Origin of the sequence: Lentzea sp. NPDC092896 (genome assembly GCF_044754905.1) — a bacterium.
GTDB lineage: Bacteria > Actinomycetota > Actinomycetes > Mycobacteriales > Pseudonocardiaceae > Lentzea.
Genome location: NZ_JBIVPX010000001.1, coordinates 1,300,563 through 1,358,233, shown reverse-complemented (window position 1 = coordinate 1,358,233; position 57,671 = coordinate 1,300,563). Strand labels below are relative to the sequence as shown.

The following is a 57,671-nucleotide window of genomic DNA, read 5'->3' as shown; positions in this document are numbered from 1 at the left end:
GCGTCACGGCCGAGGCCAGCGTCATGTCGTCGAGCGGGCCGAGTTTCTGGGCGCGCAGCATGCCGTCGCGGTCGATGAGCACCGTGGTGGGCGTGCCCTGCATGCGGTAGCGGCTGAACGTGACCGGCGCCGGGTGCGCGCCGCGCAGGGCGTCCACACCGACCGGGAAGGTGATCCGGTACTCGTGCAGGAACGCCTTGAGGCTCGCCGGGGTCATCGCCGCGTGGTGTTCGAACACGGTGTGCAGACCGATGACGGCGAGGTCGTCACCAAACGTCCTGGCCAGGCGCGCGGCCTGCGGAAGGGTGTGCGACACGCAGCTCGGGCACAGCATCTGGAACGCCTCGAGCACGACCACGCGGCCGTGCAGGCGGGCCGGGTTCAGCGGTTCGCTGTTGAACCATTCACTTGTCTCCCAGGGCATCGCGGGAGTCGCGAGTCCGTTCGACGTGGGCAGGAGGAGGCTCATACCCACCACCTTGTCACAGACTAGGTAGGAGTCCTACCTACTTCTGCGTGATCCAGGTCTCACCCCGAGCGGCACGTACCATCGCCGGGGACGTTCTACTGGCGAGGCGGATCGCATGACTGACACCGACGGCACGGCCGGGCTCGACCGGCGGCTGGCCGACGCGCTCGAGCGGCTCGGGCACGGCATGCGGTCACTCGCGCAGCGCACGGCACGCGAGCACGGCCTGTCGCCGCTGCAGCAACAAGCCGTGCTGGCGCTGGCCCAGCACCCGCAGACCCGCCGCGAGGTGGCCGCGCTCGCGGCCGAGTTCGACGTCACCACGCCGACCATGTCCGACGCCGTGACAGCGCTGGAGCGCAAGGAACTCGTGACGCGCTCGCCCGGCGCGGACGGCCGCCGCCGATCGCTGGCGCTGACCGGCACCGGCCAGGAGGTGGCCCGCGGTCTGTCCTCTTGGGACGATCCGCTGACGGACGCCCTCGCCGGAGTTCCCGAGGCCGACCGCGCCGCCACGTTGCACACCCTCCTGCGGGTGATCGCGGACCTGCAACGCGCGGGCGTGGTGAGCGTGACGCGCATGTGCACGACGTGCCGCTTCTTCGGCCGCGACGAACACCCCGACCCGGCCGTGCCCCACCACTGCCACCTGCTGCGCACCCCGTTGCCGCTCACGGACCTGCGCACGGACTGCCCGGAGCACGAACCGGAGCCGTCCAGCGCCCCTGCGGGCCGGGGGAAGCAGCGCACCTCCGCACGGTGAGGTCAGCCGCGCGCCAGCAACTGCCGGATGCGGCCGGCGTCCTCGGCTCGATGTTGTGCCTCGCACAGGTCGAGGGCCTGCCGCCACGCCGCCGCGGCCCTGTCGTGGTGACCGAGCGCGTGATGGGTGTGGCCGACGCGTTCCAGCGTCGCGACCTCGTGGTGGTCGTACCCGAGGTCGTGGAGCAGGCCCAGCGCCAGCTCGTAGAGGTCGAGCGCCTCGGCGTGGTGGCCGGTGTGGTGGGCGATGTAGCCGAGACTGTCCACTGTGGTCGCTTCCAGCTCGCGTTCGCCGTGCCGGCGAGCCATGACCAGTGCGGCCTCGCAGTGGGCGCGGGCCTGGTCGTAGAGCCCCAGCCGGGCCTGGTGCCAGCCCACCTGGGTGTACCCCCAGGCCTCCCAGACCGTCATGCCGAGGTCCTGGAACAGGCGCAGCGCGGGGGTCGCGTGTTCCAGCGCTCGCCGGTCGTCGTCCAGGTCCTCCCAGATGGAGGCGATGAGGTGGTGGGCGTGGGCCTGGCCGGGGAGGTCGCCCGCCTGCTCGCTGATCCGGAGCGCGTCGCCGAGGTGCCGCAGGGCTTCTGACTGCCGGCCCAGTCCGCTGCACGCGTCGCCGAGGTGTCTTCTGGCTTGAGCCTGGGCCGCCCTGTCGCCGGTGTGGTCCGCGGCGGCCACGCCGGCCCGCCACACGACGACGGCGTCGTGGTAGTCGCCCCGTCTTCGGAAGTACGTGTTCAAGGTCCAGCCCACGTGCCACACCTGGTCGTGCAGGCCTTGCCCGGCGGCGAGCTCCTGCACCGCCAGGAGGTTCGGGAACTCGGCGGTCAGCCACTCGGTCGCCGCCGTCTCGTTCTCGAACCCGATCGGGACGCATCCCGGTGCGGGCACCCCGATCGCGAGTGGTTCGCCGAGCGGATCCAGCACCCGCTCGGCGGCGAACGCGGTGTGCACGTAGAAGTCGACCACTCTTCGCAGCGCGGCGGGGTCGTGGTGGGCGCGTTCGCCCGCGTACAACCGGACGAGGTCGTGCATCCGGTAGCGGCCGGGGGCGTGCTGACCGACCAGGTTCGCCTGCTCCAGTTGCCGCAGACAGGCACGGACTCGGGCGACGGGCAACGCGGTGAGGCTCGCTGCGGCGGGCAGGCCGATGTCCGTGCCGGGAGCGAGACCGAGGGCGCCGAACACGGTGGCCGTCTCGACGGGCAAAGCGTTGCAGGACCAGGAGAACACGGCTCGGAGACTCACCAGGTCCTCACCGGCGTCCAGGGCGTCCAGCAGGTCGTTCTGCTCGCGCAGTTCGTCCGCCAGCACGGACAACGGGAAGCCGGGATGCGTGCCGGCACGGGCGGCCACGATGCTGATCGCCAGCGGCAGGCCCGCGCAGCAGGCCAGGAGTTCCGCTGCCACAACGGGTTCGGCGGCGAGCCGGTCCTCGCCCAGGTGCGTGGCCAGCAGCCGGTGTGCTTCCTCGTCGCTCAGCCGGTCCAGGTTCAGCGCACGCGCGCCGTGCGCGGCGACGAGACCGGTGAGCTGACGGCGACTGGTGACCAGGACGCAGGCCGGGCCGCCGGGCAGCAGCGGCACCACCTGGGCGGTGTCGGCCGCGTTGTCCAGGAATATCAGCATCTTCCTGCCCGCGACCAGGCTGCGGTACAGCCCGGCCTGCGCGTCCGCGTCGACGGGAACGGCGGACGGGGCGACACCAAGGGCGTCGAGGAAGCCGCGAACCGCGGTCGCCGCGGACATCGGCTGCCCGCCGGGGTCGAAGCCGCGAAGGTTGACGTACAGCTGGCCGTCGGGGAACCGGTCGAGGTGCTGGTGCGCCCACTGCGCCGCCAGCCAGGTCTTGCCCATGCCGCCCAGCCCACCGATGGCCGAGATCACCACGGCGTCGTCGTCGCCGAGCGCGGTGTCGAGGTCGGCCAGTTCGCTGCTGCGGCCGGTGAACTGGCGCGGCCGGGCCGGAAGCTGGTGCGGCACAACGGTTGTGTGCGGCCGGACGAGTGCCGTCAGTGCGGGGTCGGTGGCGAGGATCCGTTCGTGCAACTGCCGCAACGGCGGGCTGGGATCGGTGCCGAGTTCCTCCGCCAACCGCTTGCGCACCTCCTGGTAGTGCTCCAGGGCGTCGGCGGGGCGACCGCAGTTGTACAGCGCGAGCATGAGCTGGCCGGCCAGGCGTTCGTCCAACGGGTTGCCGGCCGCCCATGACGACAGGTCGGGCAGCAGTGCCGCGTGCAGACCGAGGCGGAGCTGGATGTCGACGAGCTCGAGCCGAACGGCGTGCCGGTGCCCGATCAGCGTGGCGCGCAGGGAGTCGAGCCAGGCGGTGTCCAGCCCCGCGAACGGTTCTCCTCCCCACAACCTCAGCGCCTCCTCGAGCAGAGCGGCGGACCTGCCGTCCTCGCCCGCGGCACGACCGTCCTCGACGAGACGACGAAACCGGTGCAGGTCAACGTTGTCAGGATCCACGGTGAGCTGGTAGCCGGTCGATCGGCGGGTGATCGTCACGCCCGCGGGCGTCAACACACCGCGCAGCATGGTCATGCTGTGCTGAACGGCCGCACGCGGTTTGCGGGGCAGAGGCCGATCGCTCCAGACCCGGTCCACCAACTGGTCGACCGACACGACCTGGTTCGCCTCGACCAGAAGTACTGCCAGCACAGCACGAAGCTGCGCGTAGCCGATCGCGATCGGACTACCGTGCACCCGCGCCTCGACGTCACCGAGCAGCCGGAACCGCACAGTCATCCGGCGTGCCCTCCCCGAGCCCCCAGCACCATGTTCCATGCATACCGGGGAATCGGGGAGGAAGTCACGTCACGGCCAGATCTGCCACCACTGATCGTTGTAGCCGAGGATGCAGTTGTAGCTCACGGCGTTCCCACCGTTCTGCCCCTGGTTCGACGGAACGGCGAGGCAACGGCCGCTCTTGTAGTTGCGCAGCCGGTAGTGCACGTTGTCCGGCATCAGCTCGGGCAACCACCACTGGTCGTAGTAGCCGTCGACGCAGTCGTACTGCACGACCTTCGCGCCGTTGCTGGGGTTGGCCGCCGCGACGCAACGGCCGGTGTTCTGGTTGCGGAGCCGGTAGTACCCCGGCGCGGCCGCGATGGGTTCGAAGAGCCAGTACTGGTCGGTGAACGACGAGTAGCAGTCGTAGTGGATCAGCGGCTTGCCGTTGCGGTTGTCCGCCGAGTTCACCGCGAGGCACTTGTGGTGGTAGTTGTTGATCAGGTTCTGGTACGTGCCCGGATTGATGCCCTGCACCGCCGGTTGTTGCTGCTCCACCGCAACCGCCGCGGCCGGCGTCAGGAACAACGCCGCGGCCGCGGTCATCGCGAGCGCCAACGCCTTCCGTAACCCGATTCTCATCCGTCCTCCAAGAGGCAAGGGCTGTGTGACGGGCACAGCCTTGCCACCGGTGCACGGGCAGTTCGTTGGCAGCGCGTGAGCGCGCTGGTCAGGCGCGCTACTGCCCGATGACCACGCCGGTGCGGGCGGCGCGCAGCACGCCCCAGTCGTAGAGCGCCTGAAGCGCCGGTCCCAGCGACCGGCCCTCCTCGGTGAGCGAGTACTCGACGTGCGGAGGCCGCTCTACCCGTGCCACCAGGCCCGCCTCCTGCAGCTCGCGGAGCCGTTGCACGAACATCTTCTCGCTGATGCCGGGCACCTTGCGGCGCAGCTCGCCGTAGTGGTGCGGGCCTTCCTTGAGGTGGGCGAGGACGACCGCGCGCCACTTGCCGCCGATGACGTCGAGGGCGAGCTCGACCGGACAGTGGTACATGGGCGCTCCTCACCAAAAGGTGCGTACTTGCCGGGCTTTTCGCCTGGTGCTGGAGTGGGCTTCGTGATCAACGACCAGTCAACACCTTCTCTGTACACCTGGGCCGGTGGCTCAGCGGCGCTGTTGAAGCTGACCGAGGCGTTCTACCGGCGCGTCGCCGAGGACGCGGTGCTCGCGCCCGTGTTCGCCGGTATGGACCCCGGTCACGCCCGTTACGTGGCGTTGTGGCTCGGTGAGGTGTTCGGCGGGCCCGCCGCCTACACCGCCGAGCGCGGCGGCTACGAGTTCATGCTGGCCAAGCACCTCGGGCGGGCCATCACCGAGGAACAGCGCCGGCGCTGGCTGAACCTCATCGTCGACGCGGCCGACGAGGTCGGGTTGCCGGACGACCCCGAGTTCCGTGCCGCGTTCGTGTCCTACCTGGAGTGGGGCACGCGGCTGGCGGTGCAGAACTCGGCGCCGGACGCCAAGCCCTTCCACGGGGCGCCAGTGCCGAAGTGGGGCTGGGGCGAGGCGCCGCCGTACGTCGAGAAATGACTTCTTCGAAAAAAGTTCTGGAGAGGTTGTCGGATCGGGGTCGAGGCGTTCGTAGCTGAGGTGAGGCCGCGATAGAGAGCGGCACCGAAGCGAAGGAACCGCGATCATGAAGCTCACGACCATGTCCCAGATCACGCTCGACGGAGTGGTGCAGGGCAACGGCGGCGCGTCGGAGGAGGACCGCAGGAACGGGTTCGAGCGCGGCGGCTGGGCCCGCGGCAAGGGTGACGACGGGACCAGGGCGTTCATCAACGAGACCTACCAGCGCGCCGACGCGTTCCTGTTCGGCCGGCGCACCTACGACCTGTTCGCCGGCTCGTGGGGGTCGCTGACCGAGGCGGACGTCCCCGGCTCGGAGCCCGTCCTGCGGGCGTTGAACGCGCGGCCCAAGTACGTGGCGTCGACGACGCTCGCCGATCCGGCGTGGTCGGGCACCACCGTGCTGTCCGGTGACCTCGCGGCCGCCGTCGCGGACCTGAAGGCCAAGCCCGGCGGCGAGCTGCAGGTGCACGGCAGTGGCACGCTGATCAGGTGGCTGCTGGCGAACGACCTGGTGGACGAGATGACGCTGATCGTGGTGCCGGTGGTGCTCGGGCAGGGCTTGCGGCTGTTCCCGGAGAACGGCCCTGACCTCGCGCTCGACCTGACCGAGTCGCGAGTGGACTCGAACGGCGTCGCGACCCAGGTCTACCGGACCGCCGGGCGTCCTTCGTACTGGCCGAACTGAAGCAGCCCGACAGGAGAGGATCTAACCCATGCGGTATCTGGTTTCCGTGATCGACGACAAGAGCAATCCGGGCAGCACGGACCGGGGGCCCGCCATCAGCGCGTTCAACGAACGGCTGGTCGCCGACGGCCACTGGGTGTTCGCGGGCGGGCTCGCGGACACCGACTCGGCCACGGTCGTCGACAACCGGGGCGCGGAGGCGCTGTTCAGCGACGGGCCGTTCGTCGAGTCGAAGGAGTACCTCGCCGGCGTCTGGGTGTGGGAGGCCCCCGATCTGGACGTGGCGCTCAAGCTCGCCACCGAGGCGTCGAGGGTCTGCGATCGCAAGATCGAGGTGCGGCCATTTCAGTGAACGACGCCGCAGCGGCGGTCACCCGTGCCCACCGCGAGGAGTGGGCACGGGTGGTCGCCGCCCTGACCAGGCGCTTCGGTGACCTCGACATCGCGGAGGAGGCGGCGGCCGAGGCGTTCGCGATCGCCGTCGAGCGCTGGCCCGCCGACGGTGTTCCGCCCAACCCCGGCGCCTGGCTGACCACCACCGCCACCCGCAGGGCCATCGACCGGATCCGCCGGGAGAGCAAGCGCGACGACAAGCACGAGGAGGCTCGGATGATCCACGACGACACCCCGCACGAGCCTCTCGGCGCCATCGGCGACGACCGGCTCCGGCTGATCTTCACCTGCTGCCACCCCGCGCTGGCGGCCGAGGCGCGCGTGGCGTTGACGCTGCGCATGGTCGGCGGGCTGACCGTTCCCGAGATCGCCCGCGCTCTTCTGGTGGCCGAAAGTGCTGTGGGGCAAAGGATCACCCGCGCGAAGGCCAAGATCAAGGCCGCGCGCATCCCGTACCGCGTGCCGTCCGCCGACGATCTCCCTGCCCGCGTGTCCGGGGTGCTGACCGTGCTGTTCCTCGTGTTCAACGAGGGTTACCTGGCCACTGGTCCCGGCACCGATCCCCTGCGGCACGACCTGACCGCCGAGGCGATCCGGCTCACCCGCCTGATCCGCGCGCTGCTGCCGGACGACGGCGAGGTGGCGGGGCTGCTCGCGTTGATGCTGCTCACGGAGGCACGCCGGGCGGCCCGCGTCTCCCCCGGCGGCGAACTGGTCGCCCTCACCGAGCAGGACCGCGGCGCCTGGGACACCGCGTTGATCGCCGAAGGCCACCGGCTGGTGCGAGAACGCCTGGCCGCCGGGGTGGCGCCTGGTCGCTACCAGATCCTCGCCGCGATCAACGCCGTGCACACCTCCGCCCGCGACATGCGCGACACCGACTGGTCGCAGATCCTCGCTCTGTACGACCAGCTCGTCCGCGTCGATCCCTCGCCCGTCGTCGCCCTCAACCGGGCCATCGCGGTCGCCGAACTGGACGGCCCTGAGGTGGCGCTGGCGGCCGTCGACCGCCTGGAGGACCGGCTGGCCGGCTATCACGCCTTCCACGTCACCCGCGCGGACCTGTTGCGCCGCCTGGGCCGCAGCCAGGATTCGCGCGCCGCCTACGACAAGGCCATCGAGCTGGCGGGAAACACCGCGGAGGTCGCTTACCTGGCCCGGCGCCGCGACCAGCTGCTCACCTGATGCGATTCAGGAGGTCCGCGACTCGTTGCGCACCAAGGCGATAGCCGGACGTCGCGTGCAACGCCGCCGCCTCCTCGGCGCGGCGCCGCGCGTCCGTCCGACCTTGAGCGAGGTCCGCTTCGGCGAGCACGCGCAGGCTCTCCCCCTCGATCAGCCGATGCCCGGTGCCCCGGCTGACCTCCAGCGCCTCTTGTGCCAACGCGCGGGCGGAGTCGTGCTCCTCGTGCCGCAGGTGCAGTGCTGCCAACGAGATAAGGGCGTCGCACCGGCCACGTTGGTGGGACGAGGCGAGGGCCAGGTCCAGCGCGGTGCGCAGTTCGGTCCGGGCGGCGTCGTCGTAGCCGAGCAGGAGGTGGGTGCTGCCGAGCACGTGCCACGCGCTGATCTGGGTGCGCCGCATGCCCAGGCGCGTCGCGATCTCCAGCGCCTCCCGTGCCGTGTCCAGGGCGAGGTCGTACTTCTCCAGGTCGCGGTAGGCGCCCGAGAGGTTCGCGAGGTTGCCTGCTTCCTCCGCCGGTTCGGCGAACTCGCGGCACAACGCCAGGCCGGCCTCGTAGTGCTCGATCGCTCGTTCCAGCCGCCCGAGCGCCTGGCAGGAACGGCCCGCGTGCGTCTCACCGAGCAGCACGCCGAAGCGGATCCCGTTGTCGCGCGAGACCTCGATGGCCTCGGTGTGCAGCGCGTAGGCCTGGTCCAGTTCGCCGAGCTCCCAGTACGCGTCGCCGAGGACCAGCGAGCCGACGGTCGGCCGGCCGTCCTGCCGCCAGAGTTCACGCGCCCGCTGGTAGTAGGTGGCGCAGTCGCGCGGGCGCCCCATCGAGATCGACGTCCGGCCCAGCGCGCAGAGCACGACGCGGTAGAACTCCTTGTGCCCCAGCTCTTCGGCGGCGATGAGGGCTTTGCCCAGGAACGTCAGCGACTGCTCGTAGTCGCAGCCGCACCAGTACGCGTCGCCGATGATCCGCAACGCGTGCGCCTCGGCGAGCAGGTCGCCGCTGCGTCGGGCGGCCTCCAGGACCGCCGTGCCGGTGTCGAGCCAGACCGCCTCCATGCGGTGGCGTTCGAACTGCGAGTGCAGTGCGATCAGCAACTGCACCGCGAGCCGGGTGTGGCCTTCCTTCGCGGCGGCGTGCGTGGTGGCGACGAGGTTCTCGGTCTCCACGTCGATCCACGTGTTCGCGATGATGTCGTCGATGAACGTGGTGTGGCGGTAGTCCTCGGCCAGCACGTGCCGGTACGTGCGCGGATCGACCCGTTCGCCGGCGTTGAGCAACGTCAGCGCGAAGTGGCCCCACAGGCGTTCGGCCGCGGCTTCTCGTTCGGTGTCAGCGAGTTGGGCCGCGTGCAGGCGCAGCAGGTCGTGGAACGTGTACCGGCCGGGCCGGTGCTCGTCGACCAGGTGCGCGGCGGTGAGCAGGTGCAGGCAGCGCTCGGTCTCCGCCGAGTCGAGCGCGGTCAGCGCCGCGATGGCGTCCGCGGTCAGGTCCCGGCCCGGCATGTGGCCCATCAGCCGGAACACCCGGCGTGCGGCAGGTTCGAGCGCCTCGTAGGACAGGTCGAACGCGGCGCCGACCGCGGTGTCGGGGTCGCCGGGCGCCGCCAGCGAGGCGAGCCGGTCGCCGGAGCGCAACGCGGCCACGTATCCGCCGATCGTCCGGCCGCTGAGCAGGTGGGCGGCGGCGATGCGCAACGCCAGGGGTAACCCCGCGCACAACCCCACCAGGTCGGTGACGGCGCCGGGCTCGGCCGCGACCCGCTGCTCCCCCAGCACGTGGACGAGCAGGTCCCGCGCCGCGTCCGGGTCCAGTTGCTCCAGCTGGATCCGCCGGGCGCCGTCGCGCGCGACCAGGCCGTCCAGGCGGTACCGGCTGGTGACGAGGACGAGGCAGCCCGGCGAGCCCGGCAGCAGCGGCCGGACCTGGCGGGCGTCGACCGCGTCGTCCAGGACGACCAGCACGCGCCGATCCGCCAGCAACGTCCGGTAGGTGGCGGCGGCGGTCTCGGCGTCGGCGGGGACCTTGGCGCGTTCCAGCCCGAGGCCGACGAGCAGGTGGGTCAGCGCTTCGAGCGGCGTCACCGGGGCGCCGCCGCCGTGCCCGCGCAGGTTCAGGAACAGCTGCCCGTCCGGGAACCGCGACCGGGCGCGATGAGCCCAGTGAACGGCCAGTGTCGTCTTGCCGATGCCCGCCATGCCGGCGATCGCGGACACCACCACGGCGTTCGACTCGTGCGCGAGCAACGCGTCCATGGTGAGCAGAACGCCCTCACGACCCGTGAAGCCCTGCACGCTCGCGGGCAACTGCGCGGCCACCACCGGACCGGACGGCTCGAGATCGGCCCGGGGCGTGGACGGGCGCGACGCTGCGGTGACCAGGCCCGACTGCTGCTCCGAGCTCAGTCGCAACGCTCTGGCCAGCCGCGTGACGGTCTCGCGGTGGGGGTACCGGCGAGCCCCGCGTTCGAGCGCGCCGATGGCCTGAGCACTGATTCCGGCCTGCTCGGCGAGCGCTTCCTGAGTCAGCGCCGCGGCCAGCCGGTGGTGGCGCAGCAACGCGCCGAAAGACCCGTCCACACAGCCCTCCCCTACACCGACTGTATCGGTGGGTTGTGCGGGTTGTCGCTGTTGCCACCGCCGTTCGGGCTAAAGAATGAGGTCAGTTCAGGTGGCCGGTACGGGTTCGGGGGGACCGGTCACCTTCGCAGAGGGCCGGTTGCCGCGACGGGGGCGGCAACCGGTCTTCGTTTCACGGCACGTCGAGCTTGAAGGGGTCGTGCTCGGTCAGCAGCTTGTCGAGCCGGGCTTTGTCCACTCTGCTGGTGATGTAGGTGTCCTCCTGCCGATCCCTGAGCACCTTGGCCAGGGTGAACGCCGAGGTGACCGTGTAGAGCATCGCGATTCCCAGGAACGCGCGGACCCATCCGTCGACGGGCAGGAACACGACTCCGATGCCGACTGCGGTCAGCGAGAGCCCGAACGAGAGGACCGCCTGCACGTAGAAGGCAGCGGTCGTCGGGGTGTGCGAGGGCGCGGAAGACGTCATGATCCGAGATTCCTGCGTCACACCCGGACTGTCATGAGTACGGCTACTCAAGTCGAGATCATCCGCATGGACGTGCGCGCATTTGCCCTAACGAAAGCTGCTCCTTTTGCGAATGGTCAGGGAAATGGACATCCGCTACCGATTAGTTTCGCGAACAAAGCGGTGAGCCCTCACAGCGAAGTTGCCGCCGCTAGGGCCTTCTGACCTGTGTTCACCGAGCCCGCCCAGGTCCGGAACCTCTTTTATTGCATCAGTTTCGTATGCGTGGATTGTTCGTGTTGAGACATCTCGATAGGGTCCGCGTATCAGCACAGGGCATCACGTTAAGGGCGGCTTTCTTTGATCGGGCAGCGTGGACGACCGCCGTCGGATGCCGACCTCATCGATGCAGTCAGAGATGGCCAGGTCGAGGAGTACGGCAAGCTCTACGAACGTCACGTGCGCTCGGCGAACATCCTTGCGATGCAACTGTCCTCGTCGTCCTCGGACGCCGATGACCTTGTGGCGGAAGCGTTCGCGAAGGTTCTCGCCGCGCTGCGCGGCGGTGGCGGTCCCGGCGCCTCGTTCCGGCCGTACCTGCTGACGGCCGTGCGGCACGCGGCGTATGACCGCACCCGCAAGGAAAAGCGGGTCGAACTGGCCGGTGACATCGAAGAGGTTCCCGGCGCCACCAAGGCGACCAGCGTGCCGTTCCGCGACAAGGCGGTCGAGGATCTCGACCAGGCCATGGCGGCGACGGCGTTCGCGACGCTGCCCGAGCGGTGGCAGACAGTCCTGTGGCACACGGCGATCGAGGGTCAGTCGCCCGGCGAGATCGCGCCGTTGCTCGGCTTGACCGCGAACGGCGTGTCCGCGATGGCGTTCCGTGCGCGCGAAGGTCTGCGCAAGGCGTTCCTGCAGGCGCACGTCAACCAGGAGCCCGCGGAGAAATGCCGCTCCACGGTGACGAAGCTCGGTGCGTGGACCCGCGGTGGGCTCAAGGGCCGCGACGCCGTCCATCTCGACGAGCACATGGACACCTGCGCGGAATGCCGCAAGCTCGCGCGAGAGCTGTCCGACGTCAACGGCGCGTTGCGCGGACTGGTCGCCCCGATCGTGCTCGGCACGGGCACCACCGGTTACCTCGCCGCCGCCGCGACCGCGACCAAGGGCGCCGTGGTCACCCTGAGCGCCTCCACGTGGCTGGGCGTCGCCGCCTCGGCCGCGGCGGTCGTCGTGGTCACCGCCAGCGGCGTCGTCACCTCCGACAGCCCCTCCACCACGATCGGCGCCGCCCCGGCGACCAGCACGAGCGCCTCGGCGGAATCCGGGCAGACCTCACAGCCCGGCACCACGCAGAGCGCCGGCAGCACGCCGACGAAGGGCACCGTCGCCGGTTCGGCTCCGGGCACCGTCACGACCGAGGCCGAGGAACCCGAGGAGCCGGAGGGCGAGAAGACGGTCTCCCCCGCGTCGGCCAACCTGTCGGCGACCACGCCCGGCACCATCGCCATGACCACCGAGGGCCCGCCGAACGAGATGAACATCAGCATCACCAACAACGGCTCGTCCCCCACGACGTTGCCAACGTTGACGTTGACCATGCCTGACAAGATCAAGACGGTCGGAGCGGGCAAGATGTCGGCGGGATTCGTCGGGTGCCCGGCCGGCAAGGGCACTGTGACGTGCGAGGGCGGGGAGCCACTGGCCCCCGGCCAGACGCTGACGTTCCGGGCCAGGCTGCAGGCAGGCCCGAAAGCCGGGGACGGGGTCATCACCGGCGTGGCGGGGCAGGTCCAGGTGAGCATCACCATCACGATCGCCCAGTCCTAGAGCTGAGTCCACTTCGGACAGCGCGATCGGCGTGAGCACCGCACCATGAACGGGTGGAGGAGCTCACGGCGGCGTTGCAGGAGCTGGAAGCGCCGTTCCGCACGCTCGTCGACGACTCGCAGTGGGCGCACGCGAGCGTCGAGGGGCTGGTGCTCGACGTCGGCGGGTGGTGGTCCGCCGACGACCGGACGCGCCTGCAGCCCCAGGTGACGTTCAGCGACGCCTTCAGCGAGGCGGGCCGCCACCACGGCGGGGTGTACGTCGAGGGATACCTCTGGGTGGACGGCCAGGCGGTCGCGGCCGCGTGGTGCGGGCTCGGGACCGAGGTCGTCTACGGACCGCGCGCGGAGGCCTATCTGGGGGTGGCGCTGTCTCCGCACTTCTGCCGCCGGATCCAGCAGCGCAACGGCACAGCCGCGGTGCTCATGAGCAAGCATCCGAGGCTGTTGCCGTTGCTGCGGGACGGGTTGCCGCGCGGCGCGGTGCTGCCCGGCGGGAGGCCGGGCCCGCGCTCAGTCGGTGCCTAGCGCGGCGAACCTCTCGTCCGCCTCCCTCTGGTGCCGGGCCGCCTCGGCGGGATCCGTGACCGCACGAGCGAGGTGCTTGTGCGCGTTCGCGGCCTCACGCCGGTCGTCGATCCGTTCCGCCAGTTCCAACGCCTCACGCAACGGCGCCAAGGCGTCAGCGGGACGTCCGGCTGCCGTCAGCACTTCGCCGAGGTAGTTGAGGACCACGGTTTCCGTTGTGACGTCACCGATCGCGCGCACGGCCGCCAACGCCGACTCCAACGCCTCCAGCGCTTCGGAGTGCCGGCCCATGGCGTGCAGGATCATGCCCAGCGCGCTCTGGGTGTCGGCCTCGTCGCGGCGGCTGCCCATCTCGCGCATCAACGCGAGCGCGGACGTGCACGCCTGCAACGCCTCGTCGTAACGGCCGAGCGCGCTGTAGATGTTGCTGACGTTGCTCATCGCCTGCGACTCGAGGTGCCGGTCGCCGAGCTGCCGCGCCACCGTGATGGCCTGTTCGAGCAGGTCAGCGGCATCGGCGTGCCGGCCGAGGGACCGGTAGACCAGCGACTGGTTGTTCAGCGTGCCCGCCACGCCCTGCAGGTCGCCCAGCTCGCGGAGCATCTCGATCGCGCGCTCGTTGTAGTGAATGGCCCGCGGGTACTGCGCGGTCTGCCAGAACACCATCGCGTAGTTCTTGGTCGTGATCGCGAGGGCTACCGGCTCGTCCTTCGCCGCCTCCAACGCCAGTTCGTTGATCGTGGCCCAGTCACGCGTGTGGCCGCGCACCATGCAGAAGAACGTCAACGCGCGCGCGAGCTGCCATGTGTGCGTGCGCCAGTCACCGTCGAGTGACAACGCCACGGCGGCGACGAGCGTCTGGCGTTCGGTCTCCAGCCACTCGACGGCGTGGTCGTAGTCGCGCAGCACGAGCCGCGACTCCGGCCGGTAGGTGATGTCGACCTCGTACTTGCGCGCGGCGGGCGACATCAGCCTCGTGGCCTGGTTCGCCGTGTCCAGGAAGTGATCGAGCAGCCTGGTCAGCGGCTCGCGGGTGGCGTGCACTTTGGACTGTGCGTACTGCCGGAGCAGGTCGTGCATCCGGTACCGGCCGAGCGTGGTCGCCTCCAGGAGGTGCACGTCGACGAGATCTTCGAGCATCCCGTCGCACTCCAGCAGGTCGAGCTCGCCCAGCGCGGCGGCCTGGTCGACGTCGAAGTCCGTGCCGTGGTGCAGGCCCAGCAGGCAGAAGAGCCGCTGGTGACCGGTGGGGAGCTGGCCGAACGACAACGCGAAGACCGCGTCCAGCTCGGATAATCGTCCCTCGCGCAGCCGCGTCGCGAGGTGGGCGGTGTTCCAGGTCGGACGGCTGCGGAGCCGTCCGGCGGCCAGTCGCACGGCCAGTGGCAGCCTGCCGCACAGCTCGACGACCTCGCGGGCCGCCGGGTCGGTGCCGCGTTCGTCGCCGACGATCGTGGCGAACAGCTGGAGCGCCTCCGCCTCGGACAGCACGTCCAGCGTGAGCGTCGACGTGCCTTCCAGCTCGACCAGCCGCGCCCGTGACGTGACCAGCACCAACGAGCCCGGCACGCCCGGCAGCAGCGGCCGCACCTGCTCGGCGCTCACCGCGTTGTCGAGCACGACGAGCAACCTGCGCTTCGACAGTTCGCCGCGCCACATCGCGGCCCGTTCGTCGAGGCCGACCGGGATCTCGTCCAGGCCGAGCGCGCGCAACAGCACGTCGAGCGCGTCTGTCGGTTCCACGGGCGCACGGCCCGCGGTGTGCGCGTGCAGGTCGATGAACAGCTGACCGTCCGGATACTCCAGACGGTGCGCCAGGTGCACGGCGAGCGTCGTCTTGCCGACGCCCGGCATGCCGTCGATCGCGGAGATCACGACGGCGGACTTGCCGGTGACGGCCCTGGTCAGTCGCTCCATCTCGGACTCGCGGCCGGTGAAGTCGGCGACATCGCGCGGCAATGTGTTCAGGGCGGGCCGCGGCTCGTCCCCGCGCAGCAGCCGCGCGTGCAGTTCCCGCAGGTCGTGGCCGGGATCGACGCCCAGTTCGGCGGCGAGCAGCACCCGTACGTCCTCGAACGCCTGCAACGCCTCGGCAGGCCGGTTGGCCCGCTGCAGCGCGTGCATGAGCTGCAACCAGAGCTGTTCCCTGAGCGGGAACTGCTTGGTCAGCCGCCGCAGTTCGGCGATCAGCCGCTCGCCCTGCCCCAGCTCGATCGACAGCCGCGCGTGCTGCTCGGCGACCGTGAGCCGCCGTTCCTGCAACAGCGTGAGCTCGGCTTCGAGCCGGGGCCCCACGGTGAGGCCGTCCAGCGACGGGCCGCGCCACAACGCGAGTGCCTGTTCGTACTCGGAGACCGCCGTCCGGTGCTCCCCCTGCTTCAACGCCTCGTCGCCCGCCGCGCACAACCGCTCGAAGACGGCGACGTCGACCTCTCCGTCCGGCACCTTGAGCCGGTATCCGCCGGGAACGGTGACGAGGTCGTCCAGCACGAGCTTGCGCAGGGCGGCGACATAGGTTCGGATGTTCGATTCAGGAGCCGCGGGTGGAGATTCCCACACCGCTTCGCTCAGATGTTCAAAACTGACCGTCTCGTTGGCGTGCAGTGCCAACGCTGCCAGCAGTGCCCGTTGCCGGGGCCCGCCCAGCCGCAGTTCCACGCCCCCACGCCAAATCTGCAGCGGCCCAAGAAGCCGATACCGCACTAGCCCTCCTCGGTGGGCATGCTGCCAGAACTCGGCGGTGCTGTGCGGAATTTGTGCGGACGATCTTGGAAACTTGGCCCACGCCGCTGTGAAGAGGGGGAACGAAGATGGACCTGAGCAGATCATGGTCCGGCCAGGCAGCCTAGGATGACCGCATGACCGAGACGGCGAAGCGACGTCCCGGCCCCCGGATCGAAGAAGTCGCGCGGGTGGCCGGAGTGTCCAAGTCGACCGTCTCGCGCGTGATCAACGACGAGCAGTACGTCAGCGCCAAGGCCCGGGAGGCCGTGCACGCCGCCATCGCGGAGTTGGGCTACTCCCCCAACCAGGCCGCGCGGTCGCTCGCCGGCAACCGGGCCAACGCCATCGCCCTGGTGGTCTCGGAGCCGACCGGCCGCGTCCTGTCCGACCCGTTCTTCGCGGGTGTGCTGCGCGGCGTGCACGCCGAACTCGCCGGCCGCCACATGCAGTTGCTGCTGATGATGAGCCAGCCCTCCGACACCAGCGACCTGGTGACGTACCTGAGCAGCGGCCACGTCGACGGCGCGCTGCTGGTCAGCCTGCACGGCGAGGACCCGCTGGTGCCGATGCTGGCCGAGATCGGCCTGCCGGTCGTCTCCGGCGGCCGTCCACTCGGCACCCCCGTCCCGTTCGTGGACGCCGACAACTTCACCGGCGCTCTGGAAGCCGCGCGCTACCTGGCCTCGTTGGGCCGCAAGCGGATCGGCACCGTCGCCGGCCCGAAGGACATGGCCGTGGGCGCCGACCGGCTCAGCGGCTTCAAGCGCGGCCTGAGCGAGGCCAAACTCTCCAGCGACCTGGTCGCGCACGGCGACTTCACCCCGGAGAGCGGCGCACGGGCCATGGAAGCGTTGCTGCGCAAGGCACCCGACCTCGACGCGGTGTTCGTCGCCGCGGACATCATGGCCCTCGGCGCGTTGCAGGTGCTGCACGCGCAGGGCAAGCGCGTCCCCGAGGACGTCGCGGTCGTCGGGTTCGACGACTCGGTGTTCGCCGCGACCGCGACGCCACCGCTGACGACGATCCGGCAGGACGTCGAGGAGCTGGGCCGCACCATGACGTGGCGGCTGCTCGCGGAGCTCGCGGGCGAGGACGGGCTGCCACCTTCGCTGCTGCTGCCGACCACGCTGATCAAGCGGTCCAGCGCCTGATCAGCGCTTGTCCCCGCCCGGAATCGGACGCCTGGCTGTTCCCAGCGAGGTCGTCCTTGTCTCCTTCACGCTGGCCAGTTCGCTGTTGCTCCAGTCCCGCAACGACTGAAGCAGAACGCGCAGGTCGTCCTCGATCTCCCAGCGTTCGATCGCGTCGGACTCCACCATCCTGGCGAGGAAGTCCACCACCACCTGCTTGCTGTTGTGGCGCTCCAGGGCCAGCATCTGCATCACCTCCGTAATGCTGTCCTCCCGCAACGACAGTTGCAAAGCGAACTGGTGATAGTCACCTTCGGCGATGATGTGCCGCAACCGGTCGACCTTCCGGACCAGTGCGGCGTGCGCCAACGTGGGCTCGTCCATGCTGAGATGCAAAAAGACCTGCACGTCAAGACCGAACTTTCGCCCGAGCTGCTCACCGGTCAGCGCGTCGGCCGCCGCCAACTCCGCGTGGTCCACATGCTCGATGTCGAACTTCCGCGTGACAGCGCGCAGGCGTGTCGTGATCTCAGGCATCAACTCGTTGGCCACATTCGACACGCCGGAGCTCACCGCGACCTCGGCGTCGCTCACCTGCCAGCGCAACTCGACGACCCCGTCGAAGAAGCATTGATCGCCCGCACAGGGCAGCTTGACCTCGACGCGGCTCAGGTGCACACCCATGTCGACCTCGTATACGTGACACACCCGCTGGGCAACCAACTTGCGACCAGGCGGCTGCTGGTCCGGCGCGAAGAACAGCCGCTTGCCCGACGACGTCACGAACACCCTCGCGGTGCGGGCGTCCGCGGGCATACGGCCGCGCAACGCGTCCCACTTGCCCAGCCGGCAGTCCCCCAGGATCGGCCCGACGATGTCCCTGGACCGCTCCGGCAGCGGCCAGAGTTCCTCCTGCTGTCCCTCCTCGGCCGCGCCGTCCTCGCCGGTGGTGGCGTGACGGTAGGTCTGCGAAGCGACATCGTCGTCGAACAACTGGCGGGTCATGACGCAGTCCTCTCGCCGTGCAACAGGATGGAGTTCTCCAGAACAAGCGCGGTGTCCTCGTTGAGAGGATCGGACCAGTCGCGGCGCATCCGCTCGATGAGGTGCTGCAAGCGGCGGAAGTCGCTGTGCCCGACGATGAGATGCGGCATGAAAGCGGCGAGCGCGTCGAGGCAGACCGGATCCTTCTCCGCCACGTGGACCCAACGCCGGAACTGATCGTGCAACACCTCGCCGTGGTCACGACCGCCCAGGCCCCACCTGACCAGTTCGGACACTTCACGGGTGTGATCGGGTTCTTTCTCCAGCAACGCGAGCAGCAGTGGCCAGCGCCTTCTGTTCGCGGTACCCAACTGGTCGCTCCGCCCCACGGCATGAACCAGTACGTACCGGGAGTGTCCCCTCAGGTGGATCAGGTACGCGATGCTCCACCGCGCCAGATCTCGAACACTCTGCCGTCTGCTCCGGGTCCACTCGGAGATTCTTTCCAGCACGGTGGTCACGGCGCCGAAAGTCAGCAGGTTCGCGATGCTGCGACTCGCGACTTGCACGAGGTCGCTGTACTCGGCCTTCTGCAACGCGGGCAGGCGTTCCGACGGCGTGCCCAGAACGCGTAGCTCACGAAGTGCGTCATCGATGCGATCCAGTCCGAGGTCGTAGCCGAGCGCTGCCGCGGCGGTCCACTGTTGGGCCTCGTTACCGTCCCGCCGCCACTCCTGAAGTCGTTCGAACACAGGACCCGCGATCCGCTCATCGCGCGCGGCGTGGTCGAGCGCGATGGCCGCGTACCACCTGCGGCGTTCCCCTTCTTCTCCCTCGGTCTCCGCCAACGGCCCGATGTTCTCCGTGAAGGTGCTGGAGAACGACAACGAGCAGAACAGGCCCATGGCCTGTGCGGCTCGCACCCACACCATGGGCCTGTGGTCGTCGCTCAGGTCCGTCAGCCATTCCAAAACGGCTTCGCGCAGCTTGTGATGCCGATGCCAGAGATGGCTGAGCAGCACCACAGGGAAGCGCTCGTCAGCGAACATGACCAGCTTCGTGGGAGTTTCCAGTCCACCGAACGAGACGGTGCCGTCCACCATCGTGGCGCGGGACGCGGGCAGGTTGACTCCGTGGTCCTCCGCGAACAGCGATTCCTCGGGCTTCCTGACGTGGTCGCCTTTCGCCTTCTTCAACAACTTCGTCGCGAGCGTCGCTCCAGCTTTCACGACGACGTCGTACTCCGAGTCGTGGAACACCGCGAGGGAGATCCGGAAGGCCGTCATCCGGATGGCTTCCGGCAACGTGCCGGCCGGTCCGGAAAGCTCCGCGAACCACTCCTCGACCTGCCTGCGCACCAGCAGGTTGGCGCGTCTCTCCACTTCGGACAGATCGATCTCGCCTCGCGCCATCTCCGCCAGGAAACCGGCGATCTGCGCCGCCTCCGCAGGTTTGGGGGCGGCGGCAAGCGCGACGCACAGATCATGGCTGGCGTAGAGCTGCTGTAGCACCGCATCGACATCACAGTCGTCGTCACGCAGTTCCTCGTTCAGGTGACGCAGAACGAGGTCATCGATGTTCGGGGGTGGGCACGTCCGAGTGAACCCACCGAGCATGTGGTCCTGACCGTCGCGGTGACAGATGACCACGAGATAGGCGCCTTTGAGGGCGAGCCTTCCTGAAAGCGCCTCGAGCACGCGTTCGGTCAACGCCTCGGCCTGGGGTCGAGAGAGTTCCATCAGGTAGCCGCGATCGTCCTCGATGTGGGACTCGTCGAACTTGTTGAGGTCGTCGGCACCGTCAACGTGTGAGATCGCACCGGACACAAAGGAGTCAAGCAGCCGCAGCGCGGTCGTGAAACGCCCGGTACCAGGCCGACCGTTGAGAACAAGAACCTGTGTGTGATTCAGCGTGTCCAGGAGATCTGCGTAGTTCGCTACTGGAACGTAGCGGCTGCGCACCCACCGGAGGTCCTTCTCCCGAACGGGGACCGCACGGAACGCGTCTGCGTCGCTGAAAGACCTGTAGTTGTAGTTGTTGTAGATGTACCGATCGCCGAGTTGCAAGTCCTCGATCGACGCATCACGGTTGAAGTTCATCGTGCCGTCAGTCGTCAGACGCTTGCCTCGTGCATAGGCTTCGTCGAGATCACGCTGGTCGGGTTCCTTCGCGCCGCCGGGTCCGGACGACGGCGAACTGTCCGACGGCTCATTGCCTGGTTTGCCGGCGTTCGCGGATGAGGAGGCAGGCGACGGGGTCGAGGCCGTCGTGTCGTCACTCATCGCGCACCGCCGAAGTGGTTGTGGTGCGTGGCGTCACCGTTGTGCTGCGTACCGATCGAGGTCGTCCCGTTGAAGACGACCGAGTAGGACTTCTGCGAGGGCTTGTCGTTCTGACTTTCGACCGCGGCGGACGCACTCTCCGGCGGCACGGAATACCCCGGAACGCGCACCCATCCGTTGACGTCCTCGGCCCGGCAGTACGCAGAACGGTCGAGCCTGTCGACGTACTCGTACAGTTCGGCGCTGATCGCGACAACCAGGTAACGGCCTGACGCAGCACGCAGTCGCGCGAGCGCGGACGTGGAGGCGGCGAGGTCGTGCGCCCGTTCGACGTCACCCATCGCGACACCCGCACTCACAGGCTGTCGCACGAGATCGGAGAGCCTGCTCAGCCCCCGGCCGAGAACCATTCGAGGCGAGATGCCCGAAGGCAGATCGCACAACAGGTGCCCTGGCATGACCTGCACGGCGATGTCGTCACACCCGAACGCGTCAGGGATCATCGACTTCAGGGACTCGAACCCGCGCGACTCCGTTCTGAGCGCCAGCACCAGACGGCCTTCTGACGGACCCGGTTCACGTCGCACGAGCGGTTCGAGGCCGGGGTCGTGACGGAGCACGCGAGTCTCCATTTCATTGATCTCCTTGTGGGCGTCGAGGCCGAAATCGCGGATGGCCTCCTTGTGACGACTGATGAGGTCGAGCGCGTCGGGGGCACGGCCGCACAGGTAGAGCGTTCGTGCGGCGAGGGACGTGATCGCCACGTCTTCGGGATGTACGGCGTGCAGCCGCGTGACGATCTCGATCTGGTCGCGGTGGTGGCCGAGTTCCACGCCGACTTCGGCAGCCAAAAGCTGCGCCTCACGCCGGACCCCCTCGAGTTGTGCTCGTTCCCGCCCCGCGCGAGAGGTCGCCACGCCGGCCAGCGGCTCCCCGACCGCCAGATCAAGGGCGTCCTTCAACGCCGCCGACGCTTCACGAAGTCCCGCAACGGATCGCCTGTTGGCCGCCTGCGCCTTGGTGACAAGCGCCCGGAACCGGTGGGCGTCCACGAGTTCGTTCGGCACGTGAAGCCAGCGCAGACCGTCCTTGCTTCGCAGCGCGTCCGGAAATCCCGCCTGGCCAAGGACGTTGCGGAGTTCGGTCGCCTGCTTGGCGAGCTCGGTCTCCGCACTCGATGGAGGGTCGTCCCACATCCACTCGTACAACTTGTTCAGGTGTGCGGGTCGCCCATCGCCGAGCAGCAGGCACCCCAGCAGCCAGGAAGCCTTCTTCGCAGGGCCGATTCGACGGCCCTCGACGTAGATGCCCACCTCTCCCCAGACACGGAACTCGACACGTTTTCCAGGTAACTCCATAGCACCCATTTCCAAAGCAGGGAAACGCTTCCACAACCGGATGGAATCTCAACGCAAACGACGTGGCAACCACGACGGCCATCGTTTCTCCCATCACCGCAAAAGCGGCTCAGCCCCAAAAGGAGAAACCAGCGATGGAGAAGAGCGGTCTCACCTGGAAGAAGAGCACCCTCAGCGAAGGCGGAGGCGAGTGCGTCGAGGTGGCGATGACACAGGTCGGCGTTCTGGTGCGGGACTCGAAGAATCCCTCTGGCCCCGTGCTCTGGTTCACCAGGGCCGAATGGCTCGCGTTCCGGCGCGGCGTGCTCCGGGGCGAGTTCAACCTGAGCTGATCATCCCCGGAGGCGTCACGTCGCGCCGTCGCCGTCCAGCGCGGCGTGACGCCTGACCCGGCCGATCAGATCATCGAGCAGCGACCGGGCTTCGTCTCCACGCAAGGCCATCTCGCCGAGAAGCGACCACCGATGGCGATACATTTCGACCTGAACCTCCGAATCGACAGTCAGCGGTCCGTGGATCATCTCCACGGTCGCGACACTCTCCTGCCCTCCTTCATAAATCACGAATCCATGCGAGTACGTTGCCACGGCTTCGCAGTCGAGCGGAATCAGACCGATACCGATGTTGTCCAAGGTGGATATCGACCGAATCCGGTCGAGCTGAGCCACGAGCACGTTCGGAGGCCCTGGACGCCAGCGCAGAGCGGCCTCGGTTATCAGGAATTCGAACTTCCGTCCCGACTCGTAGAGAGCTACCTGACGCTCCAGCCGCCCCGCGACCGCCGCCGCCAGCGCGGCCTCGTCATATGGAGGGGAGAACAGGGAGAACACTCGACGGGCATAGTCCGCGATCTGCAGCAAGCCGGGCACGACCGATGGCTGGTAGGTGCGAACGACCGCGGCGGCAGCCTCCCATCCACCGATCTCGTGCTGCAGGTGCTTCCCGTCCTGCAACACGGCAGACCACGAATGCGCTTCGAGGTGCGCGTTGCCGGTGATGATCGCAAGCCATCGCACCGTTTCAGCCGGAACATCAAGCACCCTCCCCCATTTCTCGACCTCGGGCACGGTCGGCAAGGCCGTGCCCGCCTCGATCCGGGAGACCTTCGACTGACTGATCGACGCCCTGCGCCCCAGTTCCCTGCCGGACAGACCGGTCCGAAGCCGAAGTCGCTTCAACTCCCGGGCGAGGACCTGCCGGGCGGAGGCGTGGTCATTCACCGCCGGCCCTGCTCGCCAATCTTGAGTCATATTGATTCATCACGAGTCACAATGATGCACAGTGAAGGCGCTGTCAACGACGGCGCGATGCTTCGATCAGGTGAATCGTGGCGCTCAAGAGCGACCGAGCCGTCTGATCAGTTCGATCACCTCGTCCACGTGCTCGCGGTGGGTGCGGTGGCTGAGCACGCAGATCCGCAACGTGAACTTCCCGCCGAGCCTCGTGCTGGACAGGAAGAACCTGCCGGACTCGTTGAGGCGCTTGAAGAGCTGCTCGCTGTCGGCGCCGCGGAACACGACGACGGTGAGGTCGGACGGGAGCACCTCGACGCCGTCGATCTTCGCCAACTCTGCGCGGAGGTGGTCGGCGAGGTCGTGCTTCTCGTCGAGCGCCTCGCGGAACGCGGCCACGCCGTGCAGGTGCAGCGGCAACCAGACGCGCAGGCCGCGGAACTCGCGGGTGAGCTCGGGGCCGAGGTCGGCGTAGTCGGGCAGGCCGGTGCCGTGGTCGAGGTCCTGCAGGTAGTCGCCGTCCGCCACATGTGCGGCGCGGAGCCGAGCCTCCGAGCGCACGAGCAGGACGCCCGTGCCGTACGGCAGGAAGAGGCTCTTGTGCGGGTCCCACGCGATCGAGTCCGCCCGGTCGACGCCGGTGAGGATCGCGCGGCCGCGTTCGGTCAGCTGGAACGCGCCGCCGTACGCGCCGTCCACGTGGAACCACAGGGATTCCCGCTCGGCCAGCGCGGCGATGTCGTCGAGCGGGTCGACGATGCCGGTGCTGGTCGCGCCCGCCGTGCCGATGACCAGGAACGGGCGCAGGCCGTTCGCGCGGTCGTCGGCGATCATGGCTTGTGCCTGTGCGACGTCCATTCGGAGTGCGGTGTCGGTGGGGATGACGCGGATGCGTTCGGGCGGGAAGCCGGTGATGTGCGCGGCCTTCGCGACGCAGTGGTGCGTGTGCGGCGTTACGTAGATGGTGCCGTTGGAGTCGTGGGCGCCTAGGCGGTCCTGTCGTGCCGTGTGCACGGCCGAGAGAGTGGCCAGTGACGCGCCGGTCGTGAAGATGCCGCCGGAGCCTTCCGGGAGGCCGAACTCGGTGCACAGCCAACGGATCACGCTGTGTTCCAGCGCGACCAACGCGGGCGCTGTGGAGGCGACGCCGGTGTAGCGGTTGGTGGCCTGGGCCACGAACTCGGCGAGCACCGAACTGTAGAGGCCGCCCGCCGGGAAGTAGGCCAGGTAGCGCGGGCCCGCGGTCTCCACCGCCTGGGCGGCCGCGTCGCCGAACCGGGCGAGCAGGTCAGCGAGTTCGCCAGGGGTCTCCGCCGGCGGAGGAGGCAGGAGTGCCGTGCCCGGCGACGATGCGGGCGCGGCCTCCAGTCCCTCGATGAAATCCTCGACGAAGGACGTCACGGACTTCGTCCACTCGGCCCTGGTCTCGCGGTCCGGTTGCAGCATGAGCACACCGTACGAAGTTCGCCCCGCCGTGTGCTCGCGGGAATCCGTCGCGCAGTTCGCGCTACGCCCGCCACGGCGTGTCCAGCGCCATTCGCCCTCCTGTGGGTGAAGGTGTTGCGCCCTTTGGCTCAACGTAGCGTGGAAACGCTCTCTCGGGAGTCCCGTGTCTCAGCCGGGCAGCGAGGAAACGCTTTACATCGGTGATCATCGACCGTCCGTGACGAATCGGGCCGATTTTCACCCGTTCGGCACAACTTTGCGGCACCGTCAGTAACACCTGGAGTGGGTCCTCGATGGTCTGGCCGTACGAACCCACCCGAGGGAGTTGCGACAGTGATCGAGAACTCGGCCGCCGGTCTGGTGATGGTCCCCGGCGAGGTGACGGTGACCGTCACCGGCGAGCAGCACCACCAGGACGTGCTCTCCCGCTACGCCGTTCCGGGCGGCGTGACGCGGCACGTCGCCGTGAACCTGACGTGGTGCATGATCGCCGCCGGGAAGCACCGCGGTCAGCGCGGGATCGAGGTGCGCCTCGACGGGTACCGCGTGGGCGAGCTGACCTTCCTGATGTCGCAACGGTATGCGCCCGTGCTGATGCACGTGGAGTCCGGCGGCGGGGCGACCGGATGTACCGCGTACGTCCAGCTCGGCGACAACGGGCTGTTGCAGATCTTCCTGCGGATGCCGCGTGAGATTCCCCGTGGCGCGGTGGTTCCGGTCGTGGCGCCACGCAAGTCGTGGGTGGCACCGGTGGCCATCAGCGCGGCCAGTCTGCTCGCGTTCTTCTTCGCGATCGGCATCGTCGGAGCCGCCATCGGTGGTGATCCGGCGACCAAGAGCAACGCGTCCAGCCTCACGACGACGGCAGCGCCCACAACGACGACGACCACGACCGTTGCGCCGCCGACCAGCACCACCACTACGACCACGACAACCACCACCACGACTACGACGACCACCGCTCCCGCGGCCGTCGCACAGCCGAAGCCGCAACCCCAGCCTCAGCCCAACCCGCAGCCGAACCCCCAGCCACAGCCCCAGCCCGCGCCGCAACCCGCGTGCGACAAGAACTACAGTGGCTGCGTGCCGATCGCGTCCGATGTGGACTGCGCGGGCGGTACCGGAAACGGCCCCGCGTACGTGCGAGGCCCGATCCAGGTCATCGGCACGGACATCTACGGCCTGGACAACGACAAGGACGGCACGGCCTGCGAGTGAAGATCCCCGAGGACGTCCTGCACGCGGTCGGCCCGGACGCCGTGTGGTCCGACGACCACGAAGGTCTGTCCGGTGACGTCTGGCAGGTCGGGTCCAGCTACGTGAAGCGCTCGGGCGTGGACGAGTACGACCGGTTGCTGTGGCTGGGCCGGCACTTCGAGGTGCCGGAGATCCGGGCGTTCGCCGAGGACTGGCTGGTACTGGCCGATGTCGGCGCACCCTCGCTGACCTCGGCCGATCCCGTGCTCGTGGGAACGGTCATGGGCACCGTGCTGCGGTCGTTGCACGCGTTGCCGGTGGCCTCATGTCCTTACGACGCCACGATTCCCGTCGTGCTGGAACGGGCTCGGCACAACGTCGAGGCGGGCCTGGTGGACCCGGACGACTTCGACGAAGACAACCTCGGTGTCACACCTGAGGAGTTGCTGCGACGGCTGGTGGCCACCGCTCCGCCGGCCGAGGACCTCGTCGTGGCGCACGGGGACTTCTGCCCGCCGAACGTGTTGCTGCGCCCGGACGGCTCGACCGTGCTGATCGACGTGGCACGGCTGGGCGTGTCCGACCGGCATCGCGACATCGCGCTGGCGCACCGGGAACTGGGCGAAGAGGCCGTAGCCGCGTTCGACCGCGCCTACGGCCTCACCCCCCGCCCGGAGATGCTCGCCTGGTACCGGTTGCTCGACGAGTTCTTCTAGCCCCGCTCGTACGGCGTCTTCTCCCCCGCCTCGACGCCGAACGACAGGTGGTTGCCCGCGGGCGGCAGCGGGCAGGTGGCGAAGTCGGTGAACGCGCACGGCAGGTTCGTCGCGCGGTTGAAGTCGAGCACGACCTTGCCGTCGTGCGGTGTGGCGGCGATCTGCCGGTTCGCCGCATAGGTCGTGACGCCGCTGGTCTCGTCGGTGAACAAGATGCTCAGCCCGCCGTTACGGCCGTTGAACGCCGTAAGCGTGTGCTCGGCGCCGTTGAAGTTGAACCGCACACGGCCCGGTGCCTCGTAGACGTGGCTGAGGCCCTCGACGACTGCGCCGACGGTCGTGGGAACGGGCGCGTCGAACGGTTCGTACTCGCCCTCCAGCACCCACTTCTCGTGCGGTTCGTACGACGGCACGCCCTTGAAGTCGTTCAGCACCGGGGCCTTCGGGTCGTGCACGCGGATCAGGTACCCGCCGCGACGGGCGATCTCGATCTCGACGTCGCCCGCCACGACGCGTTCACCGCCGCCGCTCTGGACGAGTTCGAACCGCTTGGTCTCCCCGTCGTTGCGCCAGTAGGCCGCGTCGTCGTCTTGCCACCACTCGCCCGGTAGGCCGTCATAGGTGCGTGGGGCCGTCTCCAGCCAATCGAGCGAAACCAGCGCCAGCCACCCGTACGGGTCAGCCAGGTTGGTCTCGCGCTCCGTCTTCCAGGTCTGCCAGTCCTCAGCGAAGCTCATGTCCTGGGCAACGACGGACTCGCGGCGTCGCTTCCCTGTTCCAATGAGTGGGAAACCAGAGCGTCGCCGAGTTCCGTGCGGGCGTAGACGACGCTTCGCCCGTGCCGTTGCGAGGCCAGCAGACCGGCGTCGCGCAACGCTCTCAGGTGCTGGTTCACCGCCGAGGCCGTGACGCCCGTGCGTCGTGCGATGTCCGTGGACGAACACGGCTGCGCCAACTCGGCCAGCAGATCCGCTCGCACCTGACCGAGGACACCGGCCAGCGCGTGCGGCCCGCGGACGAGCCCCGTCTCCCACACCGTGCCGGCACCGCGAGCCGAGTAGATCAGCAGCGGCGGCGCACCGGGGTCGACGGGCACCGCCGTGCGCCGTGCGAACACGCTGGGCACCAGGGTGAGCCCCTGTCCCCCGGCCTCCACCCGCCGCGGTTCGGCACCAGCGATCCGCACCCCGACCACGGGACTGAAGAACGTGATCCGGTCCGAGATCCCCGCGAACATCGCCGCCAGGCCGTGCTGGGCCATCTCCCGGCCCCGGTGCGCGATGTCGGCTTCGAGCACCGCGCGCATCCGGTCCCAGTGCCGGGCCAGGGCCGCGTGCCAGTAGTTCTCCAATGCGCCGAGCACCCGGCCGCGGTCACGCAGAACGGCCGGCACGTCTCCGAACACCGCGCGGAGGTCGCGGCGCAGGGTTCGGACGGGGATCTCACGCAGCACCGCGAACTCGTCCTCGATCCGGGTGAACGGCGTCAGCGGACGGGGGCTCAGGAAGTCCGGCGTCCAGCCACGGTCGGTGGACAGGGCCAGCAACACCTCCGTGTCGACGTCACAGATCCGGCGCACCCACGGCACGTGCAACGGGTATTTGGCCGGGTCTTTCAGCACGCGCAGGCTGAGCGTGAGCTCGCTGAGCGGCGAGACGGCGAACCGCACGTCCACCAGGTCGGACTCGCCGAGCACGAACTCGATCATGTAGCACAACGCTACATCAGTTACACCTGCGCGGCCCTCGCGTCAGGCTTCGCGACCATGTGGAACGACATGCGGCTGGCGTTGCGGATCGTCGGCCAGGCAGCGCAGGTGGCGGAACAGGCGTTCACCGTGGGCGACCGCGACGTGCGGTTGAAGGAGGACGGCAGCCCGGTCACCTCGACCGATCTCGAGGTCGAGGACCTGGTGCGCAGGCTGCTGGCGGAAGCGGTGCCCGACGACGGTGTCGTGGGCGAGGAACGTCCTGAGCGCGCGGGAACCTCCGGACGGCGGTGGCTGGTCGATCCGATCAGCGGCACCGCCGACTTCGTGGCCGGACGGCCGACGTACTCGGTGGACCTGGCGCTGGAGGGCGCCCTGGCCGTGTCCGCGATGCCGTCACTGGACATCACGATGGCGGCGGGACGCGGCATCGGCTGCCGCGTCTTTCGGGGCAAGCGAGAAGAAATCGCTCGGGTGTCCTCACGCGACACCGTCGACGGCGCGCGAGTGTGCCTGCACGGCAAGAGGAAACCGGTGCTGGAGCAATGTGTCGTCGTGGACGGTTCCACGTCGGTGCTGGACCTGATCACCGGCCGGGTGGACGCGGTGATCGCGGTGGGCGCCGGTCTGGACGAGTTCGACCTGGCGTGTCTGCCGGTGCTCGTGGAGGAGGCGGGCGGCCGCGTGACGGTGGTCGAGGAGGACGTCGTGCTGGCCACCAACGGTGCCCTGCACGACGCCTTCCTCTCCCTGCTGGTCGCGCGTCCTGGTGTCGAACCAGGCACCCCAGGCTTATGAGGCCTGGGTGATCGCCGGATCCCGCGCGTTGGGGTGACCGACCGGACTCGCACCGGCTTCGACCAGGATCACAACCTGGCGCCTCGACTGCTTCGGCTTCGGTCACAGCTGCCCGTCGAGGACTCGAACCTCGATCTCCGCGTCCAGAGCGCGGCGTCCGTGCCAATTGGACCAACGGGCATCAAAAAAGCCGCCTCGTCGCGACGGCGACGGGACGGCTCCCCGGAGACATGAGGGTCAGCTCATGCCGAGGAGCACCAGTCGTGCTGATGGCTCATGTGTTGCTGCATCACGGCTGGCTCCTTCCTCCGGTCTGTTGGGATCCACTCTGACGGATGGCGTGGCGGGCTTGCAACGCAATATTTCGGGCTGCAAAAGTTTGCAGATCATGTGCAACATGTTTAGCAATCCTCAAGCCGACTTGCGGAAAACTTTTGCAACGTCTTTCCTGGACCGCTGACACACCCCATCGGAAGGCATGGACATGTCCCAGGACTGGTGGCGCCACGCCGTCATCTACCAGGTCTACGTGCGCAGCTTCGCCGACTCGGACGGCGACGGCGTCGGTGACCTGCCCGGCATCCGCTCACGCCTGCCCTACCTGCGCGACCTGGGCGTCGACGCGGTCTGGATCACGCCGTTCTACGCGTCGCCGATGGCCGACGGCGGCTACGACGTGGCGGACTACCGCGCGGTCGACCCGCAGTTCGGCGGGCTGGACGACGTGCGCGCGTTGGTGGACGACGCGCACACGCTCGGTATCCGGGTGATCGTCGACATCGTGCCGAACCACAGCTCCGACCAGCACGCGTGGTTCCAGGAGGCGCTGGCCGGACGTGGCCGTGAGCGCTACATGTTCCGCGAGGGCGTCGGGGACCAGCCGCCGAACGACTGGGAGTCCGTCTTCGGCGGGCCGGCGTGGACGCGGGTGGCCGACGGTTCCTGGTACCTGCACCTGTTCGCGCCGGAGCAGCCGGACCTGAACTGGGAGCTGCCCGAGGTGCGCGCGGAGTTCCGCGACGTGCTGCGGTTCTGGTTGGACCTGGGCGTCGACGGGTTCCGGGTGGACGTGGCGCACGGGATGATCAAGGCGCCGGGGCTGCCCGACATCGGGCACGCGGACCAGCTCAAGCTGCTGGGCACGGAACCGTTGCCGTTCTTCGACCAGGACGGCGTGCACGAGATCCACCGCGAGTGGCGTGAGGTCATCGACTCGTACGAGGGCGAGCGTGTGCTCGTGGCGGAGGCGTGGACGCCTTCTGCCGAGCGGACGGCCATGTACCTGCGTGCCGACGAGATGCATCAGGCGTTCAACTTCCACTACCTGACCGCGGAATGGACGTCCGAGGCGTTGCGGTCGGTCATCGACTCGTCGCTGGCCGCCGTCGAACCTGTTGGGGCGCCTACCACCTGGGTGCTGTCGAACCACGACGTGCAACGGCACGTGACGCGGTACGGCGGCGGTGAGACCGGTGTGCGCCGTGCGCGCGCCGCGCTGGCGTTGATGCTGGCGTTGCCGGGATCGGTGTACCTGTACCAGGGCGAGGAGCTGGGTCTGCCCGAGGTGCTGGACCTGCCGGACGAGGTGCTGCAGGACCCGATGTGGGAGCGGTCCGGTCACACCGAACGCGGTCGTGACGGGTGTCGCGTGCCGCTGCCGTGGGCGTCCTCCGGGCCGTCGCTCGGGTTCGGCACCGGCGGGTCGTGGCTGCCGCAGCCGGCGGACTGGGCGAAGCTGTCCGTGGAGACGCAGGCGGGCGACCAGGACTCGATGTTGTCCTTCTACCGCAACGCTCTGCGCGTGCGCCGCGAGAACCCGGCGCTGGGTGCCGGCCTCACCTGGGTCGACGCGCCGGACGGCGTGCTGCAGTTCGAACGGGACGGGGTCGCCTGCGCGGTGAACCTGTCCGGAGCGGTCGTGGAACTGCCCGATCCCGGCTCGGTGCTGCTCGCTTCGTCGTACTACGGAGTGCGCGACGGGCTGCTGCTCCTGCCGCCGGACACCGCCCTCTGGTGGAAGCTCTGACCAGCGATTTCACCTGATCAACAAAAACTGTCAGACCCCCTGAGTACGGTCCGTGAACATCAGCTCCAGGTCGGATTCAGGGGGTCTTGTGGTGCGCAGGTGGGAGCTCGTCTCCGACAGCTCGGCGAAGTTCTGGGAGGTCGGCCGGGCCGGTGCCGTGGTGACCGTCCGGTTCGGACGGCTGGGCACCGCCGGGCAGTCCCAGACCAAGGAGCTGACCTCCGATGCGGCCGCCGTTGCGCACGTCGCGAAGCTGGTGGCGGAGAAGGAGAAGAAGGGCTACCGCAGCACCGCCGACGCCGTGCCCGCACCGGTCGCGGAGGCTCCTCCTCGCGACGAGGAGACGTGGGTGATGCCCGCGAAGTGGCTGGCGCAGGCGATGCGCAGACGCGACGTCAGACCGTTGCCGGAGTTCACCGTCGACGCCGCGATGGCGCAGCGGTTCCGCGACCACGTCGCCGCGCACACCGGGAAGATCGACGAGGCCCTGACGGCACCGGAGCACGAGCGGGATCTGGTGCGGGCGTTGCGGAACCACCACGAGGGCCGGCCTGACCCGCTGGGTGCCGCGGTGCTCCTGACGTTGATCAAGTATGAGTACGGCACCTCGCCGGTGCACTGGTGGATCGAGGACTTCGGACTGCCGTTCGCCGCCGTGGCGGCCGTGCACATGGCGACCGTGATCGACGGCTACGGCACGTTGAAGGTCCACTTGCCGCACCACAGCGTGGATCGCGACGCTGACGCTCTGGCGCTGATCGACGTGCGCACCGCACTGGCAGTGGCGGACGACGCGACCTATGCCGCGACGGTGGCGGAGCTGGAGAAGGTCGGCACCACGTGGTTCGGCGTGGCCGCGCGTGCCTTCCTGGCCCCGACGCGACAGGACTGGTTCGAGGAGGCGAACGAGTCGGGGGCACCGACCTGGATGATCCACTGCTCGGCGACGACCGCCGAGCAGTTCGGAAACCTGAAGCACGGGCACCTGATCTGGTCGCCCATGAGCGTGTTCACCGCGCTGCACGTGCTGGGCCCGGACATCGCGCCGGTCCTGGAGGCCGAGTTGCGGGCGAAGGTCGAGTGGGGTGCGGAGTGCCGCAAGCTCGCGCTCGAGGTGCTCTCGGTGCTGCCGACCGACGAGGCGTTCCTGATGCTGCTGACCCGTCTGCACGAGCGGTACGTGCGGCCGGCACTGCTGTCCGCGATGGCGGCGTTCCCGGCTCGGGCGTTGCGGCTGATGGCACACCGCGCGATCAGCGACGTGGACGTCCGCAACCTGTTGCGCGCCCACATGTTGACGCATCCCGGCCTCGCACTGCCCTCCGGCATCGCCGATCTGGTGCCGCATCCCGTTCCGGACGCACCGGCGGACGCGTTGCCGCGAGTGCTGGCCGCGCCGCCGTGGACGCACCGCCGTCCGCAACCGAAACCCGTGGTGCTGAACGACCTCCCGGTGCCCGCCGCCCACCTCACGTGGCTGCCGGGTGAGCGCGAGGAGTGGGAGAAGCTCACCGGCTGGTGGACGGGCCGCGGCGAGAACTGGGAGGCGATGGCCGCGGCGATCCGCGCCGGCCACACCAGCCGCTACCACGACCACCGGTTGTTCGAGAGCGGCCCGGAGGAGCTCGCCCGCCCGCTGCTCGCCGGCTGGACACCCGGCGACACGTGGGGCAGCGAGAGCTGGGGCAAGCGCATCACGGCCCGGTTCGGCATGGACGCCCTCCCTGCGATGCTGCGCCTGGCGGCGAGCAACCCGCACGTGTCCGGCGTCGTGCTGCTCCCCTACGCCACCACCGAGGTCGCTGGGCTGATGGCGGACTGGTTGGTGCGCCTCAAGACCGCCCGCGCGTTCGCCATCTCCTGGCTGTCCCGCCACCGCGAGGCCGCCGCCCGTCTCCTGCTGCCGGTCGCGCTCGGCGTGGCGGGGCCGGCGCGTCGCAACGCCGAGTACGCAGTGCGCCACCTCCACCTGGAGACGGGAGTCGACGTCGTCGCCCTCGCCACCTCGTACAGCTCCGAGGCGGGCGCGGCGATCCGCACGCTGATCGAGATCGATCCGCTCGACGTCCTTCCGGCGAAGCTGCCGGTGATCGGCGACTGGGCCGATCACCGGCTGCTGCCCCAGGTCCTGCTGGCCGACGGCTCCGGAGCGTTGTCCGCCGATGCCGCGAAGAGTCTCCTGATGACGGCGGCGCTGTCCAAACAGGACGCCGTCTACCCCGGCCTGCCGCAGGCCGTCGAGGCGTGCGACCTCGCGTCGCTGGCGGAGTTCGCCTGGGCGGTGTTCGGCCGCTGGCAGGACGTGAGCGCCCCGGCCAAGGACGGCTGGGTGCTCACCGCTCTCGGCTGGTTCGGCGACGACGGGACGGTGCGCCGCCTGGCGCCGCTGATCCGTTCCTGGCCGGGCGAGAGCCAGCACGCCCGCGCCGTGACGGGCCTCGACGTGCTCGCCCAGATCGGCAGCGAGGTGGCGCTGACCCACCTGAACAGCATCGCGGAGAGGGTGAAGTTCAAGGGCCTCAAGGCCAAGGCCCAGGAGAAGGTGTCGGACATCGCCGCCGCACTGGGCCTGAGCCGCGACCAGCTCTCCGACCGGCTGGTGCCCCGGCTGGGCCTGGACGACGCGGCGACGCTGGTGATCGACTACGGCCCGCGCCGGTTCACCGTGGGTTTCGACGAGCAGCTCAAGCCGTACGTCCTGGACGAGGAAGGCAAGCGCCGCAAGGATCTTCCCAAGCCCGGCGCACGCGATGACCAGGAGCTCGCACCGGCGGAGCACAAGCGTTTCGCGACGTTGAAGAAGGACGTCCGCACCATCGCGTCCGACCAGATCCACCGCCTGGAACGCTCGATGGTCGACCAGCGCACCTGGACCGCCGAGGAGTTCCACACCGTCCTCGCCGGTCATCCCCTGCTGTGGCACCTGGTCCGGCGGCTGGTGTGGATCACCGACAGCGGCCTGACCTTCCGCCTGGCCGAGGACCGCACGCTGGCAGACTCCTCCGACGACGAGGTGACACTGCCCGCGGAGGCCGTAGTCCGAGTCGCTCACCCGGTTGACCTGGCGGACAGGCTGCCGGCCTGGGGCGAGGTGTTCGCGGACTACGAGATCCTGCAACCGTTCCCGCAGCTGGGCCGCCCCGTCCACTCCTTCAGTCCGGGCGACATGGTCTCCCAGCTGCACCGGTACCTGGGCAAGGACGCGCCGGTGGGCAAGTTCCTCGGCCTCACCAAGCGGGGCTGGGTGCGCGCCGAACCCCAGGACAACGGCCACGAGCCGTGGCTGCTCCGCCCGCTGCCGTCCGGCGGCGCGCTGGTGGCGAACCTGGATCCCGGCATCTCGGTGGGCGCGATCGACCTGTTCCCCGAGATGAGGGTCGCGGAACTCTGGTTCTCCGCCAGCGGAGAGGGCGATTGGGTCGCGCCCCGCGGCGGTGGTCCGTCCACGTTCGACGTGGACGCGGTCACCGCGTCCGAGGTCCTTTCAGAACTGGAATCACTGCACGCGTGAACGCGGGAACGGTTGGTCGCCGACCAACGTCAGACCGGCTCGGCACGGTCGCCGGCAACACACTTCGGATCGGAAGCAGGGAGCAGTCAGTGCGCAGGTGGGAGCTCGTCTCGGGCAGCGCGGCGAAGTTCTGGGAGATCGGTCAGGACGGTGCCGTGGTCACCGTCCGGTTCGGACGACTGGACACGCACGGCCAGACCCAGACCAAGGAGCTGGCGTCCGCTGCGGCGGCGCAGGCGCACGTCGCGAAGCTGGTAACGGAGAAGGAGAAGAAGGGCTACCGCGCGGCCGGTTCCGCCGAGGTGGCCGCGCCCCGGCCAGGCGCCGAGCAGGCCTCCACCACCGACGCTTCCGCTGCGGCCACCTCCGACGCCACCCAGCCAGCTGAAGCTCACCCCGCAGCCACCTCCGCCGCCCTGAAGCCCGCCGCCGTCGAGCCCGTTGACGCTCCCCTGGCGGCCGCCTCCGACCACACTCAGCCCACCGACGCCTCCTTGGCGGCCACCTCCAACGCCACCCAGCCCACTGAGGCTCGCCCGGCAGCCACCCCCACCTCCGGCACCACCCAACCCACCGGCGCTCCCCCAGCAGCCGCCTCCACCTCCGGCACCACCCAGTCCGCTGACGCTCCCCCTGCGGTCACCTCCCCCGCCGAGAAGCCCACCGTCGTCGACGAGGACACCTGGGTGATGCCCAAGGCCTGGCTGCGCGACGCGATCCGGCAGCGCGGCTGCCACCCCGCCCCGGAGTTCTCCGTCGACACCGCACTGGCGGAGGAGGCCAGGCGACGCGTCGCCGAGCAGACGGACACCACGATCGAGCGGATCCTCTCCGAGCAGGCCTCCGACCCCGATCTCGTTCACGCGGCGCGCGAGCACCTCGCCGGTCGGCCGAATCCCGCCGGAGCGGCGGCGGTCGCGGCCGTCATCGGCACCGGCGAGCAGTCCGTGCACGCCTGGATCGCCGACCACGGCCTGGTGTTCGCGACGGAGGCCACGGTCGAGTTCCTGAGGGTGATCTGCGCACGCGAGTGGCTGTCGCAGCAGCGCACGTACGGTCACGAGCGGCTGACGTCCCGCGGCGGGTACTCCCACATCACCATCGGCAGCGTCGACTGCAGGATGCTCCTGGCGATCCGGTACTCACTCGCGCTCACCGCCGACGCCGAGCGGGACGCCGCGGAGGCCGCGCTGAGCAGGCTGGACGAGATCGACGAGCCCAACGTCAAGCTGGTGCGGGCGTTCCTGATGCCGGGGCGGTCCGACTGGTTCCAGGAAGCGTGCCAGACGCCGCACACGGGCACTCGCTGGTGGATCCTTCACTGCAGTGCCACCACCTTCGAGGAGTTCGCGAGCACGCCGAACTCGGTGGCCGGCAACTCGACCGTCCTGCACACCGCGCTGTACGTGCTGGGCCCGGCCATCGCGCCGTTGCTCGCCGACGCGCTCGACCACGAGTACCAGCGCGCGGACACCCGCAAGCAGGTGTTGAAGACGCTCGCCGCGTTGCCCACCGACGAGGCGTTCTCGCTGCTGCTCGACCGGATCGACACGAAGTACGTGCGCCCGACCGTGCTGTCCATGATGACGGCGTACCCGGCGCGAGCGGCCAGGCTGCTCGGCGAGCGTTCGAGCCGCAACGAGGAGTTCCGCCGTCTGCTCAGCGTGCACCTGCGGACGTATCCGCACCTGGACACACCCGCGGGTTTCGTCGAGATCGAGTCCGCGGCGGTGCCGGAGGCATCGGCGGAAGAACTGCCCGCGCTGCTGGCGTCGCCGCCGTGGCTCCACCGCAAGCCGGCGGTGAAGCCGGTGGTGGTGCCGGATCTCCCGGTGCCCGGCCCCTCGCTCACGTGGCAGCCGGGTGAGCGGGAGGAGTGGCTGAAGGACGGCCACTGGGACACCCACGCCTACAAGACCTGGGAGCACTGGCTGGCGGAGTACAAGGCGGGCCGGATCGGTTACCGCATGGCCGATCTGCTCGTCGGGGCGCCCGAGGACGAGGTGCGGCACCTGCTCGCCGACTGGCAGCCCAACCTGGGGTGGAGCGCCGAGTCCGCGGGCAGGCGGCTCGCCGCGAAGTTCGGCTTCGACGCGTTGCCCCCGCTGCTGCGCATCGTGGAGAGGAACTCCGCCACCGCGGTGATCGTGCTGCCGTTCGCCACGCCCGAGGTCGCCGCGCTGATGGCGGACTGGCTGGTGCGGCTCAAGCAGGTCCGCAAGACCGCGCTGAGCTGGCTGGCCCGGCACCGCGAGACGGCCGCGCGTTTCCTGATTCCCGCCGCCCTGGGCAAGCCCGGTGCCGAGCGGCGCAACGCCGAGACCGCGATCCGCCACCTGCACGGCCTCGGGGTGGACGTGGTGGCGCTGGCCCCGAGCCCGGAGGCGGCCGAGGGGCTGCGGTCCTTCCTGTCCGTCGACCCCGTCGACGTGCTGCCCGCCAAGCTGCCGGTGCTCGGCGAGTGGGCGGACACCCGCTTGTTGCCCCAGGTCCTGCTGCGCGACCGCAAGCAGGCCCTGTCCCCAGAGGCCGCGCGTCATCTGCTGATGACGGCCGCGCTGTCCAAGCCGGGCGACGTCTACGCCGGACTGCCGATCGCCCGCGAGGCACTCGACTCCGGCTCGCTGGCGGAGTTCGCGTGGGCGGTCTTCCAGCGCTGGCAGGAGGTCGGCGCCCCGTCGAAGGAGGGCTGGGCGCTGACCGCGCTCGGCTGGTTCGGCGACGACTCGACGGTCCGCGCGCTGTCGCCGCTGATCCGGGTGTGGCCGGGCGAGAGCCAGCACACCAGGGCGGTGACGGGTCTCGACGTGCTCGCCGACATCGGCACCGAGGTCGCCCTGTCGCACCTCAACAGCATCGCGGAGAAGGTGAAGTTCAAGGGCCTCAAGACCAAGGCCCAGGAGAAGGTCGCCCAGATCGCCGACGAGCTCGGCCTGTCCCGCGACCAGCTGGCCGACCGTCTCGTGCCGCGCCTGGGTCTCGACGACGCCGCCAGCCTGGTGATCGACTACGGCCCGCGGCAGTTCACGGTCGGCTTCGACGAACAGCTCAAGCCGTTCGTGCTCGACCCGGACGGCAAGCGCCGCAAGGACCTGCCGAAGCCCGGCGCCAAGGACGACCAGGACCAGGCCCCGCTGGAGCACAAGCGGTTCGCGGCGCTGAAGAAGGACGTCCGCGCCGTAGCGTCCGACCAGATCCACCGGCTCGAACGCGCGATGGTCGACCAGCGCACGTGGACCGCCGAGGAGTTCCACACCGTCCTCGCCGGCCACCCGCTGCTCTGGCACATCGTCCGCCGGCTCGTGTGGATCACGGCGGACGGCGACTCCTTCCGCCTGGCCGAGGACCGCACTCTCGCCGGCTCCGGCGACGACGAGTTCACGCTCCCCGAGGCCGCCACGGTCCGCGTGGCGCACCCGGTGGACCTCCAGGCCGAACTGGAGGCGTGGGGCGAGGTCTTCGCCGACTACGAGATCCTGCAGCCGTTCCCGCAGCTGGGCCGCCCGCTGCACCTGGTGCCGACGGGCGAGGACCTCCTTCCCCAGTTGAAGAAGTACTGCGACGTCGACCTCCCGATCGGCAAGATCCTGAGCCTCACCAAGAAGGGCTGGATCCGCGGCGAGCCCCAGGACGCCGGGGTGGAGTGCTGGATCACCAGGCCGTTGCCGTCCGGCGGCGCCCTGGTCGCCTCGCTCGACCCCGGCATCGCGGTCGGCGCGATCGACGTCTTCCCCGAGATCAAGTTCACCGAACTGTGGTTCTCCGCCAACGGGCACGGCTACTGGTCGTCCCAGCGCAACGGCTCCGGCGCCTTGGAGGCAGACGCCATCACGGCCTCCGAAATCCTGTCCGAACTGGAGTCACTGCAGTCGTAACACCGTGAATCAGGGGGTCTGATCAGCTCTTTAAGCTCACCGTAAAGAATTGTCAGACCCCCTGAGTAACGTCCGTGCACATCAACTCCCTTGTGTGTCCCCAGGAGGTACAGCAGTGCGCAGGTGGGAACTCGTCGCGAACGGCTCCGCGAAGTTCTGGGAGATCGGGCAGGACGGCGCGACGGTGACCGTCCGGTTCGGACGGCTGGGTACCGCCGGCCAGACCCAGTACAAGGAGCTGGCCTCCGCCGAGGCGGCCGACGCACACGTCGCGAAACTGGTGGCGGAGAAGGAGAAGAAGGGCTACAGACCGGAAGGCACCGCCGCCGACGCACAGCAGCCCGCGGCCACCGAGCCCGCCGCTGCCGCACCCGCGGCCACCAATTCCACCGCCGCCACACCCGTGGCCACCGAGCCAGCTGCCGCACCCGCGGCCACCACGCCTGCCGCACCCAAGCCCGTCGCCGAGCCCGCCGCCGCCACTCCCGCGGTCCCTCTCGACGAAGACACCTGGGTGATCCCCAAGGCCTGGCTGCGCGACGCGGTGCGGCAACGCGGGCTCGCCCCGGAGCCGGAGTTCACCCTCGACGCCGCCAAGGCCGAGCAGGCCCGGAAGCAGATCACCGAGCAGGCGGAGGCGATCGAAACCGCCCTGACCGCCAAGCGCTCGAAGGCGGAACTGGTCAGCGCGGCCCGCGAACACCTGGCCGGCCGGCCCACCACCGTCGGTGCGGCGGCGATCGCGGCCATCACGAAGCCGGGCGTCCCCGCCGTGCACGCCTGGATCGCCGACCACGGCCTCGCCTTCGCCACCAGAGCGGCCGTCGAACTCACGGGTCTGACCTTCTCGGACGAGTGGGACGACAAGCGCGGCGACTGGACCGGCACCTGCCTGCAGTACGACCGCGGCGGCTTCCAGACGTCGATCGGCGAACCGGAAGGCCTGATGCTCACCACCCTCCGGTACGCGATCGCCGTCGCGGAACCCGAGGACCGCGCGGCCGCCGAGGGCGTGCTGGAGAAGCTCGGCAAGTCAAAGACGGAGAAGGAACTCCGGTCCTTCCTGATGCCTGAGCGGGCCGACTGGTTCACCCAGGTCCGCAAGCAGGGCTACACGCCGAGCCGGTGGTGGATGCTGCCGAGCAGCGCCCGGAGCCTCGAGGACTTCAGGAAGGCCGAGGAGTCGGTCACGGCATCGGCGTTCCTGCTCTACACGGCGGTGTACGTACTGGGTCCGGCCGTCGCGCCGTTGCTCGCGGACGAGCTCGACTCCGACAGCTACCACCAGCGCACGGGCGGCCGCAAGCAGGCGTTGACCGTGCTGGCGGCGTTACCGACGGACGAGGCGTTCGGGATCCTGCTCGACCGGCTGGACGGGAAGTACGTGCGGCCCGCCGTGGTGTCCGCGATGAGGGCGTTCCCCGTCCGGGCGGCGCGGCTGCTGGCCGAGCGCGCGTCGTCGAGCGATCACGTGCGCCGGCTGCTGCACATCCACCTGCGGAGCAATCCGCACCTGACCGTGCCCGACGAGGTCGCCGTGCTGCTCGCCGAGTCCGCCGAGGCGATCATGCCGGAGGCGACCGCCGACCAGTTGCCGGCGCTGCTGGCCTCGCCGCCGTGGCTCAGCCGCAAGAAGCCGGTGAAGCCCGTGGTGCTGACGGATCTTCCGGTGCCGGAGGCAGCGGTGATCTGGGAGCCGGGCGAGCACGAGCAGTGGCTCGCGTCCGGCTCGGAGTGGGTGCAGGACCACCACGACTGGCGCAACCTGCTCAAGGAGTACATGGCCGGCCTGATCGGCTACTACGACAACGACCTGTTCCTCCTCGCCCCCGAGGAGGAGGTGCGGCACCTGCTGGCCGACTGGAAGCCGGTCTACAGCTACGGCGTCGAGGAGTGGGGCAAGAACATCGCCGCCCGGTTCGGCGTCGACGCCGCGCCGGCGCTCATCCGGCACACCCAGTCCGCTCCAGCGGGAACCGGGATGGTGCTGCTGCCGTTCGCCACCGTCGAGGTCGCCACACACATGGCCGACTGGTTCGCCCGCACCAAGACGGCGCGTCGCTGGGGCCTCGACTGGCTGGCCCGGCACCGCGAGCAGGCCGTCCGTCTCCTCATCCCGGCCGCGGCCGGGAAGGCGGGCGTCCCTCGCCGCAACGCCGAGGCGGCGTTGCGGCACCTGAACAACAACCTCGGCGTCGACGTGTCGGCGGTCGCCAAGGAGTGCGGTGCCGAGGCCGCGATCGACGTCGTGCTGGCGGTCGACCCGGTCGACGTGCTGCCCGCGAAGCTGCCGGCTATCGGCGAGTGGGCGGACACCCGGCTGCTGCCGCAGGTGCTGCTGGCGGACCGCAGGCACGCCCTGTCCGCCGAGGTCGCCGGTCATCTGCAGATGACGGCCGCGCTGTCCAAGCCGGGCGAGCTCTACGCGGGTCTGCCGATCGCCCGCGAGGCACTCGACCCCGCCTCGCTGGCGGAGTTCGCGTGGGCCGTCTTCCAGGCGTGGGAGCAGGCGGGCGCGCCGTCGAAGGAGAGCTGGGCGCTGAGCGCGCTCGGCTGGTTCGGCGACGACGAGATCGTGCGCAGGCTGTCGCCGCTGATCCGCAACTGGCCCGGCGAGAGCCAGCACGCCAGGGCGGTCAGCGGGCTCGACGTGCTCGCCGACATCGGCACCGAGGTGGCGCTGTCGCACCTGAACAGCATCGCGGAGAAGGTGTCGTTCAAGGGACTCAAGACCAGGGCCCAGGAGAAGGTCGCCCAGATCGCGGCCGAGCTCGGCCTGTCCCGCGACCAGCTGTCGGACCGGCTGGTCCCGCGCCTGGGCCTCGACGAGGCCGCGACCCTGGTGATCGACTACGGCTCCCGGAAGTTCACCGTGGGCTTCGACGAGCAGCTCAAGCCGTTCGTGCTCGACCCGGACGGCAAGCGCCGCAAGGATCTGCCGAAGCCCGGCGCGAAGGACGACGAGGAACTCGCGCCGTTGGAGCACAAGCGGTTCATGGCGCTGAAGAAGGACGTGCGCACCATCGCGTCCGACCAGATCCAGCGGCTCGAACGCGCCATGGTCGACCAGCGCAGGTGGAGCGCCGAGGAGTTCCTGACGGTCCTCGCCGCGCACCCGCTGCTGTGGCACCTGGTCCGGCGCCTGGTCTGGATCACCGACGAGGGCACCTCGTTCCGGCTGGCCGAGGACCGCACGCTGGCCGACGAGCACGACGACGAGTTCACGCTGCCCGAGAGCGCCGTGGTCCGCGTGGCCCACGCGGTCGAGCTGCGGGAGGCATCGGCGGCGTGGGGCGAGGTCTTCGCCGACTACGAGATCCTCCAGCCGTTCCCGCAGCTGGGCCGCCCGGTCCACCTGCTCGCCTCGCCCGGCGACCTGCTGCCCCGCGCGAAGAAGTACTGCGACACCCCGTACCCGATCGGCAAGATCCTCGGCCTGACCAAGAAGGGCTGGGTGCGCGGCACACCGCAGGACGCGGGCGTCGAGTGCTGGATCACCCGGCCGTTCCCCGACGGCGGCGCGCTCGTCGCCCGGCTCGAGCCCGGCATCGCGGTGGGCGCCATGGACGTCTTCCCCGAGGTCGGTTTCAGCGACATGTGGTTCTCTCCCAACGGTCACGGCGCGTGGTCCGCACCGCAGGGCGCGCCCGCCACCTACGAGATCGACCCGATCACCGTCTCCGAGCTCCTCTCCGAACTGGAGTCCTTGCAGTCATGACCAGCACCCAGACGATGCAGCGACCACCCGCCGAGGTCCGCTACGCCGACGAGCTCGCCCTGCTGCGGGACACCGACACCGCTCCCAGACCGCCTGGCTGGGCACTGAGCCTCGAAGCCGCGCGCCGGTTCGTGGTGGGCGACGAGAACCGGGGCGTCAGCAAGAAGTTCGTGGGCGATCCGTCCCTTGTGGACAGGGCACTGGTCACGCTCGCGACGAGCCGCGGCCTGATGCTGGTCGGTGAGCCCGGTACGGCGAAGTCGTTGCTGTCCGAGCTGATCGCGGCGGCGGTGTGCGGCGAGTCGACGCTGACGATCCAGGGCGGCGCGGCCACGACCGAGGACCAGATCAAGTACTCGTGGAACTACGCGCTGCTGGTCGCGGAGGGACCGTCGCCGCGCTCGCTCGTGCCGGCGCCGATGCTGCGGGGCATGGCCGAGGGCAAGATCGTGCGGTTCGAGGAGATCACCCGCTGCCCGCTGGAGGTCCAGGACTGCATGCTGTCGATGCTGTCCGACCGCGTGATGGCGATCGGCGAGCTGAACGGCCCGGACGGCATGGTGTTCGCACAGGACGGGTTCAACGTGATCGCCACGGCGAACACGCGGGACAGGGGCGTCAACGAGATGAGCGCCGCGCTCAAGCGGCGGTTCAACTTCGAGACGGTGTTCCCGATCGCGGACTTCGACACCGAGCTCGCGCTGGTCGAGCAGGAGGCGGCGAAGCTGCTGGAGAAGTCCGGCGTGGAGCTCGCGCCGAGGCGTGACGTGCTCGAGGTCCTGGTCCGCACGTTCCGCGACCTGCGCGAGGGCGGCGACCGGCTCACCACCGTCATGAGCACGGCCGAGGCGGTGTCGGTGGCGCACGCGGTCGGGCTGCGGGGCTGGTTCCTGCGCGGCGAGGTCGGGTCGGCCGAGGACGTCGTGGAGTGCCTGGCGGGCACAGCGGCGAAGGACAACGCGGAGGACCTGGCCAGGTTGCGGCGGTACCTGGAGCAGCACGCGGCGCGGCGCAAGGGCAAGCAGTGGCAGGAGCTGCACCGCGCCCGGCACCTGCTGCCCGGCTGATGGGGGCCGTGTTCGTCGGCGTCCGGCACCACAGTCCCGCCTGTGCCCGGCTGGTCGCCGCCACGATCTCCGAGCAGAAACCCGCGTACGTGCTCATCGAAGGTCCCGCCGACTTCAACGAGCGCATCGACGAGTTGCTGCTCGGCCACGAGCTGCCCGTCGCGTTGTTCAGCTACTCCGACCAGCACGCGTCGTGGTCGCCGTTCTGCGACTACTCGCCGGAGTGGGTGGCGATCACCGAGGCACGCCGGTGCGGCGCCGAGGTCAGGTTCATCGACCTGCCCGCGTGGCACGAGGCGTTCCGCGACGTCAGCAACAGGTACGCGGACGCGGAACTGCGCTACACCGAGGTGGTCGAGCGGTTGTGCCGGGAGTTCGCGGTCGACAACGTCGACGCGCTCTGGGACCACCTCTTCGAGTGCGAGACCGAGCCGAACGGCATGGCCGAGTACTTCGACCTGTTGCGCGGCACGGCGACCGCGGACGAGGGCGACTCGGCGCGCGAGGAGTACATGGCGCGCTGGGTGCGGGCGGCGGTGCGGGACGCGGGTGACAGGCCCGTCGTCGTGATCACCGGCGGCTTCCACACGGCCGCGCTCAAGGCGAAGCTCGACGGCGGCACCGAGTGGCCAGAGGTTCCGGAACGGGAGAGAGGCGCGAGCTATCTCGTGCCGTATTCGCACGCACGGCTGGACGCGTTCACCGGCTACCAGTCGGGCATGCCGTCGCCCGGCTACTACCAGCAGGTCTGGGAGGCGGGGTCGCAGCGCGCGGCGGACTGGCTCGTCGAGTCGGTGGCGACCCGGCTGCGCAGGCGGCAGCAGCCGGTGTCGACGGCCGACCTCATCGCGGCGCGCACCCAGGCCGGGGCGCTGGCCCGGTTGCGCGGTCACGAGAACCTGGCGCGCACGGACGTGCTCGACGGGTTGACCAGCGCGTTGATCTCCGAGGACCTGACGCAACCGCCACCGTGGACGCGGCGCGGCACGTTGCAGCCGGGCGCGCACCCGGCGTTGATCGAGATGATCGGGGCGTTGCGGGGCGGCAAGGTCGGCAGGCTGCACCCGGACACGCCGGCACCACCGCTGGTCAACGCCGTGCAGGAGCTGCTGCGGACGCACGGCCTCGATCAGGAGGGCAAGGTCGCGCTCGACCTCACGGACGCGGAGGCGTTGGAGCGCAGCAGGATCCTGAACCGCCTGCGGGTGCTGCGGATTCCCGGCTTCGAACGCACGAGCGGGCCGTCCGAGGGCGCCGCGCCGCAGCTGGACGAGCAGTGGACGCTGCGGCCGGCCGAGGAACGGCTGGCGGCGCTGATCGAGGCCGCCGAGAACGGCGCCACGCTCGAGGAGGCGGCGGGAGCGGTCCTGGAACGCCGCTCACGGGACGCCCAGCTGGAGGACCTGGCCACGATCCTCTTCGACGCGGTGCTCTGCGGGATCTCGGCGTTGTCCGGCAAGGTCCAGCAGACCCTCAACGAGGGCGTCCAGGCGACGGGCGATCTCGCCGCGCTCGGGTCCGTGCTCAGCGGAGTGCTCGGGCTCTGGCGGCACGACAGGTTGTTCGGCACCAGGAAGGATCCGCTGCTGGGCTCGGTGATCGACGTGGGCACGGCGCGGGTGCTGTGGCTGGTCGAGGGCCTGCACGGCGGTCCCGCTCCGGCCGATCCGCACCGCCTCAAGGCGATGGCGGCGACCAGGGACGCGGTGCTGCACGCCAGATCCGCGCTGTCACTGGACGTCGCAGATGTCACCGGCGTCGCGACCCGAGTGAGCAACGACGTGGAGGCACCGCCGGACCTGCGCGGCGCGGCACTCGGCCTCGCCTGGACGTTGGGCTCCCAGCCGGACGTGCGCAAGGTGCGCAACATCGAGGCGCTCGGCGACTGGCTCGCCGGGTTGTTCGCGGTCGCGCGGGAAGAGGTGCTGGCGAGCCCGGACCTGGTCGGGGTGCTCGACGAACTGGTCAGCGCGATGACCGAGGACGAGTTCCTGGTGGCGTTGCCCGCGTTGCGACTCGCCTTCAGCTACTTCCCGCCCAGGGAAAGGGAGACCATCGCGGCGACCGTGCTCGCCCATCGCGGCGTCGAGGGCAGCACGAAGGGCGTCACCCGTCTCACCGTTGACCCGATGGTGGTGGCGGAGGCGATGGCGATCGAGAAGCGCGTGGACGTGTTGCTGGTGAAGGGCGGGCTGGCATGACGGACCTGGAACGCTGGCGGCTGATCCTCGGCGAACCCGCGTCGCGCTGCACCGGCGGATTGCAGGGCGACGCGGCCCGCCGGGACACGGCGCTGGAATGGCTTTACGGGCGTGATCCCGAGCTGGCCGAACGAGGTGTGCGCAAGGGCGGCAGCGAGGACTCGGTGCTGCAGACCGTCGACTGGCTCGACGAGGTGCACACCCTCTTCCCGCGCGAGACGATCGAACGGCTGGAACGCGACGCGGTCGAGCGGTACGAGATCACCGACATCGTCACCGATCCCGAAGTGCTGCAACGGATCGAGCCGAACCCGGCGCTGCTGCGCGCGGTGCTGCGGACCAAGCACCTGATGAACCCGGCCGTGCTCGCGCTGGCGCGCAAGATCGTCGAGGCGGTCGTGCGGCAGTTAATGGAGAAGCTGAAGACGGAGGTGCGCACGGCGTTCAGCGGCACGAGGTCGCGGCGGCCGAGCATCCACAAGAACTCCCGCAACTTCGACTTCCGCTCCACGATCAGGGCGAACCTCCAGCGCTACCAACCGGAAGAGCGCAAGCTCGCGATCGAACACCCGAAGTTCGTCTCCCGCACCAAACGGCACCTGGAGCAGTGGCAGGTGATCCTGCTGGTGGACCAGTCCGGGTCGATGACCAGCTCGGTGATCCACTCGGCCGTCACCGCGGCGTGCCTGTGGGGCCTGCCGGGGCTGCGGACGCACCTCGTCGCCTTCGACACCAACGTGGTCGACCTGACCTCGGACGTGACGGACCCGGTCGAGCTGCTGATGAAGGTGCAGCTCGGCGGCGGCACGGACATCGCCAAGGCGGTGGCGTACGGCGCCGGCCTCGTGGACAGCCCGCGCCGGTCGATCGTGGCGATCATCAGCGACTTCTACGAGGGCGGCAACGCGGAGCACCTCGTCCGCACGGTGAAGGGCCTGTGCGAGCAGGGCACGCACGTGCTGGGCCTGGCGGCGCTGGACGACGAGGCGAACCCGGACTACGACCGGGCGCTGGGCCAGCGCCTCGCGAACGTCGGCGCGCACGTCGGCGCGATGACCCCAGGACAGCTCGCCGAATTCGTTGCGGAGAAACTCAGGTGACCAGACCCGACCTGATGGCACTGACCCCGGACGCGCTCGCGGCGCTGGCCAACCGCGGTCTGGTGAAACGCGCCGTCAAGGAGCTCGACGCGGGCGTCGTCCCGGCGCTCGACACCGATCCGGCCGGTGCCGTGCGGGGCAAGTTCCCGGACGGCACCACGACGACGCTGCCGCCGGGCATCGCGCTCGACGCGGCACAGTGCAGCTGCGGCGCGGCGGGCGTCTGCCGGCACCGCATCGCCGTAGTCCTGGCGTACCAACGCACTCGGGAGACGACGGCGCCGGCTGAGCTGTGGTCGCCGGGCGCGGTGACGGACACCGACCTGGTGGCGTTGATGGGCGAACGCACGCTGCGCCGCGCCCGCAGGGCGTTCCAGGCCGGCTACCGCGCCAAGCTCCGCCGCCCCACCGAGGCGGACCAGACCGCACAGGCGGAACTCCCCACCTGCACGGTCACGTTCCTGGTCCCCGGCGACCTGTCCTACGTCCACACCGACGCGGTCAACAAGGACGAGGCGACGGCGCTCGCGGTGTGGGCGTTCCGAGAGGCGGACGCGCAGGGCACCGACACGGTCGACGTAGGTGGTTCCCCCACCACCGCAACAGATCTGACCGCCGTCACCGATCTCCTCGACCAGTTGCTGCTCGACGGCGCCACGAACGCGAGCGAGGTCCTAGACGTCGCCTGGCAGCGCCTGCACCGCGATCTCACCGCGCAACGCCTGCACTGGCCCGCCGCCGTGATCACCGACCTGCTCGCGCAACTGACCGCCTACCGCAAGCGCAGCGCCGACTACGAGGCCGAACAGTTCGCCGCGCTGCTGACCGAACTCCACGCGCGGACCACCGCCACGGGCCCCCGCGCCGAGATCCTGGGCCCGGACGAGCCCGCCGAAACACCGCTCAAGCGAGTGCGGCTGACCGCGCTGGGTGCCCGCGTGCGCGCGGAGAACGCGATCGACGTCTACTTCGCCTCGGGCGACGTCGTCCTGGTGCAGCGAGACACTCCCCTGCGCACCGGCGCGCGGCTGGCGGCGTCGAACGTGGTGTCCGAGTCGGCGACGCGCAGCGCGAGCCGCGCGGTGACGCTGAAGACGAGCAGGGTGGCCAAAACCTCGCTGACACCGGTCGGCACGGCCTGGGACCACCTGCCACAGGCCCTGGTCATCGACGACTACGACAAGGCCGCCGCACACCTGGCCGAACTGCCACCGCGCCAGGTCCGCGCGAGGGTGGAGGCCGAACTGGTCCGCGCGATCCGCGTCACCGAGGTCTCCGACCTCGCCTACGACCCGGCCGCACAACGCCTCACCGCCACCCTGCACGGCCCCACCGGCACGACGTGCCTCTTGGAAGCAACACACCGAGCCGTCGCACCGCAGTCTCTGGACGCGCTGACAACGGCGTTGCGCGCCACTCCAACGATGATCACGGGCAGCGTCCGACGACACCGCGGCACCCTGGTCGTCGACCCGCTGGCCGTCCACACCACGGCAGGAGTGGTCGTCGTGGACCTGGCGGCCGACACGACGCCGCAACCCCTGTCGCCAGGAACCACGGCGTCCGACCCGCTGAGCGCGGCGATCGACAGCGCACTGACGGTGCTGGCCGAGGCCTCCCATCGAGGCCTGGACCACCTCACGGACAGCCTGCTCGCCCGCGTGCGCGAGGTAGGCGCGCACCTGCACCGCGCGGGCCTGCGCACGGCGGCGGCCGGCGTCACGGCGTTCGCCGACGCCCCGGCCTCGGCCACCTGGCTGGCGGCACACCTGCGATTACTGGTGACGGCCGACGCCCGCTGACACCCACGCGAGCCGCCGCCGACACGGCCTGTGGACAACTACAAAGCCTGTGGACAGAGCGGGAACCAAATCCGGGGTTCGCGCGTTGCGTAAGGAGGAATCGCGCGGAGGAGCGGTGGGCCCAGCGTCAGCCCACTGCACACTTGGCGCCGAGCACGGGCCGTCAGCTCACCGCACACCTGGCGCCAGGCACGGGCCGTCAGCTCACTGCACACTTGGCGCCGGGCACGGGCCGTTCGACCCGCCCCGCCACCACCGACTGCCCCACCACCACCGACTGCCCCACCACCACCGACTGCCCCACCACCACCGACGAGGTCGGATCGATGCGCTGCGACAGCACGTAGTCCTCGGCGGCCTCAGCCACCCGCCCAAGCCGCTCCAGCACGAAGCCGCGGAGATACGCGGCCCGAGCCGCACCCCAGCCGCCGAGCGCGATCCCCCGGCCATAGGCCTCCAGCGAAGCTTCCAGCTGACCGCACGCGGCCAGCGCGTCGCCCTGCAACGCCCACGTCCTGTGGTCGCCGGGACTGAGCTCGACCAGTTCGCCGGCGTAGCCGACCGCGCGCTGGCCGAGGCCGACGGTGACGTGGGTCTGCACGAGGAACGAGTAGAGGGCGTAGGCCTCGTCCGCCCAGGCGAGCCGGTCCATCTCGGCCGTGTCCGGTGTCGCCGAGGTCAGTGATTCCAGCGCCCGGCCGAGGAGGCGGTGGGTCTCGACGATGTCGTGCCGCACGAACGGAACCGCGGCGATCGCCCGGTGCAGCCGCGCTCGGTGCAGCGCGGCCGCGAAGCCCTTCTGCGGCAGCTCGGACGACGCCTTCATCGCCAACGCGGCGGCGGCCTGCAGGGACGTGGAGTCGGCGCCGCGGGCCGCGTTGCGGAACACCACGAACAACGCCAGGTCGCGGCGCGTCTCGGGAGGGAGCCCGGACCTGGCGCCGCGCAACGCCATCGCCTCCACGGCGGACGTCGGGAGGTGGCAGCGGAGCACGGCGAGCTGTTCCAGCGCGAGCTCGGGTGAGAACGCGTGTTTGCGCGGATCGATCACGCTCAGGCCGATGACCGAGGCCGCGCGCTGCGGATATCCCAGGCGCAGCAACAGATCGCAGGCCAGGCGCCGTTCGGCCGTGCGCAACGAGCCGAGCGCGCGTTCGTGCACCCGCCACCACAGTTCGGAGGCCAGGTCGACCGGGAACTCCGTCATGTCCGGGGCGACGCCGTCGAGCCGGCCCCAGCTCGCGGCCGTCAGCAGCCGCAGCTGGGCGGATGGCGGCTGGTCGAAGCGCGGAACGCCCGCCGAGGCGCCCGTCACGAACGCGCGGGCCATCGCGTGGGTGATGCGCGCGTGCAGCGCGGAAGTCGGGCCGGGGGCCGACAGTCCGGCGTAGACGCCGCAGGCGACGGGAACCTGGGCGGTGCGCAGGGCGCGCAGCCGGACCGCCAGCGCACGGGGACTCGGGTCGGTGCGGTACCGCGGCATCGCGGTCATGGCTGGCCTCCCTGATCTCAGTTCAGCAGTTCCCAGCCGCGCCGGGTCAGGCGGTGGCGGACCGACCTGCCGTTGCGGTGGGTGGACACGAAACCCGCGGTGCGCAGTGCGGTGGCGTGCTGCGACGCCGTGGGCAGGCTGATGCCCACGTGCTTGGCGAGTTCGGTGGTGGTGCGTTCGGAGGTGAGCGCCCGCAGCACCAGCGTCCGCGTGCGTCCCAGCGCCAGTTCGAGGCTGGCGCCGCTCGGCTGAGGCGCGGTGACGGGGTAGAACAGCAGTGGCTGCGGTTCGGCGAACATCGACACCGCCGGGCGGGTCAGCCCGTTGAGCACCGGCACGATGAGCATCCCCGTGCCGCGCAACGAGATCTCGGTGTCCCAGCCCAGTTCGACGTGCAGGGCGGGCGAGGTCCACGAGATCGACGGGTGCAGGTGGCCGAGCAGGTCCCCCAGCCCGCGCGTCACGGCCTGCGACGACCGCAGGCGCACCTCGGCGTCGAACCCCTGCCGCGTCTGCGGCCAGTTCGGGCCGAGCAGGTCGCGGAAACCGGAGTTGAAGGCAGACCTCAGGTCCTGGCGCGAGGTCGGCGTGCCGGCCGCGAACGACCGCAGCCACGGCGAAGTCGTGCCGAGCATGCTCGCGATCTGGTCGCGCACCCGCGTGGACGGCACTTCGAGGACTTGGCGCACGGCGTCGTCGAAGTCGGGCCGCGCGGAGTTGAAGAAGTCGGGAATGAACCGGCCAGGTCTGACCAGTTCGGCGAGCGGACGGATGTGCGGCAGCAGCAGCCGGTCCCAGTTGCCGCTGTGCACCGTGAACACCAGTTCGTACATCGGCAGCGGAGCCGACGCGAACCGCGTGCGCGCCAAATCTTCCAGCTCGAACAGAATTGTCAGTCCGCGCCCCTTGGGCACGGATTCGGACATCACGATCGGCATGTGCTTCCCCCCGGAGTGCCCCCCACTTCCGAAGGTACGCAGACTTCGTTGTCCGGTGTCAGCGTTGTTCCACTTGACAACGTTCTGCGGACAAACCTCAGACGAGCGGGCCCGTCTGCTCGGTGAGCTTCAGCAGCAGGTCACGAGTGTGGTCGCGCTCTTCGTCCGACTCCTGGCCGCGCCACAGCAGATCCGCCAGCGTCACTCCATCGAGTGCACGGGAAATGAGGTCCGCCCGCTGCGGGTGCAGGCCGTCCGAATCGGTCTGCTGCCGCCAGCGGGTCGCCGCGACGTCCATGCGCTGCTGGAGTTCCGGAACGCCGAGCAACGCCGTTACGACAGACGGGTGAGACCACAGGTCGTCCGGCACGAAGGTCGCCCTGATGTGCGCGCGGGTCCAGCGGCCCGGTGTGTCCTCCGGTTCGAGCAGGCTTTCGACCGTCGCGTCGTAGTGGTCGAACCACTCCTCGATCAACCCGACGATCAACGCCTGCTTGGTGCGGAAGTGGTGCAGCAGGCCGCCCTTCGAGACGCCCGCTTCCTTGGCAACGGCGTCAAGGCTGATGTTCGGACCTTGCTCGCTCAACGCGCGCGCGGCCGCTGCGAGCACCTCACGGCGGGTGCGAGGCGCGTTGCGCTGCTCTCCGGGCATGTGATCAACCTAGCGGTTGCTTAGCCGACCGTCCAGACGGTACGTTATTTGCAGACCAGATGGTCGGCTAAGGGGGTTCGTCATGCGGAAGTGGGCAGCGCTCGGCGTGCTCGCGCTCGCGTTGTTGTTGATCGCGGTGGACGGCACGGTGCTCGCGCTGGCGATCCCGGCGCTTCAGCACGAACTGGCGCCCACCGCCGCGCAGGTGCTGTGGATCGGCGACATCTACTCGTTCGTGCTCGGCGGCCTGCTGGTCACGATGGGCACGCTCGGCGACCGCATCGGCCGCAAGAAACTGCTGCTCCTGGGTGCCGCCGGGTTCGGGGCGGCGTCGCTGCTGGCCGCGTTCGCGCCCTCGGCGGGGTGGCTGATCGCGGCCCGCGCCCTGCTCGGCGTGGCGGGCGCGACGATCATGCCGTCGACGCTGTCGATCATCCGCAACCTGTTCACCGATCCCGTCGAACGCAGGCGGGCGGTGGCGGTGTGGGCGGCGATGGCCACGGCCGGCGCGGCGCTCGGGCCGTTGGTCGGCGGCGTGCTGCTGGAGCACTTCTGGTGGGGGTCGGTGTTCATCATCAACCTGCCGGTGATGGCGGCGCTGCTCGTGTTCGGCGCGTGGTGGCTGCCGGAGACCCGCGACCCGAACCCCGGACCGTTCGACCTGGTCAGCGCACTCCTGTCCGCGGTCGGCGTGGTGCCGCTCGTGTACGCGATCAAGGAGGTCGCACTGGTCGGCCCGACGTGGATCGCGTTGACGGCCGGACTCGTGGGCGTGGCGGGGCTGTGGCTGTTCGTGCGACGGCAGCAGACGTCCGCGCACCCGATGATCGACGTCGCGCTGTTCCGCAACCCGGCGTTCAGCGGCGCCGTGGGCGCCACGATGATCGCGGTGTTCGCGCTGACCGGGCTGGTGTTCTTCCTGTCGCAGTACTTCCAGAACGTGCTGGGCTACTCGCCGCTGGAGGCCGGGCTGCGGGAACTGCCGCTCGGTGTCGCGGGCATGCTCGTGATCGCGTTGATCGGACCGGTCGTGCGCAGGCTCGGCGCAGGCCGCGCGATCGCGGCCGGCCTGCTGGTCAGCGCGGGCGGACTGGCGATCATCGGGTTCTCGGCGCGGTACGGCGCGATCGCGGTGGCGTTGGTGGTCGTCGGAGCCGGTGTCGGACTGGCGCTGACCCTGACCACGGACGCCGTGGTGTCGGCCGTGCCCGCGGACAAGGCCGGTGCGGCGTCCGCGGTGTCGGAGACCGCGTACGAACTGGGCGCGGCGCTGGGCATCGCGGTGCTCGGGACCGTGCTGTCTGCGTGGGCCGCGACCGGCACGTTCACGGAGGCCGTGCAGGGCACGGCGTTGGTGGCGGCGGCGCTGCTCGCGGTGGCGGCCTTCGTGGCCTACCGGCTCATTCCGAGCGGGACGCCTCGGCCAGCCGTTCGTGCAACCGTTCCCTGATCTGGTCCGGTGTGTAGGCCTCGCGGCGGCGCTGGTTGCGGGCGACGACCACGCCGCTCGCAGCGACTCCCGCGAAAGCGGCGATGCCGAGCAGCTTCCAGAGCTTCATGTGCCTAGGCTAGTCGGTCATGGCGACAACACTGGACAAAGCCGTCGAGATGACCCGCACCGGCGACGTGTGGGTGTTCCGCGGGCGCAGTGCGGCGGACCGGGCGATCCAGGCCATGACGAACAGCCCGGTCAACCACGTCGGCATGGCGATCGTGATCGACGACATGCCGCCGCTGATGTGGCACGCCGAGCTCGGCAAGTCCCTCAAGGACATGTGGAGCGGCACGCACCAGCGCGGCGCCCAGCTGCACGACCTGCGCGACGCCGTCGTGACGTGGCACGACAAGTACGGGCAGCGGGCCTGGTTGCGGCAGCTCGACCACGAGGTGACGCGCGAGATGGAGGACGCCGCGCTCAGGACGGTGGCACGGCTGGACGGCACTCCGTTCCCGTCCACCGCCAAGCTCGCCTCGCGGTGGGCACGCGGGCGGATTCCGTTGCGGCCCAAGGGAGACGCGACCATCGAGAGCGCGTTCTGCGCGGAGATCGTGGCCGTGACGTACGAGGAGATGGGGCTGCTGCCCCAGCGCAGGCCCAATTGGTACGACCCCGGCCGTTTCTGGAGCGGCGACGACCTCGACCTGCTGGGCGGTGCCAAGCTCGGCAGGGAGATCGAGATCGTCGTCATGTGAGCGCCGCGCCGACCAGGACCAGGCGCAGCGTCCGTTCCGTGGCGTCGGTGAGGAGTTCCGCGGCGGTGGCCATCGCGACGTCGAGCGCGACCGGGGCGGCGATGATGCTGGCGTAGGCGTCGATGCCGACGTCGTGGGTGGCGCGGGCGTTCTCCCCGATCGTGCCGGCGAGCGCGATGACGGGCTTGCCGTGCTTCTTGGCCCGGCGCGCCACCTCCGCGGGCACCTTGCCGTGCGGGGTCTGGCCGTCGATGGCGCCTTCCGCGGTGATGACGAGGTCCGCGTACGGCAGGCGGGCGTCGAGGTCGGAGTGCTCCAGCATCACCTCGAAGCGCGGCACGAGAGTGGCGTTGAGCGCGTGCAGGCCGGCGCCGAGCCCGCCCGACGCGCCGCCACCGGGGATGGTGCGGACCTGCGGGCCGAGCAGGTCCGCCCAGTTGTCCAGGGCGGCGCCGAGGAGTTCGACCTGGGCCGGTGTCGCGCCCTTCTGCGGCCCGAACACCCTCGCCACGCCTCGCTCGCCGCACAACACGTTGTGCTGGTTGCAGGCCACGGTGATCTCGACCTCGTCCAGTCTGGGGTCCACTTCGGACAGGTCGAGCGCCCTGGCGTCGATCAGGGCCGCTCCCCCGCGGTCGATCTCGCGTCCGCGCGCGTCGGTGATCCGCGCTCCCAACGCCTGCAACGCACCGGCGCCGCCGTCGGACGTGCCGGAGTCGCCGCACCCCACCAGGATTCGGTCGACGCCGAGGTCCAGCGCGGCGAGGATGAGTTCGCCGACGCCGTACGTGGTGGTCGTGGCCGGGTCGCGATGGCCGTTCGGGACGAGCCTCAAGCCTGCCGCGGCCGCCATCTCGACCACGGCGGTGCGGGGTCCCGGCCCGCCGAGCAACGCGAAGCCGGCCGGGATCTGCTCGCCGACCGGTCCGGTGACCAGGGTGGGGACGAGCAGGCCGCCGGTGGCCTCCGCGAGTGCTTTGGCGGAGCCCTCGCCGCCGTCGACGAGCGGCGCCTTGTCCACGACCGCACCGGGCACCACCCGGTAGATGCCCTGTTCGATCGCGTCGGCCACCTCACAGGCGTCGAGGGATTCCTTGAAACCGCTGGGAGCTACCAGGAAACGCATCGGTGACCTCATTTCAGTGGGAGGCCGAGGTGCGGCCACAGGAGGACGGCGCAGGCGAGGACGAGCGCGCCGGTGATCGGGGCCAGGACAGCGGAGAGCTTGAGCAGATCCCTGAGGCGGTAGGCGTCGGCGAACAGGGCGACCGGTTTCGCGGACGACGTGAAGGTGTGGCAGAAGCCGGCGGCCGCGGTGGAGGCGAAGGCCAGGGCCGCGGGGTTCAGCCCGGCGGCGAGCGCGAGCGGGATGACGATCGGGATCAGCACCGAGGACCTGGCCGAGCGGGACTGGACGACGAGGTGGGCGGCGAGGCTCACCACCACGACGGTGGGCAGGAGGTAGGACGGGCTGATCAGGGCGGCGATGGTCGCGGCCGCGCCGGAGCCGACCAGGGCGGAGCCGAGCACGGTGGTGGCGGCCATGAACAGCAGGAGGGACCACGGGATCTCGGCCATCGCCTGCTTGAGCGTGGTGGTGCCGAGGCGTGGGGTCGTGATGGCGATGGCGCCTGCCAGGGCGGTGACTTCGGGTGGGACGTGGTGCCAGGGTTCGGTGAGCCAGGCCGCGGAGACGATGGTGAGGATCGCGAGGGCGATGAGTTCAGGCCTGGTCAGGCTGGCGAGGGCCGAGCGGGCGGTCTTGGGCGCGGTCGGTGGTGCAGGCGTGGCGACCGCTCGGGGGTGGGCTGCGGTAGCGCCGGCCGCGGAGCGGTGAGCCTCGGCAGGACGAGCCTCCGTGGGCAACGGGATCGTCAGCGATCCCGACAGCGCCCGAAATTGTCGGTGCTGTCTGGGAGAATTAGAACAGGGGACCCCCGGGAGGGGACCCTCGCTCCGCGCTGCCGTCACCAGCGTGGACTCGTCCGTGCCGAGATCGTTCGCGCCGAGCCTCTCCGCCCGATCCGCGCGGGTCGTGAAGAGCCACAACACCACCTCGGCCGTCACGTGCGCGCTGACCAGGGCGAGCGGCAACCCCAGCACCAGCCACTGCCCGAATCCGATGCCCTCCCCCGTCGCCTGCTCCAGCAACGCACTGGTGATCAGGTGCGCTCCCGCCCCCACCAGAGTCGCCACCGCGGTCAGCAGGATCACCGACGGGAACAACACCCCGAGCGCACGTGACACCCGTGAGTTCACGCGCTCCCGCAAGGCGCCGTAGATGGGCAACGCGAGCGCCGCGCGGCCCGAGGTCGAAGGCACGAGGAAAGCGGTCAGCAGCAAGGCGAACGCCGTCAGGTGCAGCAGCCCGCGCACCGAACGCGCTCGGCCCGCCAACGACGTCGCCAGCCGGGCCGGCAGACCCGCTGCCGAGACGCCGGAAGCCAGTACGAACGCCGCGATCAGCAGCCAGGTCGTCGAGCCGCCCAGCACCGCCAGGGCCGAGGCCGGCAGCACACCGAACAGCAGCAGGACGACCACGGCGGCGAGGGCGACGAACGTGTCGTCCAGCGGCGTGCACGTCCAGAGCACCACCGCCACCGCGAAGACCACCATCGTCAGCATCACGAGAGCGATCCTGCGCAGCCACGCTGATCCAGCCGTGAAGCGCGGATGAAAGAGCCTTCATCTGGTGCCGTCACACGTTCAGCGGGTTCTTCGGCCGCCGGCCGGAGTCATCCTGATACGAGGCACAGGTGACGTGATGAGGGAGTTCCGATGCGTCCAGACCCCTTCAACGAATTCCAGGCCAGAGCGCAGCGAGAGCGGGAAAGGGCGACGGAACGCGCGGAGCGTGCGTCGAGGCCCCGACCTGAGGCCGGGTCCGGAGGCCTGGACGTGGGCATGGTGGTGACGGTGATCGTCGGCCTCGCCGCGTTCCTGGTGTTCGTCCTCGCCATCACCCCGTCCTGGACGTGGTGAACACGCACTAGACGAGGCGATACCCCATGCCGCGCACGGTCTCCACGCGCTCCGCCCCGATCTTGCGGCGCAGCGAGCGCACATACACGTCGACCACGTTGGACCCCGGGTCGAAGTCGTAGCCCCAGACGTGCGACAGGATCTGCTCGCGCACCAGCACCTGGCCGGGGTGCCGCAGGAACAGCTCCAGCAGAGCGAACTCGCGGGCGGTGAGGTCGACCGGACCGGACGGCAGCACGGCCTGGCGGGTGCGCAGGTCCAGCGACAACGTTCCGGCCGACAGCACGGTGGACTCGGGCACGCCGGGTGGGCGCAGCCGGAGGCGCACGCGGGCCAGCAGTTCCTCGAAGCGGAACGGCTTGGTCATGTAGTCGTCGGCACCTCCGGACAGGCCGGCGACGGTGTCGTGCACGGAGTCGCGGGCGGTCAGGATGATCACCGGGGTCTGCACGCCCTGCGCACGCAGTGAGCGCAGCACGGAGAAGCCGTCCAGGTCCGGCAGCCCGAGGTCGAGCACCACCAGGTCGAAGGAGGCGGCCCACGACAACGCGTCCGCGCCAGAGGCGACCACGGACGTGCTGAAGCCGTTGGCGCGCAGGCCCTTCTCCACGAAGGAGGCGATGCGGGCCTCGTCCTCGACGATCAGGATCCGGCCGGTCATCGCGGTACCTCCACCACAAACGTCGCTCCCCGCCCCGCCACCGAACGTACCTGGACGGCACCGCCGTGCGCGTCGGCGATGGCCTTGACGATCGGCAGGCCCAGGCCGGTGGAGCGGGAGAAGAGCAACGACTCGTCGCTCACGCCGGGGCCGGAGTCGGCTATCCAGAAGGAGACCGCGGTGTCCACTGAGGATCCGAACCGGATCGTGGAGCCGTCGGTCGTGTGCCGGACCGCGTTCGAGGCGAGTTGCAGGACGGCCTGGGTCACGCGTTGCGGGTCCAGCACGGCCTCGCCCTCCGCGATCGACTCGAGCACCCAGCGGCGATCGCCCAGGGCGCGGAGCTTGGCGTCGATGTCGCTGGTGAGCTCGGGCAGGCTCACCACGACGGGACGCAGGAAGTCCGGGCGTTCGGACTTGACGAGCAGCAGCAGGTCCTCGACCAGGCGGGCCATGCGGTCGAGTTCGTCGGTGCACAGCCGCACGACCGCGGTGCGTTCCTCCGGTGAGTCGCCGAGCAGTTCCAGGTGGCCGCGGACGATGGTGATCGGCGTGCGCAGTTCGTGCGAGGCGTCGTCGAGGAACTGGCGCTGCAGCCGGAACGAGCGGTCGAGCCGGTCCAGCATCGAGTTGAACTGCTG

45 protein-coding genes and 3 tRNA genes (2 of these 48 cut by a window edge) are annotated in these 57,671 nt (G+C 69.9%); 23 read left to right on the top strand and 25 right to left on the bottom strand.

Annotated elements, in window-relative coordinates:
- Positions 1–469 carry the 5' portion of a hypothetical protein gene (locus tag ACIQF0_RS06030; protein WP_401024984.1) on the bottom strand. The gene continues 59 nt to the left of window position 1, outside the view, so only the first 469 of its 528 coding nucleotides appear in the window; the start codon lies at positions 467–469; the stop codon falls past the left edge of the window.
- A gap of 115 nt (positions 470–584) precedes the next feature.
- Between ACIQF0_RS06030 and ACIQF0_RS06025 the strand changes: the two genes are divergently transcribed.
- A complete protein-coding gene (locus tag ACIQF0_RS06025; RefSeq protein WP_401024981.1) occupies positions 585–1,232 on the top strand; it encodes a MarR family winged helix-turn-helix transcriptional regulator in 648 nt (215 codons plus the stop codon).
- A 2-nt stretch (positions 1,233–1,234) separates the two neighbouring features.
- On the opposite strand, the gene ACIQF0_RS06020 is transcribed toward ACIQF0_RS06025, so the two are convergent.
- The 3 genes from ACIQF0_RS06020 to ACIQF0_RS06010 form a co-directional block, all read right to left on the bottom strand.
- Positions 1,235–3,979 (bottom strand): BTAD domain-containing putative transcriptional regulator, encoded by a 2,745-nt coding sequence (locus ACIQF0_RS06020; RefSeq protein ID WP_401024978.1) that lies wholly within the window; start codon positions 3,977–3,979, stop codon positions 1,235–1,237.
- Between the two features lie 69 nt (positions 3,980–4,048).
- Positions 4,049–4,603, bottom strand: a complete 555-nt coding sequence (locus ACIQF0_RS06015) for an RICIN domain-containing protein (protein WP_401024976.1) — start codon at positions 4,601–4,603, stop codon at positions 4,049–4,051.
- Positions 4,604–4,700: 97 nt separating this feature from the next.
- Positions 4,701–5,015: a winged helix-turn-helix transcriptional regulator gene (locus ACIQF0_RS06010; RefSeq protein ID WP_401024973.1), complete on the bottom strand. Its 315-nt coding sequence runs from the start codon at positions 5,013–5,015 to the stop codon at positions 4,701–4,703.
- Between the two features lie 63 nt (positions 5,016–5,078).
- On the opposite strand from ACIQF0_RS06010, the gene ACIQF0_RS06005 reads away from it, so the two are divergent.
- The 4 genes from ACIQF0_RS06005 to ACIQF0_RS05990 all read left to right on the top strand — a co-directional run bounded on the left by ACIQF0_RS06005 (position 5,079) and on the right by ACIQF0_RS05990 (position 7,857).
- Entirely contained in the window at positions 5,079–5,552 is a 474-nt protein-coding gene (locus ACIQF0_RS06005; RefSeq protein ID WP_401024971.1) for a group II truncated hemoglobin, read from the top strand.
- A gap of 106 nt (positions 5,553–5,658) precedes the next feature.
- The gene (locus ACIQF0_RS06000; RefSeq protein ID WP_401024968.1) at positions 5,659–6,279 is read left to right on the top strand and encodes a dihydrofolate reductase family protein; all 621 of its coding nucleotides are present in this window, start codon (positions 5,659–5,661) and stop codon (positions 6,277–6,279) included.
- A gap of 28 nt (positions 6,280–6,307) precedes the next feature.
- Positions 6,308–6,631, top strand: coding sequence for a YciI family protein (locus ACIQF0_RS05995; RefSeq protein ID WP_401024965.1), 324 nt, complete (start codon positions 6,308–6,310; stop codon positions 6,629–6,631).
- Complete coding sequence (locus ACIQF0_RS05990; RefSeq protein WP_401024962.1) at positions 6,628–7,857, top strand: RNA polymerase sigma factor; 1,230 nt, start codon at positions 6,628–6,630, stop codon at positions 7,855–7,857. Before ACIQF0_RS05995 ends, ACIQF0_RS05990 begins: the two co-directional genes overlap by 4 nt.
- On the opposite strand, the gene ACIQF0_RS05985 is transcribed toward ACIQF0_RS05990, so the two are convergent.
- Positions 7,850–10,429, bottom strand: a complete 2,580-nt coding sequence (locus ACIQF0_RS05985; protein WP_401024960.1) for an ATP-binding protein — start codon at positions 10,427–10,429, stop codon at positions 7,850–7,852. The two genes, ACIQF0_RS05990 and ACIQF0_RS05985, sit on opposite strands and share 8 nt — an antisense overlap.
- A gap of 172 nt (positions 10,430–10,601) precedes the next feature.
- Positions 10,602–10,898, bottom strand: coding sequence for a YiaA/YiaB family inner membrane protein (locus ACIQF0_RS05980; protein WP_360033393.1), 297 nt, complete (start codon positions 10,896–10,898; stop codon positions 10,602–10,604).
- A 339-nt stretch (positions 10,899–11,237) separates the two neighbouring features.
- On the opposite strand from ACIQF0_RS05980, the gene ACIQF0_RS05975 reads away from it, so the two are divergent.
- Positions 11,238–12,710 (top strand): sigma-70 family RNA polymerase sigma factor, encoded by a 1,473-nt coding sequence (locus ACIQF0_RS05975; protein ID WP_401024957.1) that lies wholly within the window; start codon positions 11,238–11,240, stop codon positions 12,708–12,710.
- A 53-nt stretch (positions 12,711–12,763) separates the two neighbouring features.
- Positions 12,764–13,237, top strand: a complete 474-nt coding sequence (locus tag ACIQF0_RS05970) for a hypothetical protein (RefSeq protein ID WP_401024955.1) — start codon at positions 12,764–12,766, stop codon at positions 13,235–13,237.
- Here the strand turns inward: ACIQF0_RS05970 and ACIQF0_RS05965 are convergent.
- On the bottom strand, positions 13,223–15,895 hold the full coding sequence (locus ACIQF0_RS05965) for a BTAD domain-containing putative transcriptional regulator (protein ID WP_401024953.1): 2,673 nt from the start codon (positions 15,893–15,895) through the stop codon (positions 13,223–13,225). The two genes, ACIQF0_RS05970 and ACIQF0_RS05965, sit on opposite strands and share 15 nt — an antisense overlap.
- A 200-nt stretch (positions 15,896–16,095) precedes the next feature.
- Between ACIQF0_RS05965 and ACIQF0_RS05960 the strand changes: the two genes are divergently transcribed.
- On the top strand, positions 16,096–17,112 hold the full coding sequence (locus ACIQF0_RS05960) for a LacI family DNA-binding transcriptional regulator (RefSeq protein ID WP_401024950.1): 1,017 nt from the start codon (positions 16,096–16,098) through the stop codon (positions 17,110–17,112).
- On the opposite strand, the gene ACIQF0_RS05955 is transcribed toward ACIQF0_RS05960, so the two are convergent.
- The 3 genes from ACIQF0_RS05955 to ACIQF0_RS05945 are packed head-to-tail and all read right to left on the bottom strand — an operon-like array spanning position 17,113 to position 21,670.
- Positions 17,113–18,096 (bottom strand): hypothetical protein, encoded by a 984-nt coding sequence (locus ACIQF0_RS05955; protein WP_401024947.1) that lies wholly within the window; start codon positions 18,094–18,096, stop codon positions 17,113–17,115. It lies immediately after the preceding gene.
- On the bottom strand, positions 18,093–20,357 hold the full coding sequence (locus ACIQF0_RS05950) for a hypothetical protein (RefSeq protein WP_401024945.1): 2,265 nt from the start codon (positions 20,355–20,357) through the stop codon (positions 18,093–18,095). Before ACIQF0_RS05950 ends, ACIQF0_RS05955 begins: the two co-directional genes overlap by 4 nt.
- Positions 20,354–21,670, bottom strand: coding sequence for a BTAD domain-containing putative transcriptional regulator (locus ACIQF0_RS05945; protein WP_401024943.1), 1,317 nt, complete (start codon positions 21,668–21,670; stop codon positions 20,354–20,356). The genes ACIQF0_RS05950 and ACIQF0_RS05945 overlap by 4 nt, the downstream gene beginning before the upstream one ends.
- 179 nt (positions 21,671–21,849) lie before the next feature.
- Between ACIQF0_RS05945 and ACIQF0_RS05940 the strand changes: the two genes are divergently transcribed.
- Positions 21,850–22,047, top strand: coding sequence for a DUF397 domain-containing protein (locus ACIQF0_RS05940; protein WP_401024940.1), 198 nt, complete (start codon positions 21,850–21,852; stop codon positions 22,045–22,047).
- 15 nt (positions 22,048–22,062) lie between these two features.
- Here the strand turns inward: ACIQF0_RS05940 and ACIQF0_RS05935 are convergent, their stop codons facing one another.
- Together ACIQF0_RS05935 and ACIQF0_RS05930 are read right to left on the bottom strand one after the other, a co-directional pair.
- Complete coding sequence (locus ACIQF0_RS05935; protein WP_401024938.1) at positions 22,063–22,935, bottom strand: helix-turn-helix domain-containing protein; 873 nt, start codon at positions 22,933–22,935, stop codon at positions 22,063–22,065.
- Between the two features lie 114 nt (positions 22,936–23,049).
- Entirely contained in the window at positions 23,050–24,393 is a 1,344-nt protein-coding gene (locus tag ACIQF0_RS05930; protein ID WP_401024935.1) for a pyridoxal phosphate-dependent decarboxylase family protein, read from the bottom strand.
- Positions 24,394–24,726: 333 nt separating this feature from the next.
- On the opposite strand from ACIQF0_RS05930, the gene ACIQF0_RS05925 reads away from it, so the two are divergent.
- Positions 24,727–25,611: a hypothetical protein gene (locus ACIQF0_RS05925; protein ID WP_401024932.1), complete on the top strand. Its 885-nt coding sequence runs from the start codon at positions 24,727–24,729 to the stop codon at positions 25,609–25,611.
- Entirely contained in the window at positions 25,608–26,306 is a 699-nt protein-coding gene (locus tag ACIQF0_RS05920) for an aminoglycoside 3'-phosphotransferase (protein ID WP_401024929.1), read from the top strand. The genes ACIQF0_RS05925 and ACIQF0_RS05920 overlap by 4 nt, the downstream gene beginning before the upstream one ends.
- Here the strand turns inward: ACIQF0_RS05920 and ACIQF0_RS05915 are convergent.
- Positions 26,303–27,043, bottom strand: a complete 741-nt coding sequence (locus ACIQF0_RS05915) for a DUF1684 domain-containing protein (RefSeq protein ID WP_360033370.1) — start codon at positions 27,041–27,043, stop codon at positions 26,303–26,305. The genes ACIQF0_RS05920 and ACIQF0_RS05915 overlap by 4 nt on opposite strands.
- Positions 27,040–28,014 carry a DUF5937 family protein gene (locus ACIQF0_RS05910; RefSeq protein ID WP_401024926.1) on the bottom strand — a complete coding sequence of 325 codons (975 nt, stop codon included), beginning with the start codon at positions 28,012–28,014 and terminating at the stop codon, positions 27,040–27,042. The genes ACIQF0_RS05915 and ACIQF0_RS05910 overlap by 4 nt, the downstream gene beginning before the upstream one ends.
- A 57-nt stretch (positions 28,015–28,071) precedes the next feature.
- Between ACIQF0_RS05910 and ACIQF0_RS05905 the strand changes: the two genes are divergently transcribed.
- Positions 28,072–28,812: an inositol monophosphatase family protein gene (locus ACIQF0_RS05905; RefSeq protein ID WP_401027723.1), complete on the top strand. Its 741-nt coding sequence runs from the start codon at positions 28,072–28,074 to the stop codon at positions 28,810–28,812.
- Here ACIQF0_RS05905 and ACIQF0_RS05900 read toward each other — a convergent pair.
- From ACIQF0_RS05900 to ACIQF0_RS05890, 3 genes are all read right to left on the bottom strand, one after another.
- Positions 28,769–28,840 (bottom strand) — tRNA-Ile (locus tag ACIQF0_RS05900). The two genes, ACIQF0_RS05905 and ACIQF0_RS05900, sit on opposite strands and share 44 nt — an antisense overlap.
- A gap of 1 nt (position 28,841) precedes the next feature.
- A tRNA-His gene (locus ACIQF0_RS05895) sits at positions 28,842–28,918 on the bottom strand.
- Positions 28,919–28,920: 2 nt separating this feature from the next.
- A tRNA-Gln gene (locus ACIQF0_RS05890) sits at positions 28,921–28,993 on the bottom strand.
- A 303-nt stretch (positions 28,994–29,296) separates the two neighbouring features.
- Between ACIQF0_RS05890 and ACIQF0_RS05885 the strand changes: the two genes are divergently transcribed.
- The 8 genes from ACIQF0_RS05885 (at position 29,297) to ACIQF0_RS05850 (ending at position 48,112) form a co-directional block, all read left to right on the top strand.
- Positions 29,297–30,838 (top strand): glycoside hydrolase family 13 protein, encoded by a 1,542-nt coding sequence (locus ACIQF0_RS05885; RefSeq protein ID WP_401027720.1) that lies wholly within the window; start codon positions 29,297–29,299, stop codon positions 30,836–30,838.
- A gap of 91 nt (positions 30,839–30,929) precedes the next feature.
- Entirely contained in the window at positions 30,930–34,349 is a 3,420-nt protein-coding gene (locus ACIQF0_RS05880; RefSeq protein WP_401024924.1) for a WGR and DUF4132 domain-containing protein, read from the top strand.
- Positions 34,350–34,438: 89 nt separating this feature from the next.
- Positions 34,439–38,224, top strand: a complete 3,786-nt coding sequence (locus ACIQF0_RS05875) for a DUF4132 domain-containing protein (protein WP_401024921.1) — start codon at positions 34,439–34,441, stop codon at positions 38,222–38,224.
- Between the two features lie 115 nt (positions 38,225–38,339).
- On the top strand, positions 38,340–41,942 hold the full coding sequence (locus ACIQF0_RS05870; RefSeq protein WP_401024918.1) for a DUF4132 domain-containing protein: 3,603 nt from the start codon (positions 38,340–38,342) through the stop codon (positions 41,940–41,942).
- Positions 41,939–43,009: an AAA family ATPase gene (locus tag ACIQF0_RS05865; RefSeq protein ID WP_401024915.1), complete on the top strand. Its 1,071-nt coding sequence runs from the start codon at positions 41,939–41,941 to the stop codon at positions 43,007–43,009. Before ACIQF0_RS05870 ends, ACIQF0_RS05865 begins: the two co-directional genes overlap by 4 nt.
- A complete protein-coding gene (locus ACIQF0_RS05860; RefSeq protein WP_401024914.1) occupies positions 42,967–45,210 on the top strand; it encodes a DUF5682 family protein in 2,244 nt (747 codons plus the stop codon). The genes ACIQF0_RS05865 and ACIQF0_RS05860 overlap by 43 nt, the downstream gene beginning before the upstream one ends.
- The gene (locus tag ACIQF0_RS05855; RefSeq protein WP_360033349.1) at positions 45,207–46,310 is read left to right on the top strand and encodes a VWA domain-containing protein; all 1,104 of its coding nucleotides are present in this window, start codon (positions 45,207–45,209) and stop codon (positions 46,308–46,310) included. Before ACIQF0_RS05860 ends, ACIQF0_RS05855 begins: the two co-directional genes overlap by 4 nt.
- Positions 46,307–48,112: an SWIM zinc finger family protein gene (locus ACIQF0_RS05850; protein ID WP_401024912.1), complete on the top strand. Its 1,806-nt coding sequence runs from the start codon at positions 46,307–46,309 to the stop codon at positions 48,110–48,112. The genes ACIQF0_RS05855 and ACIQF0_RS05850 overlap by 4 nt, the downstream gene beginning before the upstream one ends.
- Before the next feature lie 199 nt (positions 48,113–48,311).
- Here the strand turns inward: ACIQF0_RS05850 and ACIQF0_RS05845 are convergent, their stop codons facing one another.
- The 3 genes from ACIQF0_RS05845 to ACIQF0_RS05835 all read right to left on the bottom strand — a co-directional run bounded on the left by ACIQF0_RS05845 (position 48,312) and on the right by ACIQF0_RS05835 (position 51,194).
- Positions 48,312–49,604 carry a hypothetical protein gene (locus tag ACIQF0_RS05845; protein WP_401024909.1) on the bottom strand — a complete coding sequence of 431 codons (1,293 nt, stop codon included), beginning with the start codon at positions 49,602–49,604 and terminating at the stop codon, positions 48,312–48,314.
- A 17-nt stretch (positions 49,605–49,621) separates the two neighbouring features.
- Entirely contained in the window at positions 49,622–50,542 is a 921-nt protein-coding gene (locus ACIQF0_RS05840; protein ID WP_360033340.1) for an ArsR family transcriptional regulator, read from the bottom strand.
- A gap of 97 nt (positions 50,543–50,639) precedes the next feature.
- Positions 50,640–51,194, bottom strand: a complete 555-nt coding sequence (locus ACIQF0_RS05835; protein WP_360033337.1) for a TetR/AcrR family transcriptional regulator — start codon at positions 51,192–51,194, stop codon at positions 50,640–50,642.
- An 82-nt stretch (positions 51,195–51,276) separates the two neighbouring features.
- On the opposite strand from ACIQF0_RS05835, the gene ACIQF0_RS05830 reads away from it, so the two are divergent.
- Entirely contained in the window at positions 51,277–52,644 is a 1,368-nt protein-coding gene (locus ACIQF0_RS05830; RefSeq protein WP_401024906.1) for an MFS transporter, read from the top strand.
- On the opposite strand, the gene ACIQF0_RS05825 is transcribed toward ACIQF0_RS05830, so the two are convergent.
- The gene (locus ACIQF0_RS05825; protein ID WP_360033331.1) at positions 52,595–52,753 is read right to left on the bottom strand and encodes a hypothetical protein; all 159 of its coding nucleotides are present in this window, start codon (positions 52,751–52,753) and stop codon (positions 52,595–52,597) included. The genes ACIQF0_RS05830 and ACIQF0_RS05825 overlap by 50 nt on opposite strands.
- A gap of 19 nt (positions 52,754–52,772) precedes the next feature.
- Here ACIQF0_RS05825 and ACIQF0_RS05820 point away from each other — a divergent pair, with 19 nt between their 5' ends.
- Entirely contained in the window at positions 52,773–53,387 is a 615-nt protein-coding gene (locus tag ACIQF0_RS05820; RefSeq protein ID WP_360033328.1) for a hypothetical protein, read from the top strand.
- Here ACIQF0_RS05820 and ACIQF0_RS05815 read toward each other — a convergent pair.
- On the bottom strand, positions 53,380–54,513 hold the full coding sequence (locus tag ACIQF0_RS05815; protein ID WP_401024902.1) for a glycerate kinase: 1,134 nt from the start codon (positions 54,511–54,513) through the stop codon (positions 53,380–53,382). The two genes, ACIQF0_RS05820 and ACIQF0_RS05815, sit on opposite strands and share 8 nt — an antisense overlap.
- Positions 54,514–54,521: 8 nt before the next feature.
- A complete protein-coding gene (locus ACIQF0_RS05810; protein WP_401027716.1) occupies positions 54,522–56,012 on the bottom strand; it encodes an SLC13 family permease in 1,491 nt (496 codons plus the stop codon).
- Between the two features lie 153 nt (positions 56,013–56,165).
- On the opposite strand from ACIQF0_RS05810, the gene ACIQF0_RS05805 reads away from it, so the two are divergent.
- Positions 56,166–56,369, top strand: coding sequence for a hypothetical protein (locus ACIQF0_RS05805; RefSeq protein ID WP_401024899.1), 204 nt, complete (start codon positions 56,166–56,168; stop codon positions 56,367–56,369).
- 7 nt (positions 56,370–56,376) lie between these two features.
- Here ACIQF0_RS05805 and ACIQF0_RS05800 read toward each other — a convergent pair whose 3' ends face one another.
- Positions 56,377–57,030, bottom strand: a complete 654-nt coding sequence (locus ACIQF0_RS05800) for a response regulator transcription factor (RefSeq protein ID WP_401024896.1) — start codon at positions 57,028–57,030, stop codon at positions 56,377–56,379.
- Positions 57,027–57,671, bottom strand: the end of a protein-coding gene (locus ACIQF0_RS05795) for a sensor histidine kinase (RefSeq protein ID WP_401024894.1). 651 nt of this gene lie beyond the right edge of the window; 645 of the gene's 1,296 nt are visible here — the last part of the coding sequence; its start codon lies beyond the right edge, outside the window; it ends in the stop codon at positions 57,027–57,029. Before ACIQF0_RS05795 ends, ACIQF0_RS05800 begins: the two co-directional genes overlap by 4 nt.

Bases quoted from the DNA above. Each gene is read 5' to 3' on its own strand.
- ACIQF0_RS05815 (WP_401024902.1), bottom strand. From the start codon at position 54,513: ATGCGTTTCCTGGTAGCTCCCAGCGGTTTCAAGGAATCCCTCGACGCC.
- ACIQF0_RS06020 (WP_401024978.1), bottom strand. From the start codon at position 3,979: ATGACTGTGCGGTTCCGGCTGCTCGGTGACGTCGAGGCGCGGGTGCAC.
- ACIQF0_RS05830 (WP_401024906.1), top strand. From the start codon at position 51,277: ATGCGGAAGTGGGCAGCGCTCGGCGTGCTCGCGCTCGCGTTGTTGTTG.
- ACIQF0_RS05805 (WP_401024899.1), top strand. From the start codon at position 56,166: ATGCGTCCAGACCCCTTCAACGAATTCCAGGCCAGAGCGCAGCGAGAG.
- ACIQF0_RS06010 (WP_401024973.1), bottom strand. From the start codon at position 5,015: ATGTACCACTGTCCGGTCGAGCTCGCCCTCGACGTCATCGGCGGCAAG.
- ACIQF0_RS06015 (WP_401024976.1), bottom strand. From the start codon at position 4,603: ATGAGAATCGGGTTACGGAAGGCGTTGGCGCTCGCGATGACCGCGGCC.
- ACIQF0_RS05800 (WP_401024896.1), bottom strand. From the start codon at position 57,030: ATGACCGGCCGGATCCTGATCGTCGAGGACGAGGCCCGCATCGCCTCC.
- ACIQF0_RS05845 (WP_401024909.1), bottom strand. From the start codon at position 49,604: ATGACCGCGATGCCGCGGTACCGCACCGACCCGAGTCCCCGTGCGCTG.
- ACIQF0_RS05885 (WP_401027720.1), top strand. From the start codon at position 29,297: ATGTCCCAGGACTGGTGGCGCCACGCCGTCATCTACCAGGTCTACGTG.
- ACIQF0_RS05930 (WP_401024935.1), bottom strand. From the start codon at position 24,393: ATGCTGCAACCGGACCGCGAGACCAGGGCCGAGTGGACGAAGTCCGTG.
- ACIQF0_RS05825 (WP_360033331.1), bottom strand. From the start codon at position 52,753: ATGAAGCTCTGGAAGCTGCTCGGCATCGCCGCTTTCGCGGGAGTCGCT.
- ACIQF0_RS05835 (WP_360033337.1), bottom strand. From the start codon at position 51,194: ATGCCCGGAGAGCAGCGCAACGCGCCTCGCACCCGCCGTGAGGTGCTC.
- ACIQF0_RS05820 (WP_360033328.1), top strand. From the start codon at position 52,773: ATGGCGACAACACTGGACAAAGCCGTCGAGATGACCCGCACCGGCGAC.
- ACIQF0_RS06025 (WP_401024981.1), top strand. From the start codon at position 585: ATGACTGACACCGACGGCACGGCCGGGCTCGACCGGCGGCTGGCCGAC.
- ACIQF0_RS05810 (WP_401027716.1), bottom strand. From the start codon at position 56,012: ATGCTGACGATGGTGGTCTTCGCGGTGGCGGTGGTGCTCTGGACGTGC.
- ACIQF0_RS05910 (WP_401024926.1), bottom strand. From the start codon at position 28,014: ATGATCGAGTTCGTGCTCGGCGAGTCCGACCTGGTGGACGTGCGGTTC.
- ACIQF0_RS05905 (WP_401027723.1), top strand. From the start codon at position 28,072: ATGTGGAACGACATGCGGCTGGCGTTGCGGATCGTCGGCCAGGCAGCG.
- ACIQF0_RS06000 (WP_401024968.1), top strand. From the start codon at position 5,659: ATGAAGCTCACGACCATGTCCCAGATCACGCTCGACGGAGTGGTGCAG.
- ACIQF0_RS05840 (WP_360033340.1), bottom strand. From the start codon at position 50,542: ATGCCGATCGTGATGTCCGAATCCGTGCCCAAGGGGCGCGGACTGACA.
- ACIQF0_RS05940 (WP_401024940.1), top strand. From the start codon at position 21,850: ATGGAGAAGAGCGGTCTCACCTGGAAGAAGAGCACCCTCAGCGAAGGC.
- ACIQF0_RS05950 (WP_401024945.1), bottom strand. From the start codon at position 20,357: ATGAGTGACGACACGACGGCCTCGACCCCGTCGCCTGCCTCCTCATCC.
- ACIQF0_RS05995 (WP_401024965.1), top strand. From the start codon at position 6,308: ATGCGGTATCTGGTTTCCGTGATCGACGACAAGAGCAATCCGGGCAGC.
- ACIQF0_RS05855 (WP_360033349.1), top strand. From the start codon at position 45,207: ATGACGGACCTGGAACGCTGGCGGCTGATCCTCGGCGAACCCGCGTCG.
- ACIQF0_RS05915 (WP_360033370.1), bottom strand. From the start codon at position 27,043: ATGAGCTTCGCTGAGGACTGGCAGACCTGGAAGACGGAGCGCGAGACC.
- ACIQF0_RS05865 (WP_401024915.1), top strand. From the start codon at position 41,939: ATGACCAGCACCCAGACGATGCAGCGACCACCCGCCGAGGTCCGCTAC.
- ACIQF0_RS05960 (WP_401024950.1), top strand. From the start codon at position 16,096: ATGACCGAGACGGCGAAGCGACGTCCCGGCCCCCGGATCGAAGAAGTC.
- ACIQF0_RS05955 (WP_401024947.1), bottom strand. From the start codon at position 18,096: ATGACCCGCCAGTTGTTCGACGACGATGTCGCTTCGCAGACCTACCGT.
- ACIQF0_RS05980 (WP_360033393.1), bottom strand. From the start codon at position 10,898: ATGACGTCTTCCGCGCCCTCGCACACCCCGACGACCGCTGCCTTCTAC.